Source organism: Pedobacter sp. CFBP9032 (assembly GCF_034045265.1).
In the GTDB taxonomy this organism is placed as follows: Bacteria; Bacteroidota; Bacteroidia; order Sphingobacteriales; family Sphingobacteriaceae; genus Pedobacter.
Genome location: NZ_JAXCWE010000004.1, coordinates 57672 through 115342 on the forward strand (window position 1 = coordinate 57672; position 57671 = coordinate 115342).

Here is a 57671-nt window from a genome sequence, read left to right on the forward strand (position 1 = left end):
GATCTAACTTAAGACTTCGAATAATTTTATATAACAAATAACCCAAGCAAGCGGCTAATACTACACTGTAAATAGCATAATAAAATGTATACAAAATCTGTTCTGAATTGAGATCAGGTAAACTGTTACGCTGAAGTTCACGAAAAGATTCAAATATTCTTTTTTTGAAATCTAAGTAGGTAATATTTACAATTCTACTGAATGTTAATAAGCTAATGATCTGCACAAGAATACCACAAAAAAGGCTCGTAATAATTCTGTCTGCAAAGAGGCCTAAATTAAACTGTTTTGAGAAAGCACCCTGGAAGTAAAAACGTTTGAAAATGATACCTGGAACAATAAGAATAATCACATAAGCAATTGTGAAAATGGTTATTCCGGCATCCATCGGGCTTAGGTGGTTAACGTAAGTTTTTCTGCAGTACTTAAAGTGATTGTTTTCGCACCTTGCTGCCCTTGCTCTTCCATTTCTTTAATTGCCTTCAAAGCATTTAAATACTTTTCTTTGTCTTCAGGATTAGCCATAATCTGCTTAACTTTCCTACTCATTACATCTGTATCAGAAGCAAAGAATACATCCAATACATGATGTACTGCAATATTTAATTCTTCTAAAATACTCATAGATTGAAATGTTTAAACAATTTATATATGCTAAAGTTAAATAATTTTCAACAAAACTACTACGATACACTTAATTCTGCGTCACTTATTTTTAAAATTATTTACAATCTATTATTGATAATGTTTGTAAAAGGTTCCACTAGTTACAAATGAAATATTTTTATTTTCTGTAAGGATCGTAGCTAATTCTTTCTAAAACCTATTTAAGCTTTTAATAGAGGCTTTTATCAAAATATAGCAATCGGATATGTTTCATTTGCATGAACTGTATTAATTCTCTTTTAATATATTTTAAGCTCAACACAATAAAACTTTAAAATGCTCGTCTTTATATGGAGAGCGTTAATTTAGATTAAACGGGAGTCGTCCATAGGATGATTCCCGTTTTCTTTTTAGGCTGATCCTATCGGCATCAACTTCCAGAAAATTATTCTTCGGCTTAAACCAAATATTCCTAATAGAATTAAACGTGCAATTTTGGCTTTGGCTTACGCCATTCCCATGGTGCTATTGGATGTAAATCATGCCATAAGCCTACTTTATTTTGTCTCGCGGTGATTTCAAGTTGCGCATAAAGAACATCAGTAGAATATTTCTTATAGTGCCATGCCATTCCTTGCCTGATCATTTCCTGATTAAGTACTTGCTTTTTTTGATTGTTGACTACCGCAATTAAACGCTTATACCGATCATATTTCTGACCATATACCATTACATATTGCCCGAAACATAAATCAGATAGCGCCTGCTTTGCATGATTACCGAAAGGTTGTGAGCGTCGTTTCTCCGGGCAATCAATATGCGCCAGGCGAATTTTTATCGGGGTGTTTTTGTAAAGAACTTCCATCGTATCGCCATCCAAAATGCGGATTACTTTTGCACTGAATGTCTGATTTTTAAGGTTTAGTTGCTGCGATTCTATTTTTTGAAAAAAAGGCTGAATCAACAGCAATAAAATAAATGTCGTTATTTTTCCCATTTACATAAGGTTTTACCCTGATCTCTTGCTTTATCTAAAGAGATTGATATTAATTTGTGACTGCAATTACTCAAGCCGCGACAACTGGTAATGAGGTGATATTTCTTACCACCACCACTGTTGCAAAGGTAAACTGTTGTACTTTCTTTGCAAGTAGCTGTTGCCAAAAAGAAAAAGGATAAGAAAAGAATCTTCATGGAATGTTTGGACAATACTTTTACAAATTAAAATGTGAGGTTGCCAGTCTTATTCAAACCTTAAGGCAACCTCAGCATTTTTCCGAGCGCTAATTGTTAATCTATATTATTTTCTGGGTGATTTTCTGAACTCAAAATTAGTGATGAGCTGAAGGAATTTTCTACGGGAAACCGTAAAACGCATTTTATTTAAGAAAAATAATCTGTGTGAACAGGCAGCTGATTAATGATCAAAATGCTGATGTGTCAATTAAATGATGTGATCGTAACGAGACACTACGACGAGGACTTAGGAGCACTCATCAGTTTATAAACATTAAGGCAGCAAGAAATCCAAATTAAGGTTCAATATCTTAATGCTTGAATTAAAATGCGAAGTTAACCCGAGAAATTTCAAAGGGAAAGCAGGGAAAAGAAATTCATCTGTTTTAAAGTTAAATATTTGATAATGGAATGTAGACTAGTGTTCTTGACCAAGTTATCTGAACTTTATCAGTTAGATAATACCAAAATCTTTACAATAAGCCACCAATTGCTCATTTTTAGAAAATTCCAACACCTCTTTCATCATATTCAATCGTTTTTCTACACTGCTTAAACCCGATGGTTTGATGTCGTTTTCTAGCAAATAAGCGGGAATGTTTTTTTGAAGCGTACCCTGAGAGAGCAGCGAGATGATGGTAATGTCGTAACTGGTAAATTCAAAAGTGTTTTTTTGTTTAACACTCTGCTTTAAATCTGGCGAAAGGTAAGTGTTGCCTTTGGCTAAGGCATGAATGGCCAGCTTCAGGTCTTTGGCATCATGGCGGGCTTTACGTACGAAACCATTGATGCCGTACTTTTTAAAAAGGTCATCAATCAGTGCAGGTTTTTTTTCTGTTGAAAATACCAGCACTTTAATATTTGGGGCTATTTTTTTCACTGCCTCAATAAGTTCTATCCCTCCGGGAATTTCTTGTTTCCGGTGGTCTTCTTCGAAAGAAAGGTCAGTAATGAGTAAATCAAATGGTGCTTCACCTTGCACATTTTTTTTGATATGCATTAAAGCGTCATCGCAATAGTAGGTGTATTCAGTTCTGGTAATATTCAGGTCTTCTAAAGTTTTACGCACAGAAATGCTGGTCATTTCATGGTCTTCTGCAATTAATACGCTTTTAAACATCATCATTAATATTTAGGAAATAGGAAAGGAGATCTGAATTTTAAACCCCTTTTCCACTTCGGTATCAAAGATAATTGCTCCATTAATTTCTTCTATACGGTTTCCCGTATTCCGCAAACCATTATTAAATCCCTTGTTTTTGGGCATGCCTACACCATTATCAGTATAATAAATTTTGATTTGTTCGCCATTATTCTCAAAGCGCATCACCACATTACTGGCCTGACTATGTTTTTTCATGTTCACCATCAACTCCTGGATAATGTGTTCGAGTTCGTATTTGGTTCGCTCACTCACTCTCTGCCATAATTCGGCATCGTTACCCGCAATTAATACTTTTCTATTTTCTGTTGCGAAAGAAGTTAATATTTCAGAAAGGGTTTCGTGAAAAGGTTTATTGGCTTCCGTGGGTTTTTCATAGGAGATATCACGCGATTTTTCATAAAGATCTTCAATCTTATCCAGTACATGATTTCGATCTAAATCTTGCTGATTTTCAATTTCGGTCATTACCCGGTATAATCCATTGGCAACCACATCATGTACCTTTTTAGAAGTTTTTAATTTACTATCGGTAATGGCTTTTTCACTCTGGGTTTCAATATCACGTTTTCTTTTGCGATACCAGAAAATTCCACCTAGTAAGATGAATAACGCTACTGAAGTGATGATGATGATTTGGTATTTCCGCTCGCTGTTTTCTTTTTGCAAAATCAGGTTATCTGCTTTGTGCTTCTCGGTTTCGTAACGGATCAGGGCAAATTGATTTTTATCGTTACTAGTGGCTATATATATGCTGTCAGTGAGATCTTGATATCTATCGAAATATAGTTTGGAGGAAAGCGAAGGGCTAAGTTTAATTAGCATTTGGAGAGCTTCTGCTTGGTCTAAAGGGCTTTTATTGATTTTCGCAATGCGATACATTTCATTTGCATAATATAGTGCTGAATCAGGTTTCTTTTTGAAATAGTAGTGAGTAAGGTGAGAATAGCTTGCATTTCGACCTAAAAGATCGTTTTTTGCTATTCGAAATCTTAATACCTTTAAAAAGATAGGAGCCGCATCAAAGTTGGAGTCTTTAAGCCATCTTGTTTTTGCGTAATTAGATAGTATTCTTACATAATTATCTTTATCTGATTTGATAATCTCCATTGACAAAAGATCTTTATAACATGCTATAGCCTTGTTATATTGTTTTTTGTGGCTATAGTTATTCGCTAGGTTATTAAGATAAATTGTTTTGCTATTGCCCGAATCTGTAAGACTTAATGCCTTATTGTAAAACTTTTCTGCTTCATCGTATTTTTTCAATGCATGCGATGCTTTGCCTAATTCATTGTATGCTGATGATAATAATTCTCTCTCATTTATTTTAGAAGAATCTAAAAAGTCAATGGATGATAAAGAAATATCTTGACTACTAAAATAATCACCCTTTTCTCCAATTATTATAGCCATATTGATTAAGCATTTGGCAATCTTGACTTTGTCATTGGTGTGGTGTAATGCTTCATCTTTCGCAAGATTGAAATAAATGTAGCTGCTATCCACCATCCCTTGGTCTTTGAAAGACCAAGCCTTTTCGTAAAGGTGGTCTGTAGAAGATAGTTTTGTGTTTTCGTTTTGTTTATGGCACGAAATTAGTAAGAGCAGGATTGAAAGGGACAAGTAATTTTTCAATTCGAATTAATTTCTCGAATATAACAAAAAATGCGGGCATAATATGCCCGCATGCCAATCCTATCTCGGAGGATTGCTACCATTCTCACCACCAGTATCATCACCTGGAGGTTGATCGCCTGGATCACCTGGATCTCCATTTTCACTATTAGTAGCATTTACAGTAGTGGTAGTTCCGCCAGTGCATGACGTATTTGAAGGATTAACAAATCCTAAGAAAAGGGCAATAAAATAGGGTAAAAACATAATACAAAAATTTTAGAGATGAAATACTTTTGTAGTTCCCCCGAACCGCTCGGGGGGCTGCTACGATTTGTAAATCAGAAGGCCTTCTGAAAATTTTTGGGAAGTAGGAGACTCAAATGCGGAAGCTTATAACTGCTTCCCAAACCGGCTATTTACTTCCGCATCTTTGTCTTTATTTAGAAATCTGCACAGCGTTGTTTTTCTTTTTTCATAATACTTGCGCTGATTGTCTGGAACAAATGTAGGGTGGTTTAAAGGGCAGATATGCAGGCAATTCCGGTAATTCTGATCATTCCGATTGAATTCCGGTATTCCGTTTGGCGATTCCGAAAATTCCGATTACTTTGCGCAAATTATCGTCTCTAACATGTTTGAAGATTATCAGAATGCGGTCTTATCAGCTTATAGAAAAAAGCTTGCTGATGACCAATTGCCACACTTAAATGCCATAAGCCCAGCTTTGCTAAGGCAGGAATGCCTAAATGTTTTTAGAGAAAGGTATAATCCGAAAAAAGATGATGTAGTATTGAGAACTTTTTTTGGTCCTGAAAGAGACAAAGGATACCTGAAAGTAATTGATGAACATCCAACAGATAAATTTAAAGCCTTATCTGTTTTTTTTAAAGGTGGTATTGCTAAACCAGATAAAAAAAATTTAGAACTTTTAGCTTGGTTGATTGATTTTGAAGATCGGCCTTATCAAATAAAAGATGCTTACCATATATCGACACCAATAGCTAAAATTGAAGAAACTCTTATTGAAGAAAATCCTCCAAATGATGTAGAGATAAAATCAGTTGAAGAGAAAATAAATCCTTCAAATGAAGAAGCAGAAAAAAAACAGGAGATCAGGACAATTCAAACCATAGCTGAAAATCATACACCTATTAAGGAGAATAATGCCTTTGGTTTCCCTAAAAAATATAATAAGGCTGTTGCCTCATTTGCCGTTGCGGTTGGTATTTTAACTGCATCTTATGTTCTTTTCAACGAAAATAAACAATGCATGTATTGGAATGGGGAGCGTTACGTATCAATCGCTTGTGATGAAAGGCTGGATAATGCTTCCGTTATTGCCTTCAATGAAGAAACGGCAACTAATTTAAAAAGAATACTTCGGCCGGATACCCTTACCGAACATTCAGTTAGAAAAGTATGGTATAATAAGGTATGGACAGATAGTATAGATTTTTATACAGACTCCGGTAGTGTTCCTACAAATAGCAACAAAAGATTAATGCCAATGACGAACTACATTCTGAACAAGTACATTATTCAGAAAAAGCTGGCAAAACAGCTATAAAAACAAAAATCCCGATACATTTTCAGGCATACCGGGATTCTTTATCAAAATAGATCTTACTTCGCTAACTTCACCATAGATTGAGCCATGTCTGGAGAACGAATGGCGTCAATATTAGGTGTTGGCATTTTAATTAAGTTTGCGGCTAAAACAGAAGTATCATGTTTTTTAGTTAAAGCAGCAATGTCATTTACTGTGGTTGAAAATATCCTCAGCGTTAATAAATACCATTTATCAAGGTTTCTAACGTTTTGAATATTGCGTGCTCCGTTTGCATAAAACGTATTAATTTTTTTATTGTAATCGAACTGAACTTGATCTAAAAAGGAAAGTTTCTCTGTTACCTGATTTAAAACATTATCTGGAAGGTTCAATCCTTTAATTGCCAGCACACAATTATTTTGTACCAAATAATCAAGGCCATCAAAAGTGATGATCGTTGGTTTATTCCTGTTTAAAATATATTGAGGAGCTGAAAGTTCTGATAATGATACCGTTTCTGAACTGAATTTTTTGTTAAATTCTTGCTTTGCCGAGATCATTGTTTTAATCAACTGATTTCCATTGATGCATTCGTGAATTTCTGGTGTTGAAACCGTGCTCTGCACGGTTTCATTGTGTTGAGCAAAAGCGTTAAAAATTAAAAGAGTTAAAGCAGTTGAGAGTAAAGAGCGTAAAGAAAATTGTTTCATGATTCAGATTTCGTGTAAAGGTATCTAAACACTAATAGAAAGTGAACCTTAAGTAGATTTAACATTACATTTTCCATCCGTTTTGATCAGATTTAACATGATAAAAATCAATTTTTTGGTTCTTTCCACTTCAACACCCCCCATAAAAGACATTTTTATCTTTTTTAGACACCTGTTAATTAACACATTGCGATAATAGTTACAGTTAATAGCTATACAGAATAAGTCTGTATGATCCGAAAACCGAAGCAATGAGAATAGCTGCTTTTTAGTTGATATTAATAGGTATCAAATAATTTAGGTAAATGCTGCAGATTTTGATCGGCAAATGACGTATGAATAAGTGGTTATAGATATATTTACACTGCAAAACAAAGGCATTTATGTCAAAAAAGATTTAATTATTTATTTATGAGTGACGATTTTTTTGGTTATCTATTTAAAAAACGAGATAGGAATAGCCAAATGCCATCTAATGAAGCCATAGCGCATTGGGCTGTTAAAATTGTCGATTTGCTATATCCGGAACATAGTGTTACCCAATTCGAAAATAAAGAAGACTTAGTTGCATATGGTTCTCGTTTAAAAACGGAACTTCTGATGATTGCATCAGCAAGTGGTGAGGGGAAAGCCAAAGATTATCAGGAATTAACGCATCAATTCTTTGAACAGTTACCTGCACTTTACGAATTACTTAATACCGATATTTCTGCTATTTATAAAGGAGATCCGGCAGCAGTGAGTGAATTTGAAGTAATCAGGACTTATCCTGGCTTTTATGCCATTTGTTTCTATCGCATTGCACATGCTTTAAATATCTTGGGGCTCCGGCTTATTCCACGAATTCTTACAGAGCATGCACATTCAAAAACCGGAATCGATATTCATCCGGCGGCACAAATTGGTAAATATTTTTATATTGATCATGGTACTGGCATTGTAATTGGCGAAACATCTATTATCGGGGAACATGTAAAGCTGTATCAAGGGGTAACATTGGGTGCAATGAGTGTTAAAAAAGAGTTTGCCGGGAATAAGAGGCATCCAACAGTAGAAGATCGTGTAGTTATTTATTCTGGTGCAACCATTTTAGGTGGAGATACTGCGATTGGCCACGACAGTGTAATTGGTGGAAATGTTTGGCTAACGGAAAGTGTTGCTCCTTATTCGTTGGTTTATCACTCCCCAACCATTACGATTAGAAATATAAAAGAAAAAAATTAAAAGATTATGGCGGGAATTGTAGATTTAATTGGGAATACGCCAATGGTTGAGCTGAGTAAACTTAACCCGAATCCGAACGTTAAAATTTATGCTAAACTGGAAGGTAATAATCCTGGTGGAAGTGTGAAAGACAGGGCTTCTCTAAATATGATTCGCAGTGCGATTGAACGCGGCGAGATTAAAAAAGGAACCAGATTGGTTGAAGCCACCAGCGGAAATACCGGAATTGCCCTTTCCATGATTGCCAAGCTTTACGATTTGGATATTGAATTGGTAATGCCTGAAAACTCTACCCGGGAACGTAAAGTTACCATGGAAGCTTTTGGTGCAAAGGTAACCTTGCTCGAAAGCATAGAAGCTTGCCGTGATTATGCAGATGAAAAAGGTGTGTCTGATGGTTATTTCCTCCTCAATCAATTCGCCAACCCCGATAATTACCTGGCGCATTATAAAACCACAGCACCTGAAATGTGGAAAGATACGGACGGGAAAATTACCCACTTTATAAGTTCGATGGGTACAACAGGTACAATAATGGGGTGTTCCAGATACTTGAAGGAACAAAACCCATCTGTACAAATTGTGGGTTGTCAACCTACAGAAGGATCTTCTATCCCTGGTATTCGCCGTTGGCCAAAAGAATATTTACCTAAAATCTTCGAGCCGGAAAGAGTAGATCGGGTGATGGATGTTAGCCAGGAAGAAGCGGTTGACATGTCTAGACGACTGGCCAAAGAAGAAGGTATTTTTGCCGGAATGAGTTCCGGAGGTGCCTGTGCTACGGCGCTTCGCCTGGCCAGTGAACTAGATTCTGGTTTATTGGTTTTTATCACCTGCGATCGTGGCGACCGATACCTCAGCAGCGATTTATTTGGCTAAACCTATGCATAAGTTTATCGGCTTGGTGTCTTCACCAACCGAAACGCTCAGGTTTACCATCCATAAAGAGTAGAATTCATCGTCTAGGCTGGTGGGACATACGACCGATCGATAACGTAGGTTGTATAAAAAGTGTTAAGGATAATTATTCATCAGTTTTTCGATGCTCAGGATTACATTTGAGCTTATCATGCAGCGCTGTTCGCAAACTGTAATACAACATGCTGTAAATAATTACCAAACTCAGGTTACTATCTTTAGTTTGCAACCGCAGTCTTATTTTTCATTTCTTTTTCTGCTTAAATATTTTCTTAATGGGATATCATAAAAAATCATCGTTAGATAAGCCACCAATAATAATAGAGCCATTCCTACAATAATAATCATTGCCAGCTCACTTCCCTGAGGCTCATGTGCATTATAGTAATTGCTGAACATCCAAATTGCCGCATAGTGTGTCATGTACAAAGGGTAGGAGATTTTGCCAAGGAAAACGCATAGTTTTCTAAAGCTTTCACTAATATTTGTACCTGCACCCAACGCAATCAGTAATGGGAAATAAAGCAATACCACCAGGAACTCTGCCAGCCAGTTATATTTAAAAAGCGGCATCAGGAAGGTTAAAATTAGCAAAATCGAAAGACCAATAAATCCTAAATTATTTTTAATAATAAGTTTGTAGCGAAAAATTAAAAGCCCTGCCAGAAAGGAGTAGAAAATTCTGGCGCCGCCATCCCAGAAATTAGATCCTGCCCAGCCTCCCATTAATGATCCGGTGTTGTAAGCAACCGTAAAAAGTGTAAAAGTGGCTATTATTGCCAGCAAAATCAAGTATTTTTTGTTGAGTCTGAAAAGTATAAATGCATAAAATATATTGGCCACATATTCCCAGAATAACGACCAGGATGGGGCGTTTAATCCAAATAAATTGAAGGCTCTTTCTTCGATAACTGGAAAAGGAATAAGGAATGCCGAACTGAGGAAGAGTAATATTATTTTACCAATGCTAAAAATAGCCGGATGCCCACCAAACGGATCAAATAAAAAGGCAAGCATGCCCAGTATAGACCCAAACAATACCAACGGATGAAGCCTGATTATTCGAGATTTAAAAAATTCAAGGACCCCTATTTTTTCCATCCGGTCATCATAAGCATAGCCGATCACAAACCCAGAAAGACAGAAAAAGAAATCTACAGCCAGAAAACCATGAAAAATAATATTTTTAGTGTAGTCAGTATACACCATTTCCATAAAGTGATAGGCAACTACACCCACTGCAGCTATCCCTCTTAAGCCATCCAAAACAGTAAAATGTTGTTTCGTTTTAAGAATTTCCTGGTTTACGGTGTTCATAATTTGTTGCTCTGGATGGTTCTTCTCCTTTAACGCTACAACAAGAATAACGATTAATGAAGGGTTTTCAAACTGAAACCTGAAATGAATAAACGAAAATAAGGCTTCGAATTTATTTCAAAGCCTTATTTTAAGTTAATGGCGATCGCCTCAAAAATGATCAATATATCATAATCACTTTAATATCGTAATCAATAGGTTTAACTTAAGTTTCTTCTCTTTATTTAAATAGAAACCGCACCTATTTGTTGTAGTACGCTAAGCGAATCTACTAATGACCAATGCTCGGTAATTTTTTCGTTGTTAAATTTTACAATATAAACCAAATCGTATTCTACTTTTATACCCGTGGCTGGCACATTCATAAAAACGTCTTTATGAGTACCTGTTAAAGTGAAATGGCAAGTTACTTTATCGCCATCGCCTAAAATATGGTTAAAGCTGATTTTCAAATCAGGGAAGGCAATACTATAAATCTGACTAATATCGCGATACCCATCGGCACCTGTTCTTTGGCCCGGAAAGGGATTTTGAATGGTTACATTGCTATCGACGAATTGGTCAATTGCATCAATGTTTTTCTGATTAAATAATTCATCAAAGAACACTTTACATATTGCCTTATTTTTTTCTACCTGATTATCCATATTATCTTTTTTGTTAAAACTTGATAATAGAACAGGATAGATTTGATGTTGTTTCTCTAAATTTAAATCATTTTAGAATGAATCGAAAGTTCTTAATACTATAATAAATCCAAGTTTTTCTATTACCTGTTGAGCAAATTGAACCTGTGAATGGGAATTAAGAAGATAGTATTTTTAAAAAAAGAACGGTTTTTGTAAAACCAGTTATCATTATTTCATGGTTTTTGGTAATTATATTGTTTCATCTCAGAAAGTGTTTTCTGTTTTATGCAATTTCTTAGTTTCATTAATTTGCGGGATCTGGATTTTCATTCCTCCAATGTGCTAAGATATCGTATATCTGATTATACGGATGCTGAACAGCTAAAATATTAATATATGATAATTGCTTATCGGACGATTACATTGTAAATAACATATTGTATTGGCAGCTTCCACTGTATAGCCTTTCAAGACAAAAAGGCTATATATATATTGTAAATTTCTCCTTAATGCTATTTATGAATGCATAAGGGAAAATTAAATGCTTTATTCCCTAATATGTAGTGCGGAGGGGTAATCAGTGTTTTATCAAGTATCAAGCCCCCTTGTAAAGTCTTAATCAAGATTATACGACGTACTAGACAATACAAGGTAGCTTGGAAAAGCTTATGTATATTTCACTTGCAATAAATTAGGACGTCTTTCTTGAAAAGACATGTCGAATTTTTCCAGTAATCGCTGTTAGAATTAACGAGACAATAATATAATTAACTGTCAAAAAAATCATGTTTATTTTCACCTCAAAGGAATCTCGTAAAACGATCAAAGGATAGGAGAAAAATGTCATAAGTATATTAAATATTTTGGTAACAACCCCATGTCCATGTTGTGTATTCGCCCACCCAGCATAAATGATAAGAATGATAAAAAAATAAAACAGAGCTAAAAAAAAGAGTGGTTTAAGTTTCATGGCAGAAATGCAAATAGTCTTGTTATATATTTAAATTTACTTAAATCTAAAAATTTATCAATATTTAAAAGTTCTGGATACAGTAGATTATTAATAATTACTACGTCTGAATGAGTTATAATTTTTGAATAATAGTATTCTTCCGAGGGATATCTTCCGGTGGAATATCCATTTTCAGCATATGAGGTAGATAAATACAGTTCCACACTAATGATGTCTTCATTTCTTATTGTTTTCCATATACTCCCTTCGAAAACCCGTAAACCGTACTCGTTAAACTCTATCATCATATTTTTAGCTTGTAGATAGTATGTGTAATGAAGAATTATTACAGGTGAAAAAAAAAGTATAAAGCCAATTGTGAAAAATATCATAAACAATTCAAAATTATGGAACTGCATAACTAAAGCAAATACTATTATTATGAAATATGTTATAATAACAAATAAACTTTCCTTTATTAAAAGGTAATGATTTTTTAAAGTTACACTGTACATTACATTGGTAGAGGCAAGCCCCCATTGCTAAAATCAATAACAAAATTGCTCCACATTCTATTTAAAGATTCTGAAAGCGTATCATAGGCATATTCTGCTGCCAATCCTGTAACACTTAAAATAAATTCAACAACCACAGCACTTCCAACTCCAACACCTGCTAGAATCGCAGTGCCGGTAGAACCTGTTTTGATTGTGAACCTAATTCCATCCATATCACCTATGTTATTAGTATAGTGATTAATCAATGCCGCTGAATCAAATGCAAAACCAGCTACATTTGCAGCTAAACTTAACTTTCCAAATGCCTTTACCGCGGCTATGTTATCTGCACTACATGCTAATACATATGATTGTCAGCTAAATAACCTAAGTTTTGAAAGTATTAGATAAATTAACAACAGCTCTTCCGCCCCCTGCATTACCTACGTTCTCCGTAAATATAGCTTGCAACTTAAATATATTGCAAATAATAATTAACATAAATAACTTCTTAAAATTTAATTCCTTATGTACTGATATCACAAACTCATTCCATTATTCAAATCAAAATTTTAGTTTTTTTGTTGATGAGTTTATGACAATTAGGGTTCCTAAATCTAAAAGCATTCTACTTCCCAAAAACGTTCCCAATTTTGGCCTGCGGGTAATTGAACTATACCTTCTTTATGTGGAAGTTCCAGATTGTGGTCTACCTCATCTGCTACGCCACACCAAGGTTCGAGGCAAACAAAAGGTGCATCAGTTGCAGCCCAGATGCCGAAAAATGGAAAATCATCAAAATGAAAATGTAAACCATAATCATTTTTTATGTTCAATAAACTAATGCAATTACTTTGCATGGTTTTAAAAACCAATGCATCATTATAAAACAAGTCGTGTTTCAGATTTAACTTATGCCCATCTAATTTAATGTTTCCTGTATCTTTTGCTATTAAACCATTATCAAGCTTCCAATAGGTTAAATTATCATCAGCATTAAATGCCAGGTAATAATCGGTATAATCTGTATTTGGAGTGTTTGGAACGGCAAAGGCAGGGTGCGCACCAAGCGAAAAAAGTAACTCTTCCTTACCCGTATTAATGACTTCGTAGGTGAGGATTAGTTTTCTATCCTTAAGCTGATATTTTAATTTAAGTTCGAAGTGAAAGGGATATACTTTTAAACTTTCTTCGGTTTCCGTTAAAGTAAAAACAGCTTCAGTATCGCTTATTGTTTCGGTTTTAAAAACCTGATCGCGGGCAAAACCATGGCGGGGCAAGTGGTAAGTTTTATCTTTATAGGTGTAGCTGTCGTTTTTTAAAGCACCAACAATTGGAAATAAAACCGGACTATGTTTTCCCCAGTACTGATCATCCCCATTCCATAGGTATTCCAATTTGGTTTCTTTACTAAATAAACGCTGGAGTTCTGCTCCCTTAGCTGCTAAGCTTACTTTAATGTAATCGTTTTCAAGAGTTATCATGGTGTGCTAATGTAATAAATATGATGCTTTAAAAAATATCTTTTTTACTAAATTTGGATGCCCGGTTACAGAATTGAAAACAATATGAGATTAGAAATGATATTGTTACTATTTAAGCTTATACTCGACGTTAAACATTGTTAAGGAGTCTGAAGGCACCCCGCACATCAAACAACTTAAATTATGGCTGTAGATTTATCAAAATTATCAAATGCTAAAGTGAAAGCGGCAATTACAGCTTTACAAAACGGCGATTTAAAAGGTTGGTTTGCGTTATTTAGCGAGAACGTTGCCTTTTCTGAAGATGGCAATCAAATGCAGTTTACGAACTTCTTTAAAAAAGCTTTCGGTCATGAGCGTTTTATTAATATCGATAAAGTAGAAGATAATGGCCTCTCGGTATATGGAGATTTTCATTCTGATCAATGGGGAGACTTTAAAACAGCATTCAAATTTCAACTGGATAAAAGCGGAAAAATTAATCGTTTAGATATCGGACAGATTTTTTAGGCCAGAGTCTAAAGTCGAGAGTCCAAAGTCTAAAGTTGATACTTGATATCCAAACTTCCGACTCCGGACTATAGACTTAGGACTTATAACTTAGGCTAAAGAGACCCTTTTTCTTCCCAGATACAGGCGATATTAATAATCGTTTGCACGGCTTTTTCCATATCCTGTAAGCTTACCCATTCTTGTTTGCTATGAAAAGCATGTTCACCAGCAAATATATTCGGACAAGGCAATCCCATAAAAGATAATCTCGAACCATCTGTTCCGCCACGAATGCTTTGTGGTTTAGCCACAATGCCTGCTCTTTTAATGGCTTCAATTCCAAACTGAACGATTTGAGGATGTTGATCCAGAATCTGCTTCATGTTTCTGTATTGTGCCTTAATTTTTAAATCAAAAGTGGCGTTAGGGTAATTTACCATTACTTGTTTTACTGTTTGCTCCAGAAACTGTCCATGTTCGGCTAATTTCTCATCAGTAAAATCTCTGATAATGAAATGTGCTTCTGCCTGTTCTACCTGGCCTGAAAAACTAACAGGATGGATAAAACCTTCTTTTTGGTGCGTAGCCTCCGGCGTTAAAGCATCCTTTGGTAAAGCAGCAATAACATCTGCAAGAATTTTTATTGCACTTTCCATTTTGCCTTTTGCAAAACCCGGATGCGTACTTACTCCATTAATTATTAAAGTTGCTCCATCTGCAGAAAAAGTTTCATCTTCAATTGACCCCAGTGTTTCTCCATCTACGGTATAACCAAAATCTGCACCTAGCTTTTTTAAGTCTACCTGATCAACGCCACGACCAATTTCTTCATCTGGTGTGAAGAGGATTTTAATGGTTCCATGTTTCACATCAGGATTTTTAACCAGGAAATTTACTGCTTCCATAATTTCGGCAAGGCCTGCCTTATTGTCTGCACCTAATAAGGTGGTACCGCTAGCCGTAATAATATCATTACCAATCTGCTGTTTTAAGTCTTTATGATCAGACAATTTTAGCACGATATTGTGGTCATCAGGAAGAATTAAATCTTCTCCTTGATAATTATCATGAATAATCGGTTTTACATCTGCTCCACTACAATCAGGCGAGGTATCCATATGAGAACAAAAGAAAATTATCGGTATTTTTTTGTCAGTGTTGGATGGAATCGTTCCATAAACATATCCATTATTATCCATTTCTGCATCAGAAATGCCCATTTCCAATAGTTCATTTACCAATAACGCACCTAAATCTTTCTGTTTAAGAGTAGAAGGACAGGTAGGAGAATTAGGATCAGATTGGGTATCGATTTTCGCATATCTGATAAATCTTTGCGATAAGGATTGGTCTAAATTGATGTACTTGCTCATAAATCAAAGGTAAAAGTTATAAATATTCGATAAACATATTATTTTTGTAAAAAACGCCCAATGACACCTAAACTCCTGAAGTCTACTCTCCTGACTATTATATTTACCCTGCTTATACATTTCTCTTTTGCGCAATCCAATTATTTTAAATGGTCTGGTGGGATTGGTGCTGGTCCAAACTTTTCTAGAACAGACGTAAAAAAAGGAAACTGGGGCCACACCGCTTATGGCGAACTTAATTTTCATTTTACGCCTTTTGTTACCCTCGGGCTTGAAGCACAATATGGTTTGGTACAGGGCGGAAATATTCGCACGGACACTCACAACAGGCAATTCGCTAATAAATATACAACGATTGGCGCAAATTTTAAGTTTATGCTTGGTGAAGTTATTGATTTTGAGAGTAGTAAATTTCTCGATAATATTAAAGGAGTTTATGCTGGTATTGGCGTAGGTGTAATTAATAACAATATTACCGATATTGTGCGTTTTAAACCGCCTTGGGCAGCATACGATCCGGGGTTCGGCCCCTTTCCCGGCCAGGATAAGACCAGAAATATCTGGGTACCTATTAGTATAGGCTATAATTATTTTCTTTATGATGGTTATGGTTATATACGCTACGCGATTAATCTTAATTTGCAAAGTAACTTCACTTTCGGTGAGGGATTGGATGGCTATGATGATCCAGCTGCTAAATTTAAAAATTATGATCCTGATACTTATAATAGCTATACCATTGGATTTAAATACTTCTTCGGAAACGTAAGAACTTATCACAAAACTTTGTAGATTCGTTTAATAATTTCCTATTATGAGAAACGTTTTTTTGCTTTGCCTGGTGCTTTTCTCATTTTCTGTTTTTTCTCAAAAAACCCCTTATGAGCAGCGTAACAAAACAGAAACAGCTACCTATACTGATGCCATTGCTTATTATAAAAATTTAGCCCAAAAATACCCGGAAGCCAAACTTTTCACATATGGAAATACAGATTTTGGCATCCCCCTGCACTTATTGGTATTATCAAAAGATCAGGTCTTCGATCCTTCAGAAATTATAAAAAGAAAAAAAGCAGTTCTGTTAATTAATAATGGAATCCATCCGGGCGAACCTGAGGGAATAGATGCGGCCATGATGTTAAGCAGGGATTTATTGGTTCATAACAAATTGCCAAAAGATGTAGTAATCTGCGTGATTCCAATTTATAATATTGATGGAAGTTTTAACCGTTCGGCTACCTCAAGGGCTAATCAAAACGGACCATTAGCTTATGGTTTTCGGGGTAATGCGAAAAACCTGGATCTAAACCGTGATTTCATCAAAACCGATTCGAAAAATTCAGCCGCATTACAACTGATTTTTAATACCTGGCAACCGCAGGTTTTTGTTGATACCCATACGAGTAACGGAGCAGATTACCAGTACGTAATGACACTGATTCCAACTCAGAAAGATAAGTTAAATTCTATCTTATCGGGATATCTGACCAATACCTTAGTGCCAGAATTGTATAGCAAAATGGCGAAGCAAGGTTACCCGATGATTCCTTATATAAACTCCATCGGCGAAACACCTGAAAGCGGAATTACCGGATTTATCGAATCGCCGCGCTATTCTACAGGATATGCTGCATTGCATAACGTAATCGGCTTTATGCCAGAAACACACATGCTCAAGTCTTTTGATTTGCGGGTAGATGCCACCTATAAATTGCTGCAAAGTTACGTAGATGTTGTTCAGCATGATGCAAAGCTTATTTTCGAAAATAAACAGAAAGCAGATGCCTTCGTTGCTAAACAACATGAGTTTCCATTAACCTGGCAGCTGAACAAAAATGAAGTGAATGAAATTCCCTTTAATGGTTTTGAAGCCGGAAAAAAGCCAAGTGGGGTAAGTGGGTTTGATCGTTTGTTTTACGATAAGCGTAAACCATATACTAAAACCATTAAAGAGTGGAATAAATACGAGCCTGCAATTTCGGTTCAGAAACCAATCGCTTATATCATTCCAAAGGCCTGGGATAAAGTAATAACACTGCTAAAACTCAACCAGGTGAAAATGCAGGAGCTGAAAAGTAATACCAAAATTGAAGTTGAAAGCTATTATATAGATGATTTTAAAACAGGCGCAAAACCTTATGAAGGTCATTACCCGCATTCGGCAGTGAAGGTGAATCCGATCAGACAAAGTCTTCAATATTATGCAGGAGATTTTGTGGTATACGTAAACCAGCCTAACAACCGGTACATTGTAGAAACATTGGAACCACAAGCTACAGATTCTTTTTTTAACTGGAATTTCTTCGATTCTATTCTGGATATGAAAGAACACTATTCAGCATATATTTTCGAAGATACTGCGGATAAGCTGTTAAAGGACAACCCTGATTTGAAAGCAAAACTGGAAAATAAAAAGTCATCTGATCCTGATTTTGCTAAAAACGGAGCCGCTCAGCTTGACTTTGTCTATAAAAATTCTGATTATTACGAGAAATCGCACAATCGATATCCGATTGCCAGGTTGATGATTCCTGCTAAACTTGATTTAAAATAACCCAAATGGAATACCTAAACGTGGCTCCCGTAGCCTCAATTATTTTTGTTTTTACACTGGTTACCAGTCTGTACGCTTTTTATGATCAAAGCTTATATGGTAAATTTATGCTTCATCCTTATAGCGTTTCCAAAGGAAATAAGGTTTTTACATTAATTACCAGTGGATTAATTCATGCCGATTGGATGCACTTATTTTTCAATATGTTTACCTTTTATGCTTTCGCCTTTACGCTGGAGCAAATGATGGGAAGCTGGCAATTTGGATTAATGTATTTCATTGCTTTGATTTTAAGTGATTTGCCAACGGTATTTAAGCACAAAGATGATTTTCATTACAATAGCCTGGGTGCATCAGGAGCAATTAGTGCCGTGCTTTTTAGTTATATCCTTTATAATCCCCTTTCAAAAATCTACATCATGTTTATCCCGATTGGGATTCCGGCAGTTATATTTGGCGGCTTGTACCTGGTCTATTGTGCATATGCTTCCAAAAACTCCAGGGATAACATTAACCACGATGCCCATTTTTTTGGTGCTTTAACCGGGTTAATTTTTACTGTAATTTTTGTACCTGGCATTATTCAACATTTTATAGCTGCACTAACCGGCGGTGGGTAAACATGGATTTTGAAAAAAACTCATTGGATTATTGGGATCTTTAATAATTTCGAACTTGACGTAACCCCAGGGTTTCCAGAAATTTTCCAATACCTGCGCATAAACCTTATGCTGCCAAACATCAAATAAGGGTTTACTCATGTTTCCACGAAGGGGCATGGCCTCAATGTAGGTAGTACCTTCAACAGGCATAAAAGTATATTCAGGTAATCTGTTAAAAAGATAGGCAGAGTAATAGAAACGGGCCGTTAGCTCTTCAAACTGCTCTGCCGTTAGTGCTTTATCTTTAATTTCATTGAGAATTTCCTGATGAAAACGTTTATTAGTGCCATTATCTTGCAGGCAGGCAATAATACCAAAGTCCTTTAGTTTTAATGAAAAGGTAAGGGTATTAATTTCATCGCGGAAACTAAAGGGCGTCTCCTCATTCTCAAGTTTAACGATAGTAATCGACCAGGGCGAAAAATCTTCAAATTCAATGCTGGTGTATAGGTTTTGTAGCATGAAATTCAGGTTCGCAAATTTCATCATCAGCGATTGAGACATATTTAAACCATCAGCCGTCATTTCCTTTCTTAGCGCCGAATGCATTTCGATATACACAAAACCATATAAAAACTTACCAACCCAGTTAAATAGATCAAGCGCTGTTAACTCAGAAACGCCTGGATAACCTGCTTCAAAAGCATTTTCTATCTTGTTTTCGAGGGGATTCAAAAACTGTTCATTCACCTCGCTATTTACCGGAATAACCAATGTATTATACGAACGGATGCTTTCATCCAAAAACTGAATTTGCTCCTCACCAGTTAAGGCAGCCTGCGCCAACAACCATTTCGGAATTAGCGGAATCTGAATGACCGGCGAATTAAAAGTGTTGCCACTTAAGAAACATTTTTTATATAAAAAATCGAAATTTTGGAAGGGATTGTATAAGCCAGTATTCATTACTGCAATATTAACCATTATATTTCTAGCGCTGGTTAACGATGATTTTTTTTAACGTTTGGATTACAACGTCTCCCTGGTCGGTGGCTCACCAACCAAGGGTTTCATCCGGGCCAACAATCAAGGCTTTGCTTAATAATTATTATAAAAGTAACTAATATCATCTACCAGCTGACTGTAAATAGGCTTGGTAAACTCTAGAAATAAAGCATCAGGCGGCGGTGGAAGAATTTCTTTCCTCCTTGTCATGGCCAGTTGGTTTGTATTTAGGGCCCGGTCATCGCCCTGGTAACTGGCCCAACTATCTCTCCAAACATAAGTGCCAGGAAATTTCTGTTGTTTAATAATCTTCCGGCTCTGCCAATCGGTAATCGTCATGTCTAATAAACCTGAAGATGAAATATTTTTCTCGAAGATGCTTAAGGTTGCTTTTACCGTTCCGTAAACAGCTTTTTTGTCGCGGGTTTCACCAATCACCACACTATCGCGCGTTAATTTTTCTACTCTTTCTTTTACATAAGTCTGGCCGACAATAAAATCATCAAAGTTTAGACTTAAGACCTGATCCGGAACAATTTTTTCATTCGTTGCCTGGTCTTCAGCATAAAAAATAACAAACTTATTTCTTGAGTAGTGGCTGATGAACTCATTAATTTGCTGTTGAAAATAATTACCACTTAATTGATACGGCCCTCTGTTAATGATAATTGGCTGAACCACCACACGGGTAATGGCCGCCCAAAAAGCATCATCAATTTTTGTTTTTACATCCTTATAATCAGGTTGCAGGTTTTGAACTTTTTCAAATTCGTAGTAAGCTTTTTTAGCTGACTGGCGATTGTTTTCGCGGAGGTAAATTACGCCCGAATTATACCTCACCGCAGCCGCATTATATCTACTATCTGATAACTCCCTGATGTATTTTACTGGCGAAGGAATGATCACCAAACATGCCGGGCAGGTGTTAATCTCATCTGCCAACTGGTTTATTTTTTGATAATCATACATAATTGATTCCCATCTAAATAAATCATTGGATAATTTAGCCTCATCAATTTTCCTTAAATGATCTTGCAATGCAAGCTGATAAGCTGTTTTTAACACCTGCGTAGCTTCACCATTTTTTGGCGAATTTTGTAATCTGCCTACTGCTTTAGCAACTGAAGTATCATAATCGCCTTTCTGCAAGGCATTCTTTCCGGTGGTACATCCTCCTAATATTATTAAGGATAAATAAATAAAATACCGTAATCTTGAAGTGTTTTTCATAACCAGCGCATTTAGTAGTAATCGGATGAATATAGCCAATGTTTTTATCATCCGCTAACGAGATTTGTAAGGTAATATTCCCTTATTTAAATAAAAAGACGATCGATCATGAAGATTAGTTGCAAGCCTTTCGAATTAGATTTAAAACACCCTTTTTCCATCTCTAAATTTACACGAACCAGTACCCCTTTAATGCTAATAAAAATCCAGTATGAGGATGTAGTTGGTTATGGAGAAGCTTCAATGGTGCCTTATATGGGCGAAAGTTATGAAACTGCACAGGCGTTTTTAAATCAGGTTGATTTAAGTCAGTTTCACCACCCATTTATTTTTGAAGAGATTATTACCTATCTCGATTCGATAGCTCCTGGCCAGCCAGCCATTAAAGCTGCTATTGATATTGCCTTAAATGATATAAATGGTAAAATTTTAAATAAGCCTTGTTACGAAATCTATACTGCTGATCTTTCTAAAATGCCAGTTACTTCTTATACCATCGGCATTGATACCCTGGAAGTGATTCGCGAGAAACTGAAAGATGCGGAACAATTTAAAGTGATTAAAGTAAAACTGGGACGTGATAACGACCAGGAAATTATTGAAACTATTCGGCGTATGACTAATGTTCCGCTTTATGTTGATGCCAACCAGGGATGGACGGACCGGATCAAAGCCATAGACTTAATTTACTGGTTGCACCAGCAGGGGGTACTTTTGATTGAACAACCCATGGATAAAAATGATCTGGATGGAAATGCATGGTTAACGGAACGGAGCCCGATTCCTTTACTAGCTGATGAGGCTGTACAGCGTTTAGCTGATATGGACCAATTAAAAGGCGCCTACCATGGTATTAACGTAAAACTAATGAAAAGCTGCGGAATGTATGAAGGTCACCAAATGATTTTAAAAGCCCGTTCTTTCGGGATGAAGGTACTAATTGGCTGCATGAGCGAAACGAGTTGTGCTACCCTGGCGGCCGCGGCCCTGGCGCCACTTTGTAATTGGGCAGATTTAGACGGACCGTGGCTAACACTAAATAATCCCTTTACGAATCCGCCCTTTGAAAATGGAAAATATAGGTTAAAGAATTTGCCTGGCTTGGGCCTGGAAGGTGTTACTTCGGATCTTTTTCTTTAAAAGATTTCCTAATGTCTTTCGTTAGATGATACTTAAAATAAAATAAGCAGCAAATAACACCAACCAAAAACCCGGCTGGAAGATATTTAGCATTATTATAACACCAAACCAATCCAAAAATGGAGAGAATGATGGCCAGGTTATAAAAGATATTTAAAGCAAATTTTTTACCCACGGTTTAATTATTGAATGAAAGAAGGATTGAATTTGGAATGAGAAGGTGGTAGCATGAAAGATTTATTGGAATGTCGAATAAGTTTCACGCTCATGACATTCACTCATTCTACCTTTAATAAAGTGATTGAATTTTGAATAAGCTACATGCTAATCACATTTACTCATTCAAAACTCACTCATTACATGATTAATACACCGGCATATTTGGGTCAAAGGCTTCTTGCCAAGCTAGAATCCCACCTTTTAAATTATATAAATTTTCGTGCCCGTATTGAGCTTCCAGTTGCATTACTGCAGCGGCGCTTCTTTTTCCACTACGGCACTGAATAATAACTGGCTTATCTTTTGAAACTTTTTCTGCCTCAATTAAAATTCCACCTAATGGAATATTTTCGCCATTGAGGTTGGAAACTTCATATTCGAATGTCTCACGAACATCGATTAATTGAAAATCTTCTTTATTGTCGATTTTTGCCTTTAGTTCTTGTACCGATATTTCTTTCATTTTGATTTTTGTGTTTATGCAAATATAGGGAATTCAATTTTACGGTTAACATCAAAAAAATGCCATATAATCTTAAGCCAGGCTGTAACAACTTAAACCCTTAAGCGTTTAACTATAAATTGTTACAATGGACAAGTTGAACCGTTTCTTCTGGTTTTGTTCTGGCGCACATATCCCTACACTGGAAAAGTATCCAACAGAACAGAATAAATATACAGGCATTGGTGCCACCATCTTTTTTACCGGTTTATTTGCTGCGCTTTCGGGCGGTTATGCCATGTATTTCGTTTTTAAAGGCGATGATCTGGCTGTAATCTTTGCCCTTGTTTTTGGCTTTTTATGGGGAGCTGCCATTTTTAATATGGACAGATACATTGTATCGAGCATCAATAAAAGCGCCAGTACCAATAAGCAGCTTTTGCAGGCTACGCCACGGATTTTGCTGGCAATTATGATCGGGATGGTTATTTCCAGACCCATTGAATTAAAAATCTTCGATAAAGAGATTAAAGAGCGTTTAAAGGTGAGTTACCTCAATGGTCAGCGATCTAAAATAGATACTTTAAATAAAGCTTTTGAAAATAAATACCAGGTAGAATTTGGCCGGTTAAACCGGGAGAAAGCAACCAGAGATTCATTAGAGAAAGGCATCAAAGCAGACCGGCAGAAGCTGAATTTTGAAATTTTCGGTAATAAAACAGCCGAAACATCTGGTGTGATGGGATACGGTCCTTACGCAAAACGTAAAGAAGCAGAAATTAAACAACGCGAAGTAGAGCTGGATTCGCTTAAGGCCACGATTAATAAATCAGAATCTTTTGTAGATAAGCGAAAGGAATTCGACGGCTTATTTACCGAAAAACTTTACACCAAAAAACAACTCGATAGTTTAGCAGACCTCGCTGGCTTTGCCGATCGAAACTGGGCTTTAGGGCAGCTAAAGTTTAACGTAGATGGAACCAGCGACAGCAATACCGCAACGGCTGTAACATTTATTGGTTTACTCTTCATCTTTTTTGAATGTTTGCCTGTATTTGTAAAGCTGATGAGTGCCCGCGGTCCTTATGATTATGCTACAGCAGATGGCGATGAGGTTTCTATCTATCAGTCAAAAAAAGATAAAGATTTCCATTTGGAGGTTGCTGATCATATTCATGAAACCCGGGTAGATTCTGAATCATCCAAACGGAAAGAAATTATTAAAGGAAAAGCATATCGCGATTTAGAAAAATATGACTGGGATCAGGAGTGATAGAGAATGGAATATTAAGGAATTACAGGTAGCGTTTGGAAAATTTATGGCAGGATTAATGTCGCTTATCGAACTTAGAAACTATCTTTATCGCGGCAAAAAGCTAAATCTAAATAACAGCAAAATATAAATAGACTATGAAGAAAATCTTCCTTTTAACGCTTGCCGGAATGGCAACTTTACAGCTGAGTGCGCAAAATATCGATAAGATCATCACCCGGGAATATACCGATCTTCTAATTAAAACCTTAAGTAGTGATGAGATGCAAGGTCGTGCGACGTTTACACCTGGCATTGATAAAGCAGCATCTTTTATTGAATCGGAATTTAAAAAAATAGGCTTAAAGCCTTTAACAGGTGAAAAAAACTTTCGGCAGACTTTCTTTAAATATCAGGTTGCCAATGAAAGTAAGGCCATTAAAATTGATGGAAAAGAGATTGCCGCAGAAAATTTGATCGTTTCTGGTATAAATGCGGAGAATATCACTTTAGATAAATCAAATACCACTGTTGTTAAACTTGATCCTGAAAAGCCATTTTTAAATCAGTTCCGGGCCATGATGTCTGCCGGGAAAAACCAGGTTGTTTTAGTTGATGCTAAGTTCGCCGAGAACTTTAAACGCTACAAAAGCTATTTTGATAAGCCGGTAACTATCGATGAAAAAGATATGAGCGGCACACCAAATGTGCAGGTTTTTGTATTAGGTACCAATGAAGCTACGGACTTTAATGTAGAGCTGAAGAGCAAAGTTTCTAAAATGCCATTATTTAATGTGACCGGGATGATTCCTGGTAAATCAAAGGCTAAAGAATTAGTGGTTTTTTCTGGGCACTACGATCATTTGGGGGTACTGAAAACGGTAGATGGAGATAGCATTGCAAATGGAGCTGATGATGATGCATCGGGAACCACCGCCATGATTGCTTTAGCTAAATATTATAAAGCACAGAAAAATAACGAACGCACCTTAATTTTTGTTGCTTTTACGGCTGAAGAAATCGGCGGTTTTGGCGCAAAATATTTTTCCAGTAAGCTAAATCCTGATGAAGTAGTGGCCATGTTTAATATCGAGATGATTGGCAAAGATTCTAAATTTGGTAAGAATACAGCCTTTATTACTGGTTATGATAAATCTGATTTTGGAAAAATTTTACAGAAAAACCTGGCAGGAACAGAGTTTACTTTCCACCCAGATCCTTACACCGAACAGAATTTATTTTATAGAAGCGATAATGCAACCTTGGCGGCTTTAGGCGTTCCGGCACACACCATTAGTACCGATCAGATTGATGTAGATAAATTTTACCACACGGTTAAAGATGAATATAGTACGTTGGATGTAGAAAATATTTTATCTACCATTAAGGCCATTGCAAAGAGCGCAACTTCAATTGTAAATGGAAAAGATACACCTACCAGAATTCCTAAATTAAAGCAGTAAACTGGATTAGAGTTGAAACAAATAAAGCCTCAAATGATCAGTAAAAAACTGATTGTTTGAGGCTTTAGCATTTTTGAGGAGATTAGAATTTGTATTCCATCACATAATCATCCATGATATAACCTTCGCCAATATCTAGCTGCACAGATTCCTTAATTTCAAAGCCACCTTTTAAATAGAAGTCTTTGGCATTATTATGTTTGTTTACATTGAGCTGTAAGGCTGATGCGCCTGCTTCTTTAACCTGATTAAAAACTTCATTGATGAGCAGTTTCCCTACGCCTTTGCCATGTGCGGATGGCAACACATAAAGCTTGTGAAGCTTATAGACTTTTTCTTCCAGATCAATAATTGAATATCCAGCGAAGCCATATTGATTTTCATTATCTTCTGCAATTAAAAAAATATGACCTCCCAGAAATTGGTGTAACAATTCTCCTTTATTATACATTTTTTCGAGCATGTAATCAATTTGCTCCTGACCGATAAGGTCTAAATAGGTGGATGGCCATGTCGCCGCAGCAATATCGCGAATTACCGCTATATCCTGCTCTTTCGCTTTTCTTAACGTAATCATATCGGTTCACTAATAAAAATGGGCTGTCCTGAGAAGGTGAATTCCACAAAACCATCATTTACCACTACAAAGATTTCTTCTTCGGTTTGCATTAAATTGGTCACTTCGAGATATCGGTTTCCATGAATTAAAAACTCACTTCCGGCAGGCTTCCAAACCGAAAAGCCAGATTTTATAGGGTAGTGTTTTGATTTTTCTGTGAATACAACGAGGTTAATCTGATCTTCAAAACCGGCAAATTTTTCTAAATCGAATTTTCGGGCGATAACATTTACTGCCGGATATTTCTCTTCATACAGATAATTTATCGCTACCATTAAAGCATCAACCGGACCCTGAATAATTTTGGTGTCTTCCTGAACATCTTCTGTGCTGCCATTCACCAACACATCAACTTTTAAACCTAAAGAAAAGATTTTATCATAATTTTCACCGTTAACTAAAAGTGTTGGGCTCCACTCCAATAGCTGCCCCAAAAGTTCTTCATTAAAGTTGCCAAGCTCGTCTATATATAAAGCTGGCTCTTGTTTTTCTTTTACAATGTGGTGTGATGACATGATGCGAAGATAAAAAAAAGTAAGGAAGTATCTGGTGTGAGTAGCGGTGGGTAGAAAGTAGTAAGTAGTGAGTAGTGAGTATCGGGTAGTAAGTATCAGGTATCGAGTATCGAGATTCTGAAACTAGCCTTTCACTACATCATAAAAATCCTGATAGGCTTCGATAAAATCATCAGCCAAATTGATCGCGCCAGATACTGCAATGCCGTGAATTCCGGTTTGCATCAGCGATTCAACATCAGCAAATTTAACACCACCAACCGCCAGGATTGGAATCTCAACAGATAATGCCTTCAGTTTTTTCAGCATCACGGAATAGCCTTCGACACCTAAAAGCGGCAAATCGTTAGGCTTAGTTGCTGTATGTGCAAAAGGGCCAAAGCCTGTATAATCGGCTCCTTCATTAACCAGCCTGATGATATTTTCCAGTGTATTTGCCGAACCTCCTAAGGTGATATCATCCCCAACCAATTTACGCAAGATGGTGAAATCCGCTTCCATATTTTCTATGTGAAATCCTTGGATATCGGCCTTGCCATTTAAATGGATATGATCAGTTACCACTAATGTAGTGCCCCAATCATCGCAAATTTCGGCAATGAGATTAATTTCTGTTAGAAGTTCTTCATCGGTTTTGCTTAAACAGCGGTATTGAATCCACTTCGCACCAGCTTCACAAGCCATTTGGACTTGCGCTACGTGTGATAAATGTGGAAGATCGTGCGTAATATATTGAAGTTTTTCGATGTATTTCATGTGAAAACGGGTAGGATTTACCTGATTTTAACCTTTAAAAATTTAAGTGACAAGATAAGAAAATATGCAGATTGTACAGGTTTATAGTCGAGAATAGGTTGACATTTGAAGGATAAATGATAAAGTAACATTAATATAGACAAATTCAGACTACGGTATACTCAATTGGTATTGAGTTCAAAATGTGCCATAATTATTAAATTGAAAGCACACGTATACATAAATTGACATAAATTATACTTTATCCTGTCATGTTTTCTGTAATACCCTCGTTAATAGGAATTTAAACTTTTTATTTTTTTTATAAAGTTATTATATCTTTTTATTTTTTTTTTTAAGTTTGTTATAACTAATTACAAACCAACTAACTAATTTCAGTGCTAACCGAACGTCGTATTTATAAAAATGCCATTATTGGCATATGCTCTTCCTATTTAGATATGCACCTATTGATTGATTCCTTTCAATAAAAATCCCCCTACATTTTAAAAATTAATCGAATTCTAAACACTTAAACGTTAAAAAAATCAGATAAGAAAACCCAACAACCAATCAACCAAAACAATTTCACAATCACTAAAAAACATTAAAATGAAGAAAATTTACTTTAAATGTTTGAGCTTGCTATTGCTTTTATTTTTAGCAAAAGCAGCCGATGCTCAGACGGTTATTACAGGATCTGTAACTGACGGATCAGGACCTTTACCCGGGGCCAATGTATCTGTAAAGGGGACACAGAAAGCTACTCAAACCGATGGAAATGGTAAGTTTGCAATTAACGCTGCTGGTAATGAAACCTTAATTTTTTCTGCAGTAGGTTATCTTAGACAGGAACTTCCGGTAGGCAGCAGAAAGGTGTTTAATATCACTTTAAAAGAGGATTCGAAATCTCTGCAGGAAGTTACGGTTACAACAGGTTTCGGCGTAAAACAACAAACCAGAAAGCTGAGTTATTCCATACAGGAAGTAAAAGGCGAAGACCTGGTAAGGGCGAATGAACAGAATATTGTAAACGCCTTGCAGGGAAAAGTTGCCGGCGTAATGATCAATCAGGGTTCTGGCGGTCCGCAGTCTTCTTCCCGAATCAGAATCCGTGGTAATTCTTCATTAAGCCCGAATACCCAACCTTTGGTGGTAATTGATGGAGTATTAATCCAACCAGGGGTAACCGGAGCAGATAGTTACGGCAATAGCCCTCAGGATTTTGGTAATATTATGAAAAACTTAAATGCTGACGACTATGAAAGCATTACGGTATTAAAGGGTGCAGCAGCAAGTTCTTTGTATGGTTCACGCGCTCAAAACGGGGTTTTATTAATTACATCGAAAAAAGGAAGAGGCGGTCAGGGCCTTGGTATATCTTTCTCTCATACACAAACTATTGAGCAAGCCTATCGCACAATGGATTTACAGAATGAATTCGGTGCAGGTATCAACCCGACCTTTACAAAAGATGCTTCAGGTACACCAATCGTTGATCCGGCAAATTATTTCTGGAGTTTTGGTCCCCGGTTTGATGGAAGTATGGTTAAAGATATTGATGGCAGAATGATTAGCTGGAATGCACAGCCAAATAATTTATTAGACGCCTATAAACTTGGAAACTATAGTAATTCTAACCTAGCTTTCCAGGCGGGTAGCGAAACAGGAACATTCAGGCTATCTTATTCTAAATTATATAGTACCGGTATATTACCAAATAACAAATTTGACCGTGATGCGATTGACTTTAGAGGATCTCAGAAAATCGGAAAGATATTCGAAATTAACGCTGGTGTAAACTATACCATCAGCAATAGTTTTAATCCAATTAATCAATCAAATAACAGTAACCCACTTTTCGCCTTGGTATATGCCAACCCAAGAAGTTATGACACCAATTATTGGAAAGACAGGTATCTTGACCCAGCTGTTGGCGGTGTATTAACCGGTAATCAAGATGCTTATGGTCTTTCTGGCCTTTGGTTTGACCTTAATGAACGAAATGTAAGGCAGAGAGAGAACAATTTTAGAGGTAATGTAGATATTAAGGCAAATATTACGCCATGGTTAAATGCATTGGTTCGTGGAACTTTAAACCAAATAAATGTTAATGGGGAGACAAAAAATATTGGTAGCGGAGTAGCTTTTGCGGGCGGTGAGTACGCCCTAAGTCAATCGAATCAAAGAAGCAGCAGGTTACAATTTTTATTGAACGGAAACAAAAAACTTAGCGAACTTTTCGATTTTAACATGAGTTTAGGTGCTGAAACGACAAAGGATTTTGGAAACAACTTTACCAAATCTAGAACAGACGGGGGATTGAAAGACCCAGGTAAATTTTTCTTAGGAAATTCAGTTAATCCGATAATTACAGATAACCAATTAGACGGTAGCCAGAGAACAGATGCATTGTATGCTTTTGGAGATCTGACTTATAATAACATGCTGACCTTAAATTTTAGTGTAAGAAACGATTGGTCATCTACGTTAACCTATCCAGATGGCACAGGAGATCATAGTTATGTTTATCCTGCAGCAGGTCTTTCTTATGTTTTTTCAGAATCGCTGAAAAATAAGCCTGCATTCAATTTTCTTTCTTATGGTAAATTGCGTGCAAACTTCGGTTATACAGGTTTAGGTACCAGTCCGTTTTTAACTAGCGCAGGTAAATACAAGTTCCTTGGCACCTATACAGACGAAACAGGGAAAGTGCTGCCGAGATATGGATATCCGGAGTATACCCTTGGAAACAGTACGCTTAAGAATGAGCTTACCAAAGAGTTAGAGCTCGGTACCGAACTGCGTTTCTTTAAAGATCGTTTAGGAATTGATTTCTCATTTTATAAAAAGAATACCACAAACCAGATTTTATCTTTGGCGCTTCCTTCAGAATCTGGTGTAACCCGGAAACTGTTTAATGCCGGTAATATTCAAAATCAGGGTATTGAAATTTTATTAACGGGAACTCCAATTAAAACAACTAACCTGGAATGGAATAGTACAATCAATTTCGCCAGAAACAGAAATAAAGTTATCGAATTAGCTCCCGGAGTAGATTCTTATACTTTAGGTTATGCATTTGGAGCCGACATGAGCTCGGTTGCCATTGCGGGTGAACAGTACGGAAGCATCTATACGGGTTATGGTTATGCAACTTACCAGGCTACAGATGCGGCCGGAAATAATATTGACAACCCAAATAATGGAAAGAAATTATTGAAGGCTAACGGAAGCTATTTTAGAAGTGGGGATGCAGGCCAGGGGAATAAAAACCTGGGTACCATGATGGAAAAATTCAATGCCAGTGCGATCAATAATATCAGATATAAAAATTTCAACCTCGGCTTTCAGGTAGATGCTAAAATAGGTGGTTTATTGGCTTCTGGTACGCACCAGTATGGAACTAACTTTGGAGCGTTTGAAAGCACCTTGTTTGGCCGTTCTGCTGAATTTGGCGGTTTACCAAGAAAAGATGCTTCAGGTGCGGTAATTGCCAACGACGGAATAATTCCTGATGGCGTATTTGCCAAGGGAACTATGATTAATAATGTAAATGTTGGCGGCTTAACTTTTGAAGAAGCCAATGCAAGAGGAATTATTCAGCCAGTTAGTGCAAGGGTTCATTATGCAAGGTTAACCCAATGGTCTACCGGAATTAGAGAATATTCTACATTTGAAAATAGCTGGGTAGCCTTAAGGGAGGTGTCTTTAGGTTACACTTTACCAAAGAAATTAACCGATAAAATAAACTTTAAACAAGTTAATGTTGGCGTTACAGCGCGTAACCTAATGTACATCTACAACAGCCTGCCAGATCATTTAAATCCTGAAGGTTTATTCAGCAATAGTGCAGGTTCTTTCGCAGAGTATGGTGGTATGCCTTATGTACGCACTTTCGCACTCTCGGTAAGAGCAGCGTTATAATTTTAACAGTTAAAGAAATTGACCATGAAAATGAAAACAAAATCTACCCTAATGCTAACTGCATTAATCGGGCTATCCATATCATCGTGTAAAAAGGAAAAATTTGTAGAACTTAATACCGATCCCACTATTGTAAATCAGATTACCCCAGAACAACAGTTCATGAATTCTGTAATTAATATGCATGCTGATCGTTTCGAAGCATATTATGATAATTTCAGAGCGATAATGCCCTGGATGCAAATGACAACGCCACTAAATGGAAATGCGGTTACCTTTATTTCGGATGCGGCAAGTTTCAGGAACGTGAGGTATGGTAATTTTTATCCAAAAGTTGGAGGAAACCTTACTGATATGGAAGACTTGGTAAAGAAACTATCTGCTGAAGAACAGGCTAAACGGGTTTTTCAGGTGGAAATTGCGCACATCGTAAAAGCTTACTATGCTTTCTATGTTTCTGATGTAACCGGAAGCCTGCCTTATACGGAAGCATTTTTGGTAAGAAGCGGTGGCACAGAAACACCCAAGTATGATACTCAGGAGGTATTATTTGATTTGCTTGATGCACAATTAAAAACAGCGGTAACTACATTAAACAGCACACCACCTGTAGCACAAAGTTCATTGGGTACAAATGATCTTTTCTATCAGGGCAATATTTCCAACTGGATCAAAGTGGCAAACTCCACCAGATTGAGAATGGCCATGCGTTTAATGAAAAGAAATCCTGATAAGATGAAGGCAAAAGTTCTTGAAATTCTGGCTGCACCAGGTGGCCTTATCAACGCTGCTGCTGAAAGCTGGGTTTTTAAGGCAAATGCAACTTATGCTGATGGTGGAGATTGGTCTGCCTTAAATCTACGTGCACCCAAACCTGTAGTAGATTTCATGTATAACAACAGCGATCCAAGAATCAGGTTTTTCTACCAGGAGAATACCTTCACTCAGGCAAATTTTACCACGGCAAAAACGCAAAATAAAATACCTGCCGCTGCAACATTTGATACCAGAAGATTTTATGGTGTACCAACAAGCCCTGATGTTTCTGCCGCTCCGGCATTTGCGAATTTTTTAAATAATATTTCCATATCGGTGGTAAATGGAACGGGGCAAACGGTTAATCAACCCATGGATTCACTATCTATGCTTCAGCCAAGGTTATTTGCTGCTGGTGAGAACGGCGGAAAAGGAATTAATGCATTTCCACTCATCACTTATGCTGATGTTTGCTTTATGCGTGCAGAATTGGCAGCGAGAGGCGTAACAACAGAATCTGCCCAAGATTGGTATAATAAAGGTGTTGCTGCATCTGTTGCATTTTATGATGATTTAGCTAATAAAGCACAAATTATAGATAGAACAGGTACGTTAAGTTATGTGGCAGTAAACGCTACCGAGGTAACCACCTATATGAATAAAACAGATATCAAATTTGATGCAGGCCGGGCCTTAGATCAAATTATTGGACAGGCTTACCTCAACTTTTTTAAGCAACCAAGCGAGGCATGGGCACTTTATAAAAGAACCGGAATGCCAAACTCGTCAACTATCCTTAAATTAGAGAAACTTGTAGCAAGCGGAACAGAGCAAACAATACCAAGAAGAGCTGCGTTAGCCATACCTTCCATTACTAACTTAAACTACCAGAACATTGTGGCTGCCTACCGTACCATGCAGGCAGACCCTGATTTTGGTCAAGGGCCTAGCGATATCACCGGAAGGGTTTGGTGGGATAAAAAATAAAGTTATATTTAATAAAACTATAGAACTCCTAATTTACTTAGGAGTTCTTTTTTCTTTATGAAGTTAAAAACGATCATCTTACTAACCGCTCTATTCTGTGCTAATAATTGTGTTAGCCAAAATGTTTTGTCTCAAAAAGCTTTATGGTCTGCGATTGGCACCACCCATTTGGTTAATTCAAAAAATAACGAAAAAATAGTGCTGAGCAAAAATACAGCTTTCGTATTTCTTTCACCCGAGTGCCCATTGTGTAAAAATTACATGTTGGTACTTAACAACCTCGTTAAAACATATCCGCAGGTAAATATTGTTGGGATAATTCCAGGCAAAAGCTACACCGCTAAAGTTATTAAAGAATTTGGCATAGAATATGAGGCGCAGTTCAACCTCTATCTGGATCAGGACAAAGCGCTTACAAAACTTTTACTTGCGAAAACAACGCCGGAAACAGTGCTACTGGATCAGCTAGGGAATATCAGGTACAGGGGCTTGATCGACAATTGGCAAGCAACACTCGGCGTAAAGCGAAAGGTAATTACCGATCACTACCTAGAAAATGCGCTTAAGAAAATTACATCAAAAAACTATACCTATACCGAAACCAATCCTGTAGGGTGCCGCATTAACGATCTTTAATATGTTCAATAGATTTTTTTTAATTCTTCTTGGCATCTTATTTTTTGAACAGTCATTTGGTCAGAAAGTTACCTATTATGAACACATTGCGCCAATTATTCAAAGCAAATGTGCACCATGCCATCGGCCCGGTGAGGCTGGGCCATTTTCATTACTAAGTTATGCCGATGTAGCAAAAAGGGCCTCTTTTATCAAAGATGTGGTGACCTCTGGCTATATGCCACCATGGAAACCAGACAATCATTACCGTCTGTTTGCAAATAACCGCTCTCTAACTGATAAAGAGAAAAACACCATCATCAACTGGATAGAAAACGATGCGCCGGAAGGTGTAGATAAAAAAAGGAAACCATCAGCTCAACCTTTACTAGCAGGGACACAATACACCCGAAAACCAGATTTTACCCTCAGTATGAAAAATGCTTTTATAGTGAAGGGCGATAATGAAGAACGGTTTATTGTCTTTAAAATACCTTTTAATATGGCTACTGCAAAAAATGTAGAAGCAATGGAATTCGTATGTAATAATAAAAAAATAGTTCATCATGCAAATTTCGCTATACACCCTGTTGCCGATTCCATAGATATAGAATCAACTGCAGACTATGTTAACTTAACGGATGATTCCAGAACCAATTACGACCAATACCTGCCGTTTAAAGAAAAGATGACTTACTACGGTGGCTGGATTCCAGGCACATCTTTTGAATCATACCCGGCAGATTTAGGATGGGTAATGCCTAAGCGAGGTGTTATTTTGCTAACCATTCATTTTGCACCGCTGGCAAAAGCCGAAGAAATTAAAGCAAGTATCAACTTTTTCTTCAAGGAAACGCCTGTAAAAAGAATAGTGAATGTAGTTAGTTTGGGCTCGGGTGGTGTAGGTGAAAGTTCTATAGATCCTTATTTCATGATTAAGGCAGATTCTGTTAAAAAGTTTACACTAAAAATTTTAACCCCGCAGGATCAATCTCTACTCTATGTTTGGCCACATATGCACCTGCTTGGGAAGAGTTTTAAATCTTATGCCGTTACGCCTTTGGGCGATACTATCAGGCTTGTTTCTATACCCTCGTGGGACTTTAGGTGGCAGGAAATTTACCGCTTTAAAAACTTGATTAAAGTGCCCAAGGGATCTGTATTAACAATTGAAGGGACTTATGACAATACCAGGAACAACCCCAATAATCCGAACAATCCTCCTAAAATGGTTTTCTCTGCCAATGATATGAAGTCAACAGATGAAATGATGACTATGCTTCTCGTTTTTTTAACCTATAATGAAGGTGATGAAATAAAAGTTTTAGATCACTAATCCTATTTTTAACGCGATAACCCTCACCAAATGTCAGTTATTTTTGAGAAAAGTCAACGGCTTCGTGCTGATATAATTAAGCACTTTTATTATAAAAGGGTGTTGTCCCTAACAGAACTCAGTATCTTCACTGGAAAAAGTCTTCCCTTAATCAGGTCCATTGTATCCAGTTTGGTTAATGAAGGATATTTATGCGAGCAGGGACTGGCACCGTCTACCGGTGGCAGAAGGGCTTCCATTTACGTACTCAACCCAAACCAAACTAAATATGCAGTAGCGGTAGCGATGGAACAATTAACCACAAGGTTAACGATATACGATCTGTCGAGGAAAGCTGCGATTCCTGTGCAACATCTTGATCTGGAACTTTCAGATTCTTTTAATGATGTAAATGTGTTAATTAACTTTATCAACGAAAGCATCGCTAAATCAAAAATTAACAGGGTTGATATTTTGGGTGTAGGAATTGGCATGCCAGGCTTCGTAAATTCAGAAATTGGTATCAATTCGTCTTATCTTTTTATCAAAGATGGCTCAACACTAAGGGATTACCTTATTAAAGGGATTGATCTGCCAGTAACAATTGATAATGACTCGAGCCTTATCGCGCTAGCGGAATTAAATTTCGGAAAAGCGAGGAATCTAAATGATGTAATGGTTGTCAATATTGGATCTGGAACTGGCTTAGGTATTATCATTAATGGAAGCCTTTATCGGGGAAGCCGTGGGTATGCCGGTGAATTTAGTCATGTTCCACTATCAAATACTAATGATTTATGTTCATGCGGAAAGAGAGGGTGTTTAGAAGTAGAGACCTCCTTAAGGGTTATGGTCAGAAAAGCCAAAAAAGCTATGCGTAAGGGGATGAGGAGTAGTATGAATGAACTTTTTAAAGACCAAGGAAAACAAGAGATCGATCATTTTCTGGATGCAGTTGTTGCACAGGATCCTCTGGCCATTTCGATCCTGTCAAATGCAGCATTTCAGCTTGGAAAGGGTCTGTCTACCCTTATTCATATCTTAAATCCCGAATGTATTGTGCTAAGCGGAAGAGGCGCAAAAGCTGGTAAAATGCTTATGCCATCAATTCAGCAGGCCATTAACGAATTCTGTATTCCCCGAATCGCAGATTTAACTAATATCGAATTATCCATACTAACCTATGAGGCAGAATTATTAGCGGCAGCTAGCTTAGTTATAGAAAACAATTCATTTGAATAGTATGATGATCTAAAAAGGAAGATCATAAATTTAATGAACGGTTATGCTACAGAAATGAGTGAGCGTCTACATCATCCTATAACAGCAAATACAACCTTTTAAGATGTTAAATAGTAGAGAGGTAGCCTAACTTTACATCAAAAGTGCTATTATAGGGCAAAACAACTTCATTTAAATGATACCTATGCAGTAATTCTGCAATTAAAAAGTTCATTTAAAACTACCAGATTTAAACTTCATTAAAAAGAAAGATATTAGGAGTATACCAACTTTATTGCTAGACTTTTATCTTCAATAGAAGCAATCTATTTCATGAGAAGATTGCTTCATATCCTTTGTTAACGCCATGTTATCCTATTCAGGTTAATTAAAACTTCACATTCAGGTTCAACAAAAAGTTGGTTCCAGCTTGTGGGTAAAAAAAGTTTTCGGTAATCCGGCTCCCTCCAGATTGATAGCCGTAAGTATAACCATTACTTTCATATTTTTTATCGAACAGGTTATTTACCAATAAACCCAGGTTTATATTTTTTACGCCTGCAAATTTAAAATTATAACCTAATCTTGCATTGCTTACCCAATATCCGTTAATTGTTCTATCATTGTTTTGCGTATTATCTAAATACTGTTTGCTTACATATTTACTTTGCAAAGCAATGGCGAACCCTGTTACTGGCTTGTAAACAAACTCGCCAAATAGCACAGCAGCTGGTGAGAAGGAAATATCTGTTAATGAATAGTTGTTAACTACCTGTCCGCCGTTGTCATAGTCGTCATAATATTCTGTGAAATTCTTAATCTTATTTCGACTAAAAGCTGCGTTCGCATTTACAGCAAAAGATTTATTAATGGTGTATCCACCATCCAATTCAATACCCAAACGATAGCTATCATCTACATTTTGACGAAAATTTCCACCTACGTCATTAATTTTGCCCGTTACCACCAGTTGATTTTTGTAAAACATTCCGTAAGCATTGGCACCCAAATTAAACCGGCTATTCTTAAAACGATAACCTAGCTCTACATCATTTAAACGTTCTGACTTAGGGAAAACACCCGCTGCTGCATCTACATAATCATCGCGATTTGGCTCTTTATTGGCTACACTAAATGACGCATATACATTGCTTTCCGTATTAATAAAGTAAGTGGCGCCTAGTTTAGGGTTAAAGAAATTTAACTGATCATTAATGGCCAGCGTATTTAACTTATTTTCCGTCCCTGCAACGTTGTAATTAACCCGGCGGTATTGTAAATCTGCGAATAAACTTAAGGCTTCAATAGGACTATAATTTACCTTTCCATAAATGTTAAAATCAGTTTTAAAACCTTCGTTATCATAATAGTGACGGTCTATATTTCCGTTCGATGCATATTGCGCCCAGATAATTTGTCCGAAATGTGCGCCTTTGTATTCGTTGTAAGCACCGCCAAGGGTGAAGTTTAAGCTTTTCTGAGGCACATAATTAAAGGCATAAGTAACACCATAAAAATCATTATCCAGCCAGCGCCTGCGGATCAGGTCTGTATTCGTCACGGTTGTTCCGCCAATGGTAACCGGATTCAGGCCGTAATCGCTCAGCTTATTATCCACCCGGAATTCTTCATAATAACCTTCACCTTTTGTATAGTGCAAAGCGCCATTAAAGGAAAACTTATCAGAAAATTGCCTTGCATACAGCATTTGATAATGATTTTGCTGGTAATTATCCGTCTGGTTATCATACGTAAAACTATTGTATCTGCGACCTGAATTTAACAAATTTGCAGCATCATCTGCGCTTAATCCATTCCGATCAATATACGCCTGCATCCCCGCAACATCATTGTTTAGACGAGATTCCGGAATACCATTCCACGATTGGTACGTTTTTTCTGTTCCTGCAAAAACATTTACTCTTAACAAATCTTTATTACCGTGGTAAGCCCCAGAAAGGAAGTATGATTTTAATAGCGAAGCGCCTCTGTCTACATAACCATCAGAACTGATTCTGGACAGGCGGCCATCAAAACTAAAGCGGTTATTGATTAAACCTGTACCTACTTTGACGGTGTTTTTCCAGGTATCAAAACTTCCATAAGTATTGTTTACCTCTGCATAGGGTTCCATTTCACTTGCTGTAGTTTGAATGTTTAAGCTGGCACCAAAAGCACCTGCTCCATTTGTAGATGTTCCAACACCTCGCTGAATTTGAATATTATCTACAGAAGAGGCAAAATCGGGCATATTTACATAAAAGGTTCCCTGACTTTCACTATCATTAATGGGAATGCCATTTACTGTTACATTGATCCGACTGTTATCACTACCACGAATCCTGATACCTGTATAACCTACGCCCGCACCTGCATCAGAATTAACCACCACTCCTGGTGTATTTTGAAGAATGAAAGGTAAATCCTGACCAAAGTTATTTTCTTCGATCTCTGCTTTGGTAACGTTTTTATAAGTTGTAGCTGATTTTTCATTTGCCCGCGTTGCCCTAACAATCACTTCATCTGCCAGGAAATTCTGTTGAACCAGGTTGAAATTTAAAACCGTATGATCAGAAAGCGCAACAGATTTTTCCTGCGTCTTGTACCCCACATAACTCACCACAATAGTGTAATTTCCTGCAGATAAATTACTTAAGGAGTAATGGCCACTTACATCACTCAATACCGCAGTTCGCTGGTTTTTAATCTTGATAGTTGCCCCAGGCAAGGCATTTTGATTATTATCGGTTATTTGTCCGGTAACAGCATTTTGTGCCAAAGTAAAGAAAGGCAAGAAAGCAACTAATGTTGCAAAAAGTAAAGTCTTCAATATTTTTGTTTTTAGTTAAACCAATCGGAAACAGGGGTTCTCCCGATTTAAGTTAAACTTCCATAACTCCAATCCCTACGCCGGCATTACCCGGATCAGGTGCATTCGAGGTTGATGGCTGGAGGGTTCCAAAGTTGATGGCATTAGCCTCTACCTTTTTACCTTCTACCTTTCACCTCAAAATGGGTATGATCTCAGCCTGTTTTTGTGTTTATACAAACAAGGCACCCCCAATGATGCTGCAAATGTATAAAAATATTGTGTTATTGATTGATAATGATTGTTCTTCTTTTCCGAAAGAATATAATGAGGTAATAATTGAACCCTTATCAACCAACTAAAAGAATTTGCCACTACTCAGCTAATTCCCAGCGCAAACTTAGAGGATTTAAGCAGAAGCAAATTGTGAAAATACTGCAAAATTATTTTAATCTGCGAGCCAAAGCCTGGCTCAGGTTAAGTCATTTCACATCAGCGATCATATAAATAGGCTGACAAAATTTCTAAAGAACTGTTCATACATAGTATCTAAATTCCATTCTCCATTTAAATGATTAATCAAAGTCCTTATTTTTTGTCATGCCAATTTCAAACCACTTTTAACGCTGAGAAACTAACATTTTCATGGCAGTTGGCTTCTGAAATCATTTTAATTTCGCATGAAATCATCCCCATTAATGCGAAGTATCAATAGCGATTCTGCGCTATAAACTGATGCTTTTCTAATCATTCCGTGGCAATTTGAAAGCTAAACTTTTTAGATTTTCCTGTTGTTCTACCATTTTTAAAAATAAATTAATCTGATATGATTAAAAAGAGCATTTCCTATGTTGGGATATTTCTTTTAGGCGTATTGTCTTTATTGCCATTACCTATTTTATACCTTTTGGCTGATGCCACCTATCTTCTGCTTTACCGAGTATTTGGTTACCGTAAAAAAGTTGTTCGCGAAAACCTGTTGCATGCCTTGCCAGAAAAGTCATTAAATGAAATCGTTAGAATAGAGAAAAAGTTCTTCAGGTATCTGGCCTCACTTATTTTTGAAATATTGAAAATGAACAGTATTTCTGCCGAACAGATTAAAAAGCGTTTCATCTTTCACAATAAAGGGCTGCTGCAAGAATATTTAGATCGTGGTGAAAGTGTATTGATTTGTTCTGCTCATTATGGAAATTGGGAATGGGGTACCATGGGGATCAATTTGAACTTTCAGGCTGATCATTATCCAATCTATAAACCATTAAGCAATCCGGTGTTCGACAACTGGTTTAAAAAAATTCGGAGCCGTTTTGGAAACAAATTAGTTGCCATGCGCCAAACCATGCGGGTTTTAGCTGCCAGTAAAGGCAAACCAAGCATTTTCAGTTTTGGTAATGATCAGGCGCCAGCGAAAGATGAATCTCACTACTGGACCAGTTTTTTACATCAACAGGCCTCTATTCAACTAGGCATAGAAAAGATTGCCAGAAAAACTAACCGCCCCATTTTCTATTTCAAAGTGAATGTGGTGAAACGGGGTTATTACGAGGTAGATTGCATTCCCCTGTGCTTAAACCCAGCAGCAACTGAAGAATTTGAAATCACAGAAATGCATACCCGGTTGCTCGAAGAAATCATTCGAGAAAAACCCGAATATTGGTTATGGAGCCATAGAAGATGGAAATATAAACCCAGTACCAAATCAGCAACATTATCAAACTTGATAATGTAAATAATCCTAATCTTCTATATTTGCTGGTATAATGGATCCCAATGAAAATTGTTAAAAAAGCAACAGCTTATTTTTTTCTATTCCTTGTTTTATTTTTTATCGGACTATTTCTTTGGCAGCCATATTTACTCCGTGTACTTTGGTACCGTACGCCTGATGCCACTACCTATAAGGCATTTCCACAAGATACGGTTAATAAAAGTGATGTTGCTTTTCATTTTATTCGGCCACAAAAAAAAAGAATTGATATGGATACGCTTCATGTTTTAACCGGCGATCGGCAATCTATCCATTTTAGCGATTACTTTACAAAAGGGAAGTTGAATGCATTTATTGTGATCAGAAATGACAGCATCTTATATGAAAAGTATAGTGAAGGATATACAGACACGACCTTAACAACTGTATTCTCAGGTGCAAAAAGTATGGTGTCTATTGTCCTGGGTCAGGCTTTGAAGGCGGGTGCGATCAAAAGTTTATCTCAAAAAGTAACAGATTATATCCCCGAGTTGAAGGCAAATCCCGCTTTTAAACACATCACCATAAAACACCTTTTAGAGATGAAATCGGGTTTAGTATTTCAGGATGCATTGGGCGGAATTATTAAGGCATTCTTATCTGATGAAGCAAAATATTACTATACTCATGATATGAAAACTGAGCTCTTAAAGGTAAAACTCGCAAATGAGCCAGGCACCGTTTGGAAGTATAAAAGCATCGATCCAATTTTACTGGGCTGGGTAATTGAACGGGCAACAGGAAAAAACTTATCAAGATATTTTGAAGAGAAACTTTGGAAGAAAATAGGAACTGAACATTTCGCTACCTGGGGCCTCGATCACGAAAACGGTTTAGCCAATACCGCCAGCCGATTTCAGGTGACTGCGATTGATTGGGCTAAAATAGGTCGTTTATACCTGAATGGTGGAAAATACAATAACGATCAGATTATACCTGAAGATTGGGTAAAACAATCTATCTGTATTGGGAAAGAAGTACCAGCTTCTGCAAAAGGCTGGCAAAAATCTGCACATCATTATTTATGGTGGATTCCACAAGTGGGTGATAAAGGTGATTTTGCTGCTGAGGGAATGCGCGGACAGCGGTTATACGTAGACCCTAAAACAAATACTATTATTGTTCAGTTTGCAGCGCAGGGCGCAGGAGACTATCCTTACCGAAAAATTAGCAGATACCTTGCGGGTATGTCTTTTAGCTATCCTAATTAATGAGTTTAGCTGTTAAGTACGCTAAGTTTTTCGCAAAGAAGATTTTAAGTTTTATATCTGGCATTGTGCCCCTGGCGTTTGCTTTAAATTCTTTGCGGTTAAAAGTTTAAAATGCTACATTGCTTCTGAATGGAAAACGAAGACGTAAAAATCCTAAAGAAGAAACCAATTTTTCCGGTTACACCGGCATTACAGAAGTATTTGCGCACTTACCAACGGGAGGCCAGATTGCCAATTGGTTATGATGATTTGATGCAGTTTAATGAGGCTTTTCCTTTAATGGATAAGTTTGGCAAAGATTCGCTTTGGGAAGGGCCAATTTATGCACAGGATTTAATTGAAACCTTGCATAGTGGTTTAAAAGAGATTTACGCTAACCTTAAAGCATCAGGAAATCTTCGTATTGTAGAACATAAATATATTGACAAAATTGAATATTGCACTTTTGGAAACACCCATCCATTTCGAATCAGAATTGTTAATCGGCTGAATGATGTATATGATTATTTCTATATCAAAAAAGCCGATGCTTCCCGTATTTATGGTTTAGAAATGGAAGAAATTTTATCGCCAAATCAAGTAAATTACCTGGTAGATGGTGATACACTGGTTGAAGAACATGTTGCCGGAATTCCAGGGGATGTGTTTACAAAAGGCCAGTTATACACCCCAGGGTTTAACCCAACAAGGATTGCAAAAGAGTTTGTAAAATTTAATGAGCGTTGTTTAATTATGCTCCTGGGTGATATGAGGGCCTATAATTTTGTGGTGCAGATTACGCCAGATTTTGATGATATTCAGTTCCGCATCCGTGCGATAGATTTTGATCAACAGTTTTACGAAGGAAATCTTAAAGTCTATTTGCCTCAGTTTTTTAAAGAAAATCTGCCTTACGTAAAGATGAGTATGGAGCAGCTTACAGAAAAAACCGTATTGCAATATCAGCAGGAAGAGCGCTCGTCAATCGTACATCGTGTTAGAAGCGAACGACACCGCTTAACGGATCTTCGCGACGTATCAAATAAGGAAGAACTAACAACTCCTGAAAACATTGCCATTTTGAAACAAGGCATGAGTGATTATTTTAAGGATACTAATTATTTGAAGTGTAAAAACATGACCGATATTATCGAACTGAATATCAAAAATATCATCAGACAGGTAAAGCTATAACTAAAAACGGCTGGTAAAATTACCAACCGCTTTTTGAGTGAATCTAGAAAGAGCGTTTCAAAACGTTTAAGCGTGCTGCCCCTCGTGTACTCCCTCTGCAAATTCCTCTACAATTTTATCATTAAAGGCTGGTAAATCTGCTGGTGTTCTGCTGGTTACCAAACCTTGGTCTACTACCACTTCTTCGTCGCTCCATAGTGCACCTGCATTAATCAAATCTTTAGAAATGTTTTTTACAGAGGTTAGCTTTCTACCTTCTACCACTTCTGCGTTGATTAAAGTCTGTGGGCCATGGCAAATCGCTGCAACTGGTTTTCCATCTGCAAAGAAAGATTTTACAAAAGCAATTGCATCTTCATTTACACGTAAATTATCCGGGTTAATTACTCCACCTGGCAAAAGTAAGCCATTGTAATCGTCGGCATTTGCTTCTGAAATGGTTTTATCTACATCAACTTCTATAGACCAGTGGTCTTTATCCCAAGCTTTTATTTTTCCACTTTTTGAGGAGATGATGTGAACGGTTGCGCCCTCTTCTTTTAACCTTTTTACTGGTTCGGTTAATTCAACTTCTTCAAATCCGCTTTCTGAAAGTACAGCAATAGTGCGGTTACTTAATTGTCCCATAATCTTTTCTATTTAAATAAGTAATGTATTTAAGACAAAAATGAGGGAATTTTTGTTTTTAGAAAGTTGAGATTGATGTTTATTTATATGCCTGTTAATGAGTTTAGTTCGCGCTTTTTAGAATATAAATTTATTGCTCCGAAAGAATTTTATAACAGGTAATGTGGTGTTTAACCGATTAATCGTTCGTTCTTCTATGCTTCACAAAGTAGAAGGCCAGGTTACCTGCAATTATAACATGGTTAAGGATATTTGGAATTAATCCGTAGTACTTAGTAAAAATATCAAAGCGTTCTTTAAGGCTTTCCCGGTGTTTTTTCTTGCTCATGCCACCCACTAAATATTTAGCCACATAGCGGTGAACGTTAACAATGCTAGAAGCTTTTTTTGTGGCTTTTATAATCCAGTCGATATCTGCACTGTATTTATATTTTAAGTTGTAAGGCTCCACAATACTTCGCTTAATGTAAATGGCCTGATGACTAATATTCATACCAAATTGAAAGCTTTTCCAGTTAAAAACTTCTGGTGCTTCGTGGCGCCTGCGGCCTAAACTTTCCCAGTTATCATTGAACATTTCCGTTTCACCATAGTAGATATCTGCACCAGGAGCAGAATCAAAAACATCTTCTACCGTTTGTTCATCATAAAGCTCATCACCAGAATTCATGAATAAAACATAATCACCAGTAGCCAGTGCCAGGCCTTTATTCATAGCGTCGTAAATCCCTTTATCTTTTTCAGAAATGATTTTAGAAATCTTGCTTTTATATTGCGCTATAGCCGCTAATGTGCCATCAGTAGATTTCCCATCAATGATGATATATTCGATGTTTTGATACGTTTGATTTAGAACAGAATTAATCGTTCGCTCAATATCCCGAACGTTATTATACACAATGGTGATGATGGTTAATTTAGGCATATTAATCCATTAGTTTTTTTAAGGTTTCCACATCAGGTAAAACACCTTTGTATGCTGCCGGTAAAACGGTACTTGTTTTATAGGTGGCAACACCCATTGCCTTGTTAAAGTCTCTGAAGGAAAACTCCACTACTTTGTTTTTCTTTTCCTTACACAGAATAATTCCAATTGATGGCTGTTCGTGTGGTTGTTTAATATACTCATCCAAAGCTGATAAATAAAAGTTCATTTTGCCCATATATTCAGGCTTAAATTTACCAGTTTTCAGCTCGAAAGCAACAAGGCATTGTAAACGGCGATTAAAGAATAAGAGGTCTAAAAAGTACTCTTCGTCTTCTACAATTAACCGGTATTGATTGCCAATAAAAGCAAAATCTGATCCTAGAGACATTAAGAATTTTTTAATGTTTTGAACGATTTCACTCTCTAATACGCTTTCGTCTTTTTCATCATTATCTTCAATATTAATGAAATCCAACAAGTACTCATCCTTAAATGATTGTAATGCCTTTTGCCTTATTTCATCGTTGGTTATGGTTTTAAAAAAGTTATTAGGTAAACTGCCGGTTTTTTGAAAAGTCTGGTTGTTTAAATGGTTTTTTAGTGTACTTAAGCTCCAAAATTCGGAGGCTGTTTTTTGGATGTAGAAGATTCTTTCTTCTAGTGTTTCGGTGTTTTGAATGATTTCTAAATGGTGTGAAAAGCTTAATCCAAAAAATGTTTTCTCCAATTGGACCGACACTGTTGGACTAAATTTAATTGCCTCTAAATCAATAACTTGTAATTGGCCCAACACTGTTGGACTAATTACAGAATGCTGTTTCCAAGACTCATAAAGAAGCCTCATCCGCTTAATGTTAGATGCCGAAAACCCTCTTAATCCAGGAAGTTCCAGTTGCAAATCAGCAGAAAGACTTTCTATAATTTTGGCTCCCCATTTTTCTTCTTCAATTTTGCGTGAAATGAATTTTCCGACGGCGAAGTAAAGTGTTAAAAGTTCTTTATTAACCAAAGCGGCTGCATGATAGCGACTCTGGAGAATTGCAGATTTTAAGGCTTTTATATTATTGAGGTGGCTTTTAGAGAGTTCCATTTTATTTCGGCTGTAAATCAATTAATGTTTCGTACAAATGAATGTGCTCAGCAGCAATTACCTCCTCCGAAAAATGAGTTAAAATACTCAGTCGTGCAGCTTTTTGAATCTCTTCTTTATTCGGGCGATGATACAACCATTCAATACCATTGGCTAAATCTTCAGCATTTTCATATTTGGCCAGGTAACCATTTTGCATGTGTTTTACCATATCTGGAATTCCACCAGTTGTAAAGGCAATTACAGGCGTTGCACAAGCCAAACTTTCCATTACCGTATTGGGTAAATTGTCTTCCAATGATGGCGTGATGAAAGCATCAGCGGCAGAATAGCATTTGGCTAGATGTTCATCATTGCTAATTGTTCCTAAAAAAGTAGTTTTAAAAGGAAATTCTGGCATTTCTGCATTATCCTTATTGCCAAATATAACCAGTTCTATGTGCTCTTTTTTTATTCCGGAACGGCGTGATAAAATTGCCAATGCTTCAATTAAATAAGGTGTACCCTTATGTTTATCATTTTTTGAGGGCATAAAACCGCTCATTAATACAAATTTTTCCGGATTAATCTTTAAAATTTTCTTTGCTTCTGATTTAACATACGGCTTAAATATTTTTGTTTCGATGGTATTGGGAATCACCGATGCTTTTCTGGTACCTAGTAAACTGCTAAACTTAACCGATTTTGCCATCCAATGGCTTGGTGCTACAATATGGAAATTAAGCTTTGTATACGCTTTTTGTTTGCGAAGCCAGGTTTTATGAGAGAAATCTTCTTTATTGCTAATTTTTAAGATCGGGCAGTTGCCGCATTGCTGATGAAAATTTTCGCATCCGTAACGCACATGGCAACCGCCGGTAAAGGCATTGCTATCGTGAAAAGTCCATACAATTGGTTTTTCCAGTTCATCAAGCTCCGCTAAGAATTTAGGGGTTAGAAAACCATGATTAACCCAATGCAAATGAATAATATCAGCATTTTTAACCGCTGGATGATTTTTAATGGAGCGGCCAAACCACTGCAGGCTAAATGGCGTTTTAACCGATTTACTTAGCCATTTTGCATAATATCTTTCTGATAAAATATTATAAACAGCTTTCGCCTTTTGAAAAGGTGATTTTGAGAACGTATCAATTTTCGGATTTTGGCCAAATTTATAATATACTAAAACCTTAGAGTCGATTCCATTGGCGATTAAGGCATCGCTTAAGCGTAAACAGGCTCTTCCTGCTCCGCCATTCCCATCATAGGTATTTAGGTGTATTACTTTCAAATCAATCAAAAATACATTTTATTGTTTATGAATATTAAATCTGTTGTGTAATTTCAAACTTCTTAAGCCAACAAATAAAATCATGATCAAAACCCTGTTGAAATCGCTTGTTGCAATAGCTTTTTTATTGCCTTGCCAATTATTTGCCCAAAATCAAACTTATTTTGCTTCATATCCTGCTTTAACGCCCGATGCACAAACAATAGTATTCAGTTATGATGGCGATATCTGGAAAGTTCCGGTAAAGGGTGGTGTAGCCGCCCGGATTACCGGCATGCAGGGCGAAGAAGTTAACCCTAAAATTTCGCCTGATGGCAAATGGCTAGCTTTTTCATCCAACCAGTTTGGGAATAATGATGTTTATGTAATGCCGCTGGCAGGTGGAGACATCAAACAGTTAACATTTAATGATGCTACTGATGAGGTGGATAACTGGAGTTGGGATTCCAAAACCATATACTTCACCTCTGGAAGATATAACTCTTTTTCAAGTTACCAGGTGGGGATTGCAGGAGGCACGCCAACACGCTTATTTGATAACTATTTCAACACGACCCATCATATCGCCGAATCGCCTGATGGCGCGTTGTTTTTTAATGATACCTGGGAGAGTTACCGCTTCCCTAACAGGAAACATTACAAAGGTGCATACAACCCTGATATTCAATCTTACAACCCTAAAACGAAAACTTACAAACGCTATACAGATTATATTGGAAAAGATTTCTGGACAAGCATCGATCAAAAGGGAAACATATTTTTTGTGTCAGACGAGGGGAATGATGAATACAATTTGTACACTTTTATTAACGGAAAGAAAACGGGTTTAACTCAGTTTGATACTTCTATTAAGCGTCCTTTTGTTTCAGCCAATGGCAAAATAGTAGTTTTCGAAAAAGATTATCAACTCTACACCTACGATGTTGCGGCTAAGAAAACTGAAAAAGTAGCGATTAGTACCTCCAGAAATCAAGTATTGAGCAAAGAACAGGAATATGATGTTAAGGGAAATATATCTGCTTTTGATGCTTCCACCGATGGTAAAAAAATTGCTTTTGTATCCAGAGGAGAGGTTTTTGTAAGCGATGCTGATGGAAAGTTTATCCGTAAAATAACAAATAGCGGTGAGCGGGCAATAGAGTGCAAATGGCTTGCTGATAACAAAACAATTTTATTTAGTCAGACCGCAAATGGTTACCAAAACTGGTTTACCATTACCGGCGACGGAAAAGGAACCATTAAACAGCTTACAAAGGATAAGGCAAACAACCGTGATATCACCTTAAATAAAAGTAAAACGCTGGCCGTTTATTTAAGTGGAAGAAATGAATTGAAGTTAATGGATTTGAAAACGCTGGAAAGTAAAACATTGGTAACGGATGAGTTTTGGGCATTTCAAAATTCGGCTCCTGGTTTTTCGCCAAATGATGAATATGTGCTGTTTACCGTTTACAGAAATTTTGAGCAGGATATAGTAGTGCACCATATTAAAGAACATAAAACCATTAACCTAACCAATACAGGCGTAAGTGAAACTAACCCCACATGGTCTCCAGACGGCAAATACATTTTCTTTACCAGTGCCAGAACCCGGCCATCTTACCCTACAGGATCTGCAAATTCACATGTTTATCGCATGGCATTAAACAATTATGATGAGCCTTTCCGTTCTGATAAATTTGATGATTTGTTTAAGGAAACAAAACCATCAGAAGTTAAACCGGATATGGTTAAAAATCAAACTAAAAAGGCTAAAGCAGATACTTCCAAAAAGATTACCACTCCACCCACACCTAAACCAGCCAGCGTAATTATCATTAATACGCAGAACATTTTAGATAGAATAGAATTGGTTAGTCCGAATTTTGGGGGGCAGTTTGGAGCAGATGCTTTTGCAAAGGGAGATAAAACTTATCTTTTCTATGCCTCGAATCATGAAGGTGGCTCCCCAGCGCTTTATCGAACCTCTATAGAACCATTTGAGGAGAAAAAGACAGAGAAAGTTGCCGATGGTGGCGATTATTCAATTGTTCAGGCTGGCGATAAATTTTTCGTCTTATCGCGTGGCGTGATTAATAAATACAGTTTAGAATCTAATAAGCTTGATAAAATTGACCAGGGTTATAAATTTACCAGGAATTTAAATGCAGAGTTTAACCAGATGTTTTATGAAACCTGGGTAGGCTTAGATGAAAATTTTTATGATGAAAAATTTCATGGGGTAGATTGGGATAAAATGAGAACCCATTACGCAGCCTATTTACCTTATGTAAACAACCGGAGTGATTTACGGATTTTGCTTAATGATATGTTAGGTGAATTGAATTCATCGCACATGGGTTTCAATAGTACCGGAGCAGAAGAACGTAAAAACCTGAACTATACTACCAATGAAACTGGCCTGATTTTCGAAAAGGAAAACCCACTAAAAGTAGAACGGATTGCTGCTAAAAGTAATGCAGCCCGTACCGGAATTAATATTTTGCCGGGCGATATTTTAACAGCGGTAAACGGAGTTAAAGTTGATGAAAAAACAGACCGCGATTATTACTTCAGCAAACCATCTCTGGACCAGGAAATGACCTTAACTTTTGATAGAAAAGGCAAACAGGTTTTTGTAAATCTTCATCCGGAAAGTGCAGGTAATTTAAGAGGTAATTTGTACGACGAGTGGATTAGCAACAATAGAAAAAACGTTGATAAATGGGGAAATAACCGAATTGCCTATTCTTACATGAAAAACATGAGTGGCAGTGAGCTGGAAACTTTCTTGCTTGACATGGTTGCCCAGGAAGAAAATAAAGAGGCGATTATTTTAGACCTTCGGTACAACACGGGGGGAAATGTACATGACGAGGTATTGAAGTTTTTATCTCAACGGCCTTATCTGCAATGGAAATATCGTGGCGGAAAATTAGCCCCGCAAAGTAATTTCGGTCCGGCGGCAAAGCCGATTGTACTTTTAGTTAATGAGCAATCGCTAAGCGATGCGGAAATGACCGCAGCTGGATTTAAACAATTAAAGCTTGGAAAAATCATCGGGACTGAAACTTACCGCTGGATTATTTTTACCTCTGCAAAGAGTTTGGTTGACGGTTCCTCTTACCGTTTACCATCCTGGGGTTGTTACACCATGGATGGAAAGAACCTGGAAAGTGAAGGTGTTAAGCCAGATATTTTTGTAAAAAATACCTTCGAAGATAGACTGGCAGATAAAGATCCACAATTGGAAAGAGCTGTTGCAGAAATTTTAAAAGATTTAAAATAATAGGTGAAGATAATGAGCTTGTCTAAGCATCTTTAGTGTTTCGGCAAGCTCAACATGACAAAATTTATAAATTATCTCTCGAATTTCCGTTTCTTTGGTATTGGAATTATTTTGAAACATGGCAAATTTATTAACCGACAGGGCTTTTTGGGTAAATTATTGGGAACGTAAAAAAGGCCTTGCGGTTCAACTCCCGGAGCATTATTTATTCCATCGGCAGCTGGCTGAGATTGTGGAAGAGGGCAAGGTGAAAACAGCCATCGAATTAGGTGGTTTCCCTGGTTATTATGCTGTGTTTCTAAAAAAATTCTTAAAGTTAGATGTTACTTTACTAGATTACTTTGTGCACCCGCCTGTGGTGAATGAATTATTGAAAAAAAATGGCCTAAACGAACAAGACATTCATATAATTGAAACCGATTTGTTTAGCTATCGGCCCGCGCAGCAATATGATTTAGTTTTAAGCTGTGGTTTAATTGAGCATTTTAATGATACTGCCGACATCATTAATCGCCACATCACTTTTGTTAAACCTGGCGGTACGTTATTTATTACCCTACCCAATTTCAAAGCGGTAAATGGATGGTTTCAGAAAAATTTCGATAAAGAAAACTATGACAAGCACAATATCGATAGTATGAACCCTGCTTTATTGAAATCTATTTGCGAAAAAGCGGGATTAAAAGAAGTAAGGTCTGGCTATTTTGGTCATTTTAGTGTGTGGTTAGAAAACGAAAGTCAAAAACCAGCAGGCGTTCGATTATTTAAAAAAGCAGTCTGGTTAACAGGTAAAGTGTTAACCAAGATTATTCCTTTCGAAAGTAAAAGCCTTTCGCCATACATTATTCTGGAAGCAAAGAAGCCATTATAAAGCTTTTTTATAAAGTCCGATTTCACTTAGCGTAATGCAAACCGGAGATTTAGTAATATTGATTCTAACGCTGTTCGTAGTTACTGCTGAATCAAGTTTGATTAATCGCTTTGCGCCGATGCTTGTACCGTTATAGATTTTTTTCCATTGCTTGTTCTCAAAAACTTCAATGTTATAAGCTTCTATTCTTTGCCCAAGAGGGATAAATTCCTGAAGACTGATGATATCGAATGTTTGTTTTGATTTCAAATCCAACTCCAGACTGGCCTGATGTATGTTATCAATTGTTGCCCAATAGCTTTGTTTATTTCCATCTAGTAATAAAGAAGGTTTAAATTTCGGGCCACGTATGTTGCTTGCTTTAATTATAGCACCTTTGGCCAGGTTCTTCGCAAAAGTATTCCTTATCATATTTCCGAAGCCTTTTAAGGCCGCAACATCATCCTCATGTAACTGGCCCCTCGTATCTGGCGCTAAGCCTAAATCTAAGCCTGCACCTCTACCAACACTTTTTAAGTATAAATCAAATAATTGTTCTGGTGTTTTAGGTTGTTCTTCAGGGTGATAAAACCAGCCTTTTCTAAGGGGAACATCGCATTCTGCAGGCATCCAGAATTTCCCATTTCTAATGCCACCAGGGCTTTGAGGATAGTTGGCCTGTCCTGGAACGGCTTCATTTTTTCCATCAGGAGCCATAGGCGTAAAAGTTGCCCAACTGGTTTCGTTCGCATGGCCATCTTCATTTCCAACCCAACGAATATCCAGTCCAATATCACTAAAAATATTCGCCATAGGTTGCATTTTACGGGTAATGGCCCAGGTATTTTTCCAATCGTAGTAGGTGGTATTATCTATTGATCTTTTTTCCCTGGCACCGCCATAATAACCATCGCCACCATTTGCTCCATCATGCCAACTCATAAAAAGTGAGCCATAATTTCCGTATAATTCTTTAAGCTGCGCCTGATAAATGGCTAAATATTTATCTGTGCCATACAAGGCATTATTTCTATCCCATGGAGAACAATAAACGCCAAACTTCAATCCATTTTTGCGAACGGCCTGCTCTACTTCTCTAACCAAATCGGCTTTACCATTTTTATAGGGGCTTTTTGTAATGTTATATTCAGTTGTTTTTGTGGGCCAAAGTGCAAAGCCATCATGGTGTTTAGCCACCAGGATAATGCCTTTCAAACCTCCGGCTTTTGCCGCACTTATTATTTGTTCGGCATTGAAATTTCCTGGATTAAATGTTCTCGGATCTGCATCGCCAAATCCCCATTCTTTATTTTCGAAGGTGGTTGGTGTAAAATGAATCAATCCATAAACTTCGATGTCGTGCCAGGCCAATTGTCTTTTTGAAGGCAAGGCTCCATAAGGTTTTGGAGCATCCTGTGCATAAACAGTTACAGAAATAAAGAGCAAAAACAGCAATAAAGACTTCATCATTTCACTAAATTACAAATAAATTCTGATGGCTACTTTGAAAAATATTGACTAAGTTTTTCATTAACAAATCTTCTGATTCTTTTAATAATGCTACCTTTTCTGCTCGCCAGAAAAGCTTTGATCATTTCGTAAGCGGTTTTATCTTCTTCAATAACAGTTGGAAACTGTGTAATTGGTTTTGGGTTTATGGCCACATTGTAAATGTTATTTATGCCAGAGTGCACTCCCGAACCATCATGACCAATGTTATTAACCAATGATTGTGCAGGATTTAACGTTAAGCCGCCCTTTAAGAAAATAGAGGCATACCATCTAATGGCCCAGCTATTGTTTTTGCCTTTTTTAAACTCCTCCATCTGCTTCCAGAAATTCATGGTTTTATCAATAGAGAACGCTGCTTTTTTCTTATGGTCAAACTGGCTCATCAGTGTATCAATATCTGGTTCAAAATTTTTCCAGGCCCGCCCCCATGTTGCCCAACCCCAACTGGTTGCTGCTCTAAAAAAGAATGATTGCGAAAGATTTTTAGTTTTTAGCGGATACATGTAAGCACCAATGTGCATTACTTTTTCTTCTTCGCGATAGCGGTGTAACGCTTCATTAAAATAAGTAAGGGTATATGGTGAACTCACTAAATCATCTTCAAAAACGATCACCTGCCCATAATCTTTTATGATTTGGCTTACCCCAGCTATTACAGAATTTGCCAGGCCAGAATTTTCTTTTTTTTCGAAAATCTTTACCGATTTAAAGCCATCAATTTCTTTTATAATTGATCTTACCTCTGCTACCTTATCTTCATCATGAAGTTTTTTTGGACCATCAGAAAAAATGAATAATCTACTTTCTGCTGCAAGTTCATTTTGTTGCAAAAACTTTAATGTTCGTTCGGTATGTTGCGGACGGTTATACACAAAAAGGGCAATTGGGGCAAGATTTTGCATGCTTTAATTTTTTTCTATTATGGCTTTTAAATGCAACAGATCAGATTAATGCCTGATTTATATCGCCTCTTGCAAAAATATATTAATAAATTGATTCACCTGTTTTGTTTCTCTATGTTTTTTGGCTTTGGGTAAAATGCAGGATGATTGAGGTTTATTACGTGCAATGCCAATTAAAGTATTTACGAATACAGCCTTTCTATCTTAAGACAAGAAATTGGATCCTTTCCGTCCTATTTGTATGTCTATATAAAATGCAAAAGATGTAAGGTAGAAATTTTTCGAACTATACAGAAAAAATACATCAAGCGCGATCTATACAGATGCTACGCGTATTGGATTGGGGAAACCGTCAGGTTGCTTCGCTCAGATCCGGAAAAAAATAATTTTTTTAACAATGAACACTGTATCCTTGACTTGATGAATATACAAGCATAGGCCTGACTTTACTTCACTGCTTTTCTCCCAACTGACGTTCCTGAGGGGAAGCTGTTTTACTGCCAAGTACAAAAATTTAGTTTTTTTTTCGTTGTCAGGCATTATGATTATTATTACAAACATGACACAGACCCGGAATTTCAGCACCCTGATCATTTTCATATTCAGTTGCACGGCTTATTTACCTTTTGCGGCTGCTCAGGTAACACAAAACTATCAAGTGTATAAACTTGAAAATAAGATCGGCACAGAAAAAGTTTCCATTGTTGGAGACAATAACAACGCTGCTGTGGATATCACTATCCGCACCGTAGACCGTGGTCAGGCTTTAATGCTTACCGCCTCACTAACCCCAAATGCTGCCGGCTCAAGATATACCTCCACCGGACAAACCTCGCGTTTTAAGCAAGAAAAAATAGACAAACAGTATTCCCCCAATGAGGGTTTCCCTCTGAGCCAGAATGGCGCTATAAAATTGAGAGAAATGCTGATTGATTATTGGATTAAAGCAGCGCGTCCTGCTGTTGTAAAATCGGCATTAGATGGATCCGCTATCCGGATTAGTGAAATAGCTAATATTACAGATGCATATAAAGCAGATGGATGGAAAGCCTTTCTGATCAACAATGGCCTGGATGAGATATTCTGGACAGATGCGCAAGGTAAAGCTATTTTTTTAACCACAATAGATAGCGAGGGTGATAAGAGAGAGGTGATTGATGAGCGGTATCTATCGGCATTCAGCAAGCTCAATCAACAATCAACACACCATTTGCTACAGGCCTATATGGATAATAGCAGCATTTCGTTCAAAAAAAACCCTGCAATTGCAATTTTAGGTGGAACTATCATTGATGTTACCCATAATGGTGACCTTCAAAATAACACAATGGTCCTAATTATCAAAGGAAAAATAGACTATGTAGGCGCCATTAACAAATCACTGATTCCGCCGGGAGCACGCCTGATTGATGCAACTAACAAATTCCTGCTTCCCGGACTCTGGGATATGCATGCACATATTTTCCATCCGGCTTACCTTCAGCGGGAGTTACGCTCAGGGGTCACTTCAGTGAGAGACATGGGTAATGAGTTTGATTTTGTAAAGCAGCTGATGGATATCGTTAGAAAAGAATCAACACCAGCTCCAAATTTCTATGCCGCCGGGCTTCTGGATGGAAAATCACCAGCCACACTAGGGGCCATGCTGGCCACTAATGAAAACGAAATCAAAAAAAATGTACGTGCTTACCATGATGCTGGTTTTAAGCAGATAAAAGTATACGGTAGCGTTAAAAAGAAAGATTTTAATCGTATCGTGGAAGAGGCCAAACGGTATGATATGGATGTTGTAGGGCATTTGCCAACAGGTTATACGATAAGCTACTTTATTAACAACGGAATGCGGAGTATCAGTCACATCAATTTTTTCATGAATAATATAAACTGGTCTTCTACTGATCTGAAAACGGGTAATCAAAATCTGCTGGACAGCATGAGATCTCATCATACCTTTTTAGATCCCACACTAAATGTTTACCGCCTGATGGGAGATAAGAAAGTTGCCTTTTATCAAAAACTCATTAAGCTGTTTGCAGATAATCATATACCGATCGTTGCAGGAACGGACAATGAGGGAACCATAGCCGATGAGATCCAGAACTATATGCGATGCGGCATGAGTCCGCTTGATGCGATCAGGTCTGCAACCATTATACCCGCTGAAGTAATGGGTGAAGCGCAAAGAAGTGGTAGCATTAGCCAGGGTAAAGATGGCGATATTTTGATTCTTGAGGAGAATCCGTTGCTCCATATCAATACCTTGCAACATATTCCTACCATCATCAGGAACCAATTTGTGATCACTAATTGATTGTTTATGCTTGTACGTTTAGGCATTGCGAAGTATCCCCCGTCATGATGCTTACTTTAGCCATCTCAACCGTACACTTTCTTGATCAATCTTATACAATTTGAGAAGCACCTTTAGTAAGGTTGTTTTTCTTCTACCACTTGAGCCTACTATGGCTGTGATTTAATTTTTGGGGATAGTAAGATTGATATCTTTCAAGGTAAATTCTGACGGGCCTCCAAAGCCGTGAACATTTAACCCGGCGGTATGGCTGAGCAGATTACTGATGCATTTGTGATAGGTGGAGGGCATCACTGCGCTTTAAACTAGGCTATTGTTGATTAACAAGGCTTAACCGGAAATATCAAAAGCCATATCCTTATCGGATATAAAAATATATTTAGAAGAGTCTTCAGATGAAAAATAATTCTGAGCGGTTGCCAGCGGTATCGGCTTGTCTCCATGCACAAAATTTTTGGCAATCATTTTATACCAAAGGCTGAAACCTTGAGTGCTCAACAACCTTTTCTCATATGGAAGCATGAGTTTTTGGAACTGGCGCATGAGATCCATAAATGCCGCTAAATTCCCGCTGTTGATGACAATTTTCTCGCTCGCCTCATACTGTAACACTTCATCGAACCGGGTTTGCAAGTCTGCCAGGTTACTTTTGAGCCGCGCAATTTCCGCATCTTTTTGACTAAGCATTTTTTCCGTTGAAGTATTTACATTCCACTCATCAATGCTATCTAAGAATTTTTGGAAGGCCTCTAATTTATCAAGGTTGGCTGAATGAATCTCATATACAGATTTGAAGGGGTTTTTAGCAGAATAAAAAGCAATTCTCCTTTGGATGCTCCTGTTTACCTTACGAAAGAAGTGCTCGCCTCCATCTGGATTCCGGGCCAGATAATGGCTTAGATGGAAGTCATAGAATGCTTTATATTCACCTTCAGGTAGACCATAAAGTTTCAGCGCAAAAAAATTATCCTCTAATTTTCTGTTATGGAATATTGGATTGCCGACCTCATATGGATGTGGAGAAAAGTCAAATCTCCCCCGAAATTTAAAGAAATGTTCTGCCATAATAGAATATGTATGAGCCTCTTCTAATCGAGAGAGGGTAATTATCGATTACTACTAATATATAACTACTGAAAGTAAAAGACAACTATGTCAATATCTACTTGGAAAAACCAATATCACAAGGCAAATAGATCCACATCCGTTTCACTTTAGAAAGAAATGAACTAAAATTAGAGAAACGACATCAGCAAATCAGGCGCACAAGGTTTCTTCTTTTAATGCCACATTAGGTTATATCATTTTCTTTATCACAGCTAACGTTTCTTGAACAAAATTTATATGGCCAAAATCAGCTGCTTGCTTATAAGATAACACGTTGGACGTTGTAACATCTAACACAATACAATAATCTTCGCTTATTTGATACTTATCCTCATAGATACGTTTTAAGTATTGAAACAGGCTATAGGCAAACACCGCTAACTCTTCTTTTTTGTAGGACTTGATGTTAGCGACGATCCAAATTGCACCTACTTTCTCCACTCCATTTTCTTGAAATTTAAATACGTGGTTAGGAATAATTTGAACAGGAACGG

General features: G+C 37.1%; 50 protein-coding genes (2 of these 50 cut by a window edge). 21 read left to right on the forward strand and 29 right to left on the reverse strand.

The window, feature by feature from the left end; all coding sequences use genetic code 11:
• From SOM16_RS08980 to SOM16_RS09010, 7 genes are all read right to left on the reverse strand, one after another.
• On the reverse strand, window positions 1–352 hold the start of the coding sequence (locus SOM16_RS08980) for a hypothetical protein (RefSeq protein ID WP_320463668.1). It extends 623 nt beyond the left edge of the window; the window shows 352 of its 975 coding nt (coding positions 1–352); the start codon lies at window positions 350–352; the stop codon falls past the left edge of the window.
• A 41-nt stretch (window positions 353–393) separates the two neighbouring features.
• Window positions 394–624, reverse strand: a complete 231-nt coding sequence (locus tag SOM16_RS08985; RefSeq protein WP_320463669.1) for a hypothetical protein — start codon at window positions 622–624, stop codon at window positions 394–396.
• Window positions 625–1087: 463 nt separating this feature from the next.
• Window positions 1088–1603, reverse strand: a complete 516-nt coding sequence (locus SOM16_RS08990; protein WP_320463670.1) for a thermonuclease family protein — start codon at window positions 1601–1603, stop codon at window positions 1088–1090.
• Window positions 1591–1800, reverse strand: a complete 210-nt coding sequence (locus tag SOM16_RS08995) for a hypothetical protein (protein WP_320463671.1) — start codon at window positions 1798–1800, stop codon at window positions 1591–1593. Before SOM16_RS08995 ends, SOM16_RS08990 begins: the two co-directional genes overlap by 13 nt.
• Before the next feature lie 496 nt (window positions 1801–2296).
• Window positions 2297–2968 carry a response regulator gene (locus tag SOM16_RS09000; protein ID WP_320463672.1) on the reverse strand — a complete coding sequence of 224 codons (672 nt, stop codon included), beginning with the start codon at window positions 2966–2968 and terminating at the stop codon, window positions 2297–2299.
• A gap of 6 nt (window positions 2969–2974) precedes the next feature.
• The gene (locus SOM16_RS09005; RefSeq protein WP_320463673.1) at window positions 2975–4420 is read right to left on the reverse strand and encodes a tetratricopeptide repeat-containing sensor histidine kinase; all 1446 of its coding nucleotides are present in this window, start codon (window positions 4418–4420) and stop codon (window positions 2975–2977) included.
• Between the two features lie 282 nt (window positions 4421–4702).
• Entirely contained in the window at window positions 4703–4888 is a 186-nt protein-coding gene (locus SOM16_RS09010; protein WP_320463674.1) for a hypothetical protein, read from the reverse strand.
• Window positions 4889–5255: 367 nt separating this feature from the next.
• On the opposite strand from SOM16_RS09010, the gene SOM16_RS09015 reads away from it, so the two are divergent.
• Window positions 5256–6191, forward strand: coding sequence for a hypothetical protein (locus tag SOM16_RS09015; protein ID WP_320463675.1), 936 nt, complete (start codon window positions 5256–5258; stop codon window positions 6189–6191).
• A 56-nt stretch (window positions 6192–6247) separates the two neighbouring features.
• Here the strand turns inward: SOM16_RS09015 and SOM16_RS09020 are convergent, their stop codons facing one another.
• A complete protein-coding gene (locus SOM16_RS09020; protein WP_320463676.1) occupies window positions 6248–6883 on the reverse strand; it encodes a hypothetical protein in 636 nt (211 codons plus the stop codon).
• 411 nt (window positions 6884–7294) lie between these two features.
• Here SOM16_RS09020 and SOM16_RS09025 point away from each other — a divergent pair, with 411 nt between their 5' ends.
• The gene (locus SOM16_RS09025) at window positions 7295–8107 is read left to right on the forward strand and encodes a serine O-acetyltransferase (protein ID WP_320463677.1); all 813 of its coding nucleotides are present in this window, start codon (window positions 7295–7297) and stop codon (window positions 8105–8107) included.
• A gap of 6 nt (window positions 8108–8113) precedes the next feature.
• Window positions 8114–8986: a cysteine synthase CysM gene (cysM, locus tag SOM16_RS09030; protein WP_320463678.1), complete on the forward strand. Its 873-nt coding sequence runs from the start codon at window positions 8114–8116 to the stop codon at window positions 8984–8986.
• A 276-nt stretch (window positions 8987–9262) separates the two neighbouring features.
• Here cysM and SOM16_RS09035 read toward each other — a convergent pair whose 3' ends face one another.
• The 4 genes from SOM16_RS09035 to SOM16_RS09050 form a co-directional block, all read right to left on the reverse strand.
• Window positions 9263–10342, reverse strand: a complete 1080-nt coding sequence (locus SOM16_RS09035) for an acyltransferase (RefSeq protein ID WP_320463679.1) — start codon at window positions 10340–10342, stop codon at window positions 9263–9265.
• Window positions 10343–10566: 224 nt separating this feature from the next.
• A complete protein-coding gene (locus tag SOM16_RS09040; protein WP_320463680.1) occupies window positions 10567–10989 on the reverse strand; it encodes an ester cyclase in 423 nt (140 codons plus the stop codon).
• 1448 nt (window positions 10990–12437) lie between these two features.
• Entirely contained in the window at window positions 12438–12653 is a 216-nt protein-coding gene (locus tag SOM16_RS09045) for a hypothetical protein (protein WP_320463681.1), read from the reverse strand.
• A 384-nt stretch (window positions 12654–13037) separates the two neighbouring features.
• Window positions 13038–13904: an aldose 1-epimerase family protein gene (locus SOM16_RS09050; protein WP_320463682.1), complete on the reverse strand. Its 867-nt coding sequence runs from the start codon at window positions 13902–13904 to the stop codon at window positions 13038–13040.
• 183 nt (window positions 13905–14087) lie between these two features.
• Here SOM16_RS09050 and SOM16_RS09055 point away from each other — a divergent pair, with 183 nt between their 5' ends.
• Window positions 14088–14414 carry a hypothetical protein gene (locus SOM16_RS09055; RefSeq protein ID WP_320463683.1) on the forward strand — a complete coding sequence of 109 codons (327 nt, stop codon included), beginning with the start codon at window positions 14088–14090 and terminating at the stop codon, window positions 14412–14414.
• A 95-nt stretch (window positions 14415–14509) separates the two neighbouring features.
• Here SOM16_RS09055 and pepT read toward each other — a convergent pair whose 3' ends face one another.
• Window positions 14510–15769, reverse strand: a complete 1260-nt coding sequence (gene pepT, locus SOM16_RS09060) for a peptidase T (protein WP_320463684.1) — start codon at window positions 15767–15769, stop codon at window positions 14510–14512.
• A 60-nt stretch (window positions 15770–15829) separates the two neighbouring features.
• Here pepT and SOM16_RS09065 point away from each other — a divergent pair, with 60 nt between their 5' ends.
• From SOM16_RS09065 to SOM16_RS09075, 3 genes are read left to right on the forward strand one after another with little or no spacing between them, the layout of a single operon-like run.
• Window positions 15830–16561, forward strand: a complete 732-nt coding sequence (locus SOM16_RS09065; protein ID WP_320463685.1) for a hypothetical protein — start codon at window positions 15830–15832, stop codon at window positions 16559–16561.
• 22 nt (window positions 16562–16583) lie between these two features.
• Window positions 16584–18323, forward strand: a complete 1740-nt coding sequence (locus SOM16_RS09070; protein WP_320463686.1) for a M14 family metallopeptidase — start codon at window positions 16584–16586, stop codon at window positions 18321–18323.
• Between the two features lie 5 nt (window positions 18324–18328).
• On the forward strand, window positions 18329–18943 hold the full coding sequence (locus SOM16_RS09075) for a rhomboid family intramembrane serine protease (protein WP_320463687.1): 615 nt from the start codon (window positions 18329–18331) through the stop codon (window positions 18941–18943).
• Here SOM16_RS09075 and SOM16_RS09080 read toward each other — a convergent pair.
• Window positions 18926–19891: a hypothetical protein gene (locus SOM16_RS09080; protein ID WP_320463688.1), complete on the reverse strand. Its 966-nt coding sequence runs from the start codon at window positions 19889–19891 to the stop codon at window positions 18926–18928. The two genes, SOM16_RS09075 and SOM16_RS09080, sit on opposite strands and share 18 nt — an antisense overlap.
• Before the next feature lie 132 nt (window positions 19892–20023).
• Entirely contained in the window at window positions 20024–21160 is a 1137-nt protein-coding gene (locus tag SOM16_RS09085; protein ID WP_320463689.1) for a hypothetical protein, read from the reverse strand.
• Between the two features lie 108 nt (window positions 21161–21268).
• On the opposite strand from SOM16_RS09085, the gene SOM16_RS09090 reads away from it, so the two are divergent.
• Window positions 21269–22300: a dipeptide epimerase gene (locus tag SOM16_RS09090; protein WP_320463690.1), complete on the forward strand. Its 1032-nt coding sequence runs from the start codon at window positions 21269–21271 to the stop codon at window positions 22298–22300.
• Here the strand turns inward: SOM16_RS09090 and SOM16_RS09095 are convergent.
• Together SOM16_RS09095 and SOM16_RS09100 are read right to left on the reverse strand one after the other, a co-directional pair.
• Window positions 22278–22475, reverse strand: a complete 198-nt coding sequence (locus tag SOM16_RS09095; protein ID WP_320463691.1) for a DUF6358 family protein — start codon at window positions 22473–22475, stop codon at window positions 22278–22280. The two genes, SOM16_RS09090 and SOM16_RS09095, sit on opposite strands and share 23 nt — an antisense overlap.
• Before the next feature lie 189 nt (window positions 22476–22664).
• Window positions 22665–22982 carry a rhodanese-like domain-containing protein gene (locus SOM16_RS09100; RefSeq protein ID WP_320463692.1) on the reverse strand — a complete coding sequence of 106 codons (318 nt, stop codon included), beginning with the start codon at window positions 22980–22982 and terminating at the stop codon, window positions 22665–22667.
• A 127-nt stretch (window positions 22983–23109) separates the two neighbouring features.
• On the opposite strand from SOM16_RS09100, the gene SOM16_RS09105 reads away from it, so the two are divergent.
• Both SOM16_RS09105 and SOM16_RS09110 read left to right on the forward strand, forming a co-directional pair.
• Window positions 23110–24234: a DUF4407 domain-containing protein gene (locus SOM16_RS09105; protein WP_320463693.1), complete on the forward strand. Its 1125-nt coding sequence runs from the start codon at window positions 23110–23112 to the stop codon at window positions 24232–24234.
• A gap of 137 nt (window positions 24235–24371) precedes the next feature.
• Window positions 24372–25676 (forward strand): M20/M25/M40 family metallo-hydrolase, encoded by a 1305-nt coding sequence (locus SOM16_RS09110; RefSeq protein ID WP_320463694.1) that lies wholly within the window; start codon window positions 24372–24374, stop codon window positions 25674–25676.
• Window positions 25677–25758: 82 nt separating this feature from the next.
• On the opposite strand, the gene SOM16_RS09115 is transcribed toward SOM16_RS09110, so the two are convergent.
• From SOM16_RS09115 to SOM16_RS09125, 3 genes are all read right to left on the reverse strand, one after another.
• Window positions 25759–26253, reverse strand: a complete 495-nt coding sequence (locus tag SOM16_RS09115) for a GNAT family N-acetyltransferase (RefSeq protein ID WP_320463695.1) — start codon at window positions 26251–26253, stop codon at window positions 25759–25761.
• The gene (locus SOM16_RS09120; protein ID WP_320463696.1) at window positions 26250–26810 is read right to left on the reverse strand and encodes a thiamine pyrophosphokinase; all 561 of its coding nucleotides are present in this window, start codon (window positions 26808–26810) and stop codon (window positions 26250–26252) included. The genes SOM16_RS09115 and SOM16_RS09120 overlap by 4 nt, the downstream gene beginning before the upstream one ends.
• A gap of 123 nt (window positions 26811–26933) precedes the next feature.
• Window positions 26934–27566 carry a thiamine phosphate synthase gene (locus tag SOM16_RS09125; RefSeq protein WP_320463697.1) on the reverse strand — a complete coding sequence of 211 codons (633 nt, stop codon included), beginning with the start codon at window positions 27564–27566 and terminating at the stop codon, window positions 26934–26936.
• A 591-nt stretch (window positions 27567–28157) separates the two neighbouring features.
• Here SOM16_RS09125 and SOM16_RS09130 point away from each other — a divergent pair.
• From SOM16_RS09130 to SOM16_RS09150, 5 genes are read left to right on the forward strand one after another with little or no spacing between them, the layout of a single operon-like run.
• Window positions 28158–31472 carry a SusC/RagA family TonB-linked outer membrane protein gene (locus tag SOM16_RS09130; RefSeq protein WP_320463698.1) on the forward strand — a complete coding sequence of 1105 codons (3315 nt, stop codon included), beginning with the start codon at window positions 28158–28160 and terminating at the stop codon, window positions 31470–31472.
• 24 nt (window positions 31473–31496) lie between these two features.
• Complete coding sequence (locus SOM16_RS09135; protein ID WP_320463699.1) at window positions 31497–33215, forward strand: SusD/RagB family nutrient-binding outer membrane lipoprotein; 1719 nt, start codon at window positions 31497–31499, stop codon at window positions 33213–33215.
• A 57-nt stretch (window positions 33216–33272) separates the two neighbouring features.
• Complete coding sequence (locus tag SOM16_RS09140) at window positions 33273–33851, forward strand: redoxin domain-containing protein (RefSeq protein ID WP_320463700.1); 579 nt, start codon at window positions 33273–33275, stop codon at window positions 33849–33851.
• A gap of 1 nt (window position 33852) precedes the next feature.
• Window positions 33853–35166 carry a cytochrome c gene (locus SOM16_RS09145; protein ID WP_320463701.1) on the forward strand — a complete coding sequence of 438 codons (1314 nt, stop codon included), beginning with the start codon at window positions 33853–33855 and terminating at the stop codon, window positions 35164–35166.
• A gap of 30 nt (window positions 35167–35196) precedes the next feature.
• Entirely contained in the window at window positions 35197–36387 is a 1191-nt protein-coding gene (locus tag SOM16_RS09150; protein WP_320463702.1) for an ROK family protein, read from the forward strand.
• Between the two features lie 367 nt (window positions 36388–36754).
• Here the strand turns inward: SOM16_RS09150 and SOM16_RS09155 are convergent, their stop codons facing one another.
• Window positions 36755–39196 (reverse strand): TonB-dependent receptor, encoded by a 2442-nt coding sequence (locus tag SOM16_RS09155; protein ID WP_320463703.1) that lies wholly within the window; start codon window positions 39194–39196, stop codon window positions 36755–36757.
• A gap of 805 nt (window positions 39197–40001) precedes the next feature.
• On the opposite strand from SOM16_RS09155, the gene SOM16_RS09160 reads away from it, so the two are divergent.
• The 3 genes from SOM16_RS09160 to SOM16_RS09170 all read left to right on the forward strand — a co-directional run bounded on the left by SOM16_RS09160 (window position 40002) and on the right by SOM16_RS09170 (window position 43309).
• Window positions 40002–40907 (forward strand): lysophospholipid acyltransferase family protein, encoded by a 906-nt coding sequence (locus SOM16_RS09160; RefSeq protein WP_320463704.1) that lies wholly within the window; start codon window positions 40002–40004, stop codon window positions 40905–40907.
• 41 nt (window positions 40908–40948) lie between these two features.
• Window positions 40949–42136, forward strand: a complete 1188-nt coding sequence (locus SOM16_RS09165; protein WP_320463705.1) for a serine hydrolase — start codon at window positions 40949–40951, stop codon at window positions 42134–42136.
• Window positions 42137–42265: 129 nt separating this feature from the next.
• Window positions 42266–43309: a hypothetical protein gene (locus SOM16_RS09170; protein WP_320463706.1), complete on the forward strand. Its 1044-nt coding sequence runs from the start codon at window positions 42266–42268 to the stop codon at window positions 43307–43309.
• A 66-nt stretch (window positions 43310–43375) separates the two neighbouring features.
• On the opposite strand, the gene SOM16_RS09175 is transcribed toward SOM16_RS09170, so the two are convergent.
• The 4 genes from SOM16_RS09175 to SOM16_RS09190 all read right to left on the reverse strand — a co-directional run bounded on the left by SOM16_RS09175 (window position 43376) and on the right by SOM16_RS09190 (window position 47227).
• Window positions 43376–43936 (reverse strand): type 1 glutamine amidotransferase domain-containing protein, encoded by a 561-nt coding sequence (locus SOM16_RS09175; protein ID WP_320463707.1) that lies wholly within the window; start codon window positions 43934–43936, stop codon window positions 43376–43378.
• A gap of 178 nt (window positions 43937–44114) precedes the next feature.
• Entirely contained in the window at window positions 44115–44861 is a 747-nt protein-coding gene (locus SOM16_RS09180) for a glycosyltransferase family 2 protein (RefSeq protein ID WP_320463708.1), read from the reverse strand.
• 1 nt (window position 44862) lies between these two features.
• Entirely contained in the window at window positions 44863–45954 is a 1092-nt protein-coding gene (locus tag SOM16_RS09185; protein ID WP_320463709.1) for a PDDEXK nuclease domain-containing protein, read from the reverse strand.
• A 1-nt stretch (window position 45955) separates the two neighbouring features.
• The gene (locus tag SOM16_RS09190) at window positions 45956–47227 is read right to left on the reverse strand and encodes a glycosyltransferase family 4 protein (RefSeq protein ID WP_320463710.1); all 1272 of its coding nucleotides are present in this window, start codon (window positions 47225–47227) and stop codon (window positions 45956–45958) included.
• 82 nt (window positions 47228–47309) lie between these two features.
• Here SOM16_RS09190 and SOM16_RS09195 point away from each other — a divergent pair, with 82 nt between their 5' ends.
• A complete protein-coding gene (locus tag SOM16_RS09195; RefSeq protein WP_320463711.1) occupies window positions 47310–50495 on the forward strand; it encodes a S41 family peptidase in 3186 nt (1061 codons plus the stop codon).
• A 118-nt stretch (window positions 50496–50613) separates the two neighbouring features.
• A complete protein-coding gene (locus SOM16_RS09200; protein ID WP_320463712.1) occupies window positions 50614–51366 on the forward strand; it encodes a class I SAM-dependent methyltransferase in 753 nt (250 codons plus the stop codon).
• On the opposite strand, the gene SOM16_RS09205 is transcribed toward SOM16_RS09200, so the two are convergent.
• Window positions 51361–52815 (reverse strand): alpha-L-fucosidase, encoded by a 1455-nt coding sequence (locus SOM16_RS09205; protein WP_320463713.1) that lies wholly within the window; start codon window positions 52813–52815, stop codon window positions 51361–51363. The genes SOM16_RS09200 and SOM16_RS09205 overlap by 6 nt on opposite strands.
• A gap of 29 nt (window positions 52816–52844) precedes the next feature.
• Window positions 52845–53759: a glycosyltransferase gene (locus SOM16_RS09210; protein WP_320463714.1), complete on the reverse strand. Its 915-nt coding sequence runs from the start codon at window positions 53757–53759 to the stop codon at window positions 52845–52847.
• Between the two features lie 541 nt (window positions 53760–54300).
• On the opposite strand from SOM16_RS09210, the gene SOM16_RS09215 reads away from it, so the two are divergent.
• Complete coding sequence (locus SOM16_RS09215; protein ID WP_320463715.1) at window positions 54301–56070, forward strand: amidohydrolase family protein; 1770 nt, start codon at window positions 54301–54303, stop codon at window positions 56068–56070.
• Between the two features lie 330 nt (window positions 56071–56400).
• On the opposite strand, the gene SOM16_RS09220 is transcribed toward SOM16_RS09215, so the two are convergent.
• Complete coding sequence (locus SOM16_RS09220; protein WP_320463716.1) at window positions 56401–57135, reverse strand: hypothetical protein; 735 nt, start codon at window positions 57133–57135, stop codon at window positions 56401–56403.
• Between the two features lie 231 nt (window positions 57136–57366).
• Window positions 57367–57671 carry the end of a hypothetical protein gene (locus SOM16_RS09225; protein ID WP_320463717.1) on the reverse strand. The gene runs 367 nt beyond the window's last position, so the window shows 305 of its 672 coding nt (coding positions 368–672); its start codon lies off the right edge, out of view; the stop codon is at window positions 57367–57369.

Coding starts and splice junctions, on each gene's coding strand:
- SOM16_RS09050 (WP_320463682.1), bottom strand. CDS start 13,904: ATGATAACTCTTGAAAACGATTACATTAAAGTAAGCTTAGCAGCTAAG.
- cysM (WP_320463678.1), top strand. CDS start 8,114: ATGGCGGGAATTGTAGATTTAATTGGGAATACGCCAATGGTTGAGCTG.
- SOM16_RS09055 (WP_320463683.1), top strand. CDS start 14,088: ATGGCTGTAGATTTATCAAAATTATCAAATGCTAAAGTGAAAGCGGCA.
- SOM16_RS09140 (WP_320463700.1), top strand. CDS start 33,273: ATGAAGTTAAAAACGATCATCTTACTAACCGCTCTATTCTGTGCTAAT.
- SOM16_RS09090 (WP_320463690.1), top strand. CDS start 21,269: ATGAAGATTAGTTGCAAGCCTTTCGAATTAGATTTAAAACACCCTTTT.
- SOM16_RS09145 (WP_320463701.1), top strand. CDS start 33,853: ATGTTCAATAGATTTTTTTTAATTCTTCTTGGCATCTTATTTTTTGAA.
- SOM16_RS09080 (WP_320463688.1), bottom strand. CDS start 19,891: ATGAATACTGGCTTATACAATCCCTTCCAAAATTTCGATTTTTTATAT.
- SOM16_RS09045 (WP_320463681.1), bottom strand. CDS start 12,653: ATGGATGGAATTAGGTTCACAATCAAAACAGGTTCTACCGGCACTGCG.
- SOM16_RS08985 (WP_320463669.1), bottom strand. CDS start 624: ATGAGTATTTTAGAAGAATTAAATATTGCAGTACATCATGTATTGGAT.
- SOM16_RS09205 (WP_320463713.1), bottom strand. CDS start 52,815: ATGATGAAGTCTTTATTGCTGTTTTTGCTCTTTATTTCTGTAACTGTT.
- SOM16_RS09180 (WP_320463708.1), bottom strand. CDS start 44,861: ATGCCTAAATTAACCATCATCACCATTGTGTATAATAACGTTCGGGAT.
- SOM16_RS09150 (WP_320463702.1), top strand. CDS start 35,197: ATGTCAGTTATTTTTGAGAAAAGTCAACGGCTTCGTGCTGATATAATT.
- SOM16_RS09085 (WP_320463689.1), bottom strand. CDS start 21,160: ATGAAAAACACTTCAAGATTACGGTATTTTATTTATTTATCCTTAATA.
- SOM16_RS09210 (WP_320463714.1), bottom strand. CDS start 53,759: ATGCAAAATCTTGCCCCAATTGCCCTTTTTGTGTATAACCGTCCGCAA.
- SOM16_RS09035 (WP_320463679.1), bottom strand. CDS start 10,342: ATGAACACCGTAAACCAGGAAATTCTTAAAACGAAACAACATTTTACT.
- SOM16_RS09020 (WP_320463676.1), bottom strand. CDS start 6,883: ATGAAACAATTTTCTTTACGCTCTTTACTCTCAACTGCTTTAACTCTT.
- SOM16_RS09160 (WP_320463704.1), top strand. CDS start 40,002: ATGATTAAAAAGAGCATTTCCTATGTTGGGATATTTCTTTTAGGCGTA.
- SOM16_RS09125 (WP_320463697.1), bottom strand. CDS start 27,566: ATGAAATACATCGAAAAACTTCAATATATTACGCACGATCTTCCACAT.
- SOM16_RS09185 (WP_320463709.1), bottom strand. CDS start 45,954: ATGGAACTCTCTAAAAGCCACCTCAATAATATAAAAGCCTTAAAATCT.
- SOM16_RS09075 (WP_320463687.1), top strand. CDS start 18,329: ATGGAATACCTAAACGTGGCTCCCGTAGCCTCAATTATTTTTGTTTTT.
- pepT (WP_320463684.1), bottom strand. CDS start 15,769: ATGAGCAAGTACATCAATTTAGACCAATCCTTATCGCAAAGATTTATC.
- SOM16_RS09175 (WP_320463707.1), bottom strand. CDS start 43,936: ATGGGACAATTAAGTAACCGCACTATTGCTGTACTTTCAGAAAGCGGA.
- SOM16_RS09110 (WP_320463694.1), top strand. CDS start 24,372: ATGAAGAAAATCTTCCTTTTAACGCTTGCCGGAATGGCAACTTTACAG.
- SOM16_RS08990 (WP_320463670.1), bottom strand. CDS start 1,603: ATGGGAAAAATAACGACATTTATTTTATTGCTGTTGATTCAGCCTTTT.
- SOM16_RS09120 (WP_320463696.1), bottom strand. CDS start 26,810: ATGTCATCACACCACATTGTAAAAGAAAAACAAGAGCCAGCTTTATAT.
- SOM16_RS09040 (WP_320463680.1), bottom strand. CDS start 10,989: ATGGATAATCAGGTAGAAAAAAATAAGGCAATATGTAAAGTGTTCTTT.
- SOM16_RS09115 (WP_320463695.1), bottom strand. CDS start 26,253: ATGATTACGTTAAGAAAAGCGAAAGAGCAGGATATAGCGGTAATTCGC.
- SOM16_RS09005 (WP_320463673.1), bottom strand. CDS start 4,420: ATGGCTATAATAATTGGAGAAAAGGGTGATTATTTTAGTAGTCAAGAT.
- SOM16_RS08995 (WP_320463671.1), bottom strand. CDS start 1,800: ATGAAGATTCTTTTCTTATCCTTTTTCTTTTTGGCAACAGCTACTTGC.
- SOM16_RS09105 (WP_320463693.1), top strand. CDS start 23,110: ATGGACAAGTTGAACCGTTTCTTCTGGTTTTGTTCTGGCGCACATATC.
- SOM16_RS09165 (WP_320463705.1), top strand. CDS start 40,949: ATGAAAATTGTTAAAAAAGCAACAGCTTATTTTTTTCTATTCCTTGTT.
- SOM16_RS09135 (WP_320463699.1), top strand. CDS start 31,497: ATGAAAATGAAAACAAAATCTACCCTAATGCTAACTGCATTAATCGGG.
- SOM16_RS09065 (WP_320463685.1), top strand. CDS start 15,830: ATGACACCTAAACTCCTGAAGTCTACTCTCCTGACTATTATATTTACC.
- SOM16_RS09170 (WP_320463706.1), top strand. CDS start 42,266: ATGGAAAACGAAGACGTAAAAATCCTAAAGAAGAAACCAATTTTTCCG.
- SOM16_RS09215 (WP_320463715.1), top strand. CDS start 54,301: ATGATTATTATTACAAACATGACACAGACCCGGAATTTCAGCACCCTG.
- SOM16_RS09100 (WP_320463692.1), bottom strand. CDS start 22,982: ATGAAAGAAATATCGGTACAAGAACTAAAGGCAAAAATCGACAATAAA.
- SOM16_RS09070 (WP_320463686.1), top strand. CDS start 16,584: ATGAGAAACGTTTTTTTGCTTTGCCTGGTGCTTTTCTCATTTTCTGTT.
- SOM16_RS09220 (WP_320463716.1), bottom strand. CDS start 57,135: ATGGCAGAACATTTCTTTAAATTTCGGGGGAGATTTGACTTTTCTCCA.
- SOM16_RS09130 (WP_320463698.1), top strand. CDS start 28,158: ATGAAGAAAATTTACTTTAAATGTTTGAGCTTGCTATTGCTTTTATTT.
- SOM16_RS09200 (WP_320463712.1), top strand. CDS start 50,614: ATGGCAAATTTATTAACCGACAGGGCTTTTTGGGTAAATTATTGGGAA.
- SOM16_RS09015 (WP_320463675.1), top strand. CDS start 5,256: ATGTTTGAAGATTATCAGAATGCGGTCTTATCAGCTTATAGAAAAAAG.
- SOM16_RS09195 (WP_320463711.1), top strand. CDS start 47,310: ATGATCAAAACCCTGTTGAAATCGCTTGTTGCAATAGCTTTTTTATTG.
- SOM16_RS09010 (WP_320463674.1), bottom strand. CDS start 4,888: ATGTTTTTACCCTATTTTATTGCCCTTTTCTTAGGATTTGTTAATCCT.
- SOM16_RS09025 (WP_320463677.1), top strand. CDS start 7,295: ATGAGTGACGATTTTTTTGGTTATCTATTTAAAAAACGAGATAGGAAT.
- SOM16_RS09000 (WP_320463672.1), bottom strand. CDS start 2,968: ATGATGATGTTTAAAAGCGTATTAATTGCAGAAGACCATGAAATGACC.